Annotated in this window: 53 protein-coding genes (1 of these 53 running past the window's edge); 18 read left to right on the plus strand and 35 right to left on the minus strand. The window is 64.4% G+C overall.

What is annotated here, in order from left to right; all coding sequences use genetic code 11:
- Positions 1-1,077: alpha/beta hydrolase (locus VGM61_RS15245; RefSeq protein WP_414694901.1), on the minus strand; the 1,077-nt coding region annotated here is incomplete at its 3' end.
- Between the two features lie 83 nt (positions 1,078-1,160).
- Entirely contained in the window at positions 1,161-1,721 is a 561-nt protein-coding gene (locus tag VGM61_RS15250) for a YaeQ family protein (RefSeq protein ID WP_331523707.1), read from the minus strand.
- A 107-nt stretch (positions 1,722-1,828) separates the two neighbouring features.
- On the opposite strand from VGM61_RS15250, the gene VGM61_RS15255 reads away from it, so the two are divergent.
- Positions 1,829-2,857, plus strand: coding sequence for an oxidoreductase (locus VGM61_RS15255; protein WP_331523709.1), 1,029 nt, complete (start codon positions 1,829-1,831; stop codon positions 2,855-2,857).
- Between the two features lie 18 nt (positions 2,858-2,875).
- Here the strand turns inward: VGM61_RS15255 and VGM61_RS15260 are convergent, their stop codons facing one another.
- Positions 2,876-4,126 carry a GGDEF domain-containing phosphodiesterase gene (locus VGM61_RS15260; RefSeq protein ID WP_331523710.1) on the minus strand — a complete coding sequence of 417 codons (1,251 nt, stop codon included), beginning with the start codon at positions 4,124-4,126 and terminating at the stop codon, positions 2,876-2,878.
- Positions 4,123-5,340: an HD-GYP domain-containing protein gene (locus VGM61_RS15265; RefSeq protein ID WP_331523711.1), complete on the minus strand. Its 1,218-nt coding sequence runs from the start codon at positions 5,338-5,340 to the stop codon at positions 4,123-4,125. Before VGM61_RS15265 ends, VGM61_RS15260 begins: the two co-directional genes overlap by 4 nt.
- Before the next feature lie 218 nt (positions 5,341-5,558).
- On the opposite strand from VGM61_RS15265, the gene msrA reads away from it, so the two are divergent.
- Complete coding sequence (msrA, locus tag VGM61_RS15270; protein ID WP_331523712.1) at positions 5,559-6,245, plus strand: peptide-methionine (S)-S-oxide reductase MsrA; 687 nt, start codon at positions 5,559-5,561, stop codon at positions 6,243-6,245.
- A gap of 12 nt (positions 6,246-6,257) precedes the next feature.
- Here msrA and hutU read toward each other — a convergent pair whose 3' ends face one another.
- Positions 6,258-7,928, minus strand: a complete 1,671-nt coding sequence (gene hutU, locus VGM61_RS15275; protein WP_331523713.1) for a urocanate hydratase — start codon at positions 7,926-7,928, stop codon at positions 6,258-6,260.
- A gap of 140 nt (positions 7,929-8,068) precedes the next feature.
- On the opposite strand from hutU, the gene VGM61_RS15280 reads away from it, so the two are divergent.
- Complete coding sequence (locus tag VGM61_RS15280; RefSeq protein ID WP_331523715.1) at positions 8,069-9,325, plus strand: ectonucleotide pyrophosphatase/phosphodiesterase; 1,257 nt, start codon at positions 8,069-8,071, stop codon at positions 9,323-9,325.
- A 16-nt stretch (positions 9,326-9,341) separates the two neighbouring features.
- Here VGM61_RS15280 and VGM61_RS15285 read toward each other — a convergent pair whose 3' ends face one another.
- The 3 genes from VGM61_RS15285 to VGM61_RS15295 all read right to left on the minus strand — a co-directional run bounded on the left by VGM61_RS15285 (position 9,342) and on the right by VGM61_RS15295 (position 12,492).
- Positions 9,342-10,043, minus strand: a complete 702-nt coding sequence (locus tag VGM61_RS15285) for a response regulator transcription factor (protein WP_331523717.1) — start codon at positions 10,041-10,043, stop codon at positions 9,342-9,344.
- A 125-nt stretch (positions 10,044-10,168) separates the two neighbouring features.
- Positions 10,169-11,134 (minus strand): multidrug resistance efflux transporter family protein, encoded by a 966-nt coding sequence (locus VGM61_RS15290; RefSeq protein WP_331523718.1) that lies wholly within the window; start codon positions 11,132-11,134, stop codon positions 10,169-10,171.
- On the minus strand, positions 11,131-12,492 hold the full coding sequence (locus VGM61_RS15295) for a formimidoylglutamate deiminase (protein ID WP_331523719.1): 1,362 nt from the start codon (positions 12,490-12,492) through the stop codon (positions 11,131-11,133). The genes VGM61_RS15290 and VGM61_RS15295 overlap by 4 nt, the downstream gene beginning before the upstream one ends.
- 185 nt (positions 12,493-12,677) lie before the next feature.
- Here VGM61_RS15295 and VGM61_RS15300 point away from each other — a divergent pair, with 185 nt between their 5' ends.
- The 3 genes from VGM61_RS15300 (at position 12,678) to VGM61_RS15310 (ending at position 16,185) form a co-directional block, all read left to right on the plus strand.
- Positions 12,678-14,264: a bifunctional GNAT family N-acetyltransferase/carbon-nitrogen hydrolase family protein gene (locus VGM61_RS15300; RefSeq protein WP_331523720.1), complete on the plus strand. Its 1,587-nt coding sequence runs from the start codon at positions 12,678-12,680 to the stop codon at positions 14,262-14,264.
- 78 nt (positions 14,265-14,342) lie between these two features.
- Positions 14,343-15,566, plus strand: coding sequence for an imidazolonepropionase (gene hutI / locus VGM61_RS15305; RefSeq protein WP_331523721.1), 1,224 nt, complete (start codon positions 14,343-14,345; stop codon positions 15,564-15,566).
- Between the two features lie 106 nt (positions 15,567-15,672).
- Entirely contained in the window at positions 15,673-16,185 is a 513-nt protein-coding gene (locus tag VGM61_RS15310) for a hypothetical protein (protein ID WP_331523722.1), read from the plus strand.
- A 20-nt stretch (positions 16,186-16,205) separates the two neighbouring features.
- On the opposite strand, the gene VGM61_RS15315 is transcribed toward VGM61_RS15310, so the two are convergent.
- Positions 16,206-16,727 (minus strand): DUF1697 domain-containing protein, encoded by a 522-nt coding sequence (locus tag VGM61_RS15315; RefSeq protein WP_331523723.1) that lies wholly within the window; start codon positions 16,725-16,727, stop codon positions 16,206-16,208.
- A gap of 72 nt (positions 16,728-16,799) precedes the next feature.
- On the opposite strand from VGM61_RS15315, the gene VGM61_RS15320 reads away from it, so the two are divergent.
- On the plus strand, positions 16,800-17,219 hold the full coding sequence (locus tag VGM61_RS15320; RefSeq protein ID WP_331523724.1) for a GFA family protein: 420 nt from the start codon (positions 16,800-16,802) through the stop codon (positions 17,217-17,219).
- 36 nt (positions 17,220-17,255) lie between these two features.
- Positions 17,256-17,621: a VOC family protein gene (locus VGM61_RS15325; protein WP_331523725.1), complete on the plus strand. Its 366-nt coding sequence runs from the start codon at positions 17,256-17,258 to the stop codon at positions 17,619-17,621.
- Positions 17,622-17,695: 74 nt separating this feature from the next.
- Here the strand turns inward: VGM61_RS15325 and VGM61_RS15330 are convergent, their stop codons facing one another.
- The 3 genes from VGM61_RS15330 to VGM61_RS15340 form a co-directional block, all read right to left on the minus strand.
- Positions 17,696-17,863: a 30S ribosomal protein THX gene (locus tag VGM61_RS15330; RefSeq protein ID WP_331523726.1), complete on the minus strand. Its 168-nt coding sequence runs from the start codon at positions 17,861-17,863 to the stop codon at positions 17,696-17,698.
- A 91-nt stretch (positions 17,864-17,954) separates the two neighbouring features.
- The gene (locus VGM61_RS15335; RefSeq protein ID WP_414694895.1) at positions 17,955-18,896 is read right to left on the minus strand and encodes a cation diffusion facilitator family transporter; all 942 of its coding nucleotides are present in this window, start codon (positions 18,894-18,896) and stop codon (positions 17,955-17,957) included.
- A 56-nt stretch (positions 18,897-18,952) separates the two neighbouring features.
- Positions 18,953-19,393 carry a MerC domain-containing protein gene (locus VGM61_RS15340; RefSeq protein ID WP_331523727.1) on the minus strand — a complete coding sequence of 147 codons (441 nt, stop codon included), beginning with the start codon at positions 19,391-19,393 and terminating at the stop codon, positions 18,953-18,955.
- 481 nt (positions 19,394-19,874) lie between these two features.
- Between VGM61_RS15340 and VGM61_RS15345 the strand changes: the two genes are divergently transcribed.
- Complete coding sequence (locus tag VGM61_RS15345; protein ID WP_331523728.1) at positions 19,875-20,801, plus strand: DMT family transporter; 927 nt, start codon at positions 19,875-19,877, stop codon at positions 20,799-20,801.
- A 41-nt stretch (positions 20,802-20,842) separates the two neighbouring features.
- Here VGM61_RS15345 and VGM61_RS15350 read toward each other — a convergent pair whose 3' ends face one another.
- The 4 genes from VGM61_RS15350 to gltX all read right to left on the minus strand — a co-directional run bounded on the left by VGM61_RS15350 (position 20,843) and on the right by gltX (position 23,691).
- Positions 20,843-21,337: a hypothetical protein gene (locus tag VGM61_RS15350; RefSeq protein WP_331523730.1), complete on the minus strand. Its 495-nt coding sequence runs from the start codon at positions 21,335-21,337 to the stop codon at positions 20,843-20,845.
- 153 nt (positions 21,338-21,490) lie between these two features.
- Positions 21,491-21,958 (minus strand): transcriptional repressor, encoded by a 468-nt coding sequence (locus tag VGM61_RS15355; protein ID WP_331523731.1) that lies wholly within the window; start codon positions 21,956-21,958, stop codon positions 21,491-21,493.
- A 3-nt stretch (positions 21,959-21,961) separates the two neighbouring features.
- The gene (locus VGM61_RS15360; RefSeq protein WP_331523732.1) at positions 21,962-22,249 is read right to left on the minus strand and encodes a hypothetical protein; all 288 of its coding nucleotides are present in this window, start codon (positions 22,247-22,249) and stop codon (positions 21,962-21,964) included.
- Between the two features lie 38 nt (positions 22,250-22,287).
- The gene (gene gltX / locus VGM61_RS15365) at positions 22,288-23,691 is read right to left on the minus strand and encodes a glutamate--tRNA ligase (protein WP_331523733.1); all 1,404 of its coding nucleotides are present in this window, start codon (positions 23,689-23,691) and stop codon (positions 22,288-22,290) included.
- Positions 23,692-23,820: 129 nt separating this feature from the next.
- Between gltX and VGM61_RS15370 the strand changes: the two genes are divergently transcribed.
- Together VGM61_RS15370 and VGM61_RS15375 are read left to right on the plus strand one after the other, a co-directional pair.
- Positions 23,821-24,987, plus strand: a complete 1,167-nt coding sequence (locus VGM61_RS15370; RefSeq protein ID WP_331523734.1) for a glycosyltransferase family 1 protein — start codon at positions 23,821-23,823, stop codon at positions 24,985-24,987.
- The gene (locus tag VGM61_RS15375) at positions 24,956-25,480 is read left to right on the plus strand and encodes a phosphatase PAP2 family protein (RefSeq protein WP_331523735.1); all 525 of its coding nucleotides are present in this window, start codon (positions 24,956-24,958) and stop codon (positions 25,478-25,480) included. Before VGM61_RS15370 ends, VGM61_RS15375 begins: the two co-directional genes overlap by 32 nt.
- A gap of 88 nt (positions 25,481-25,568) precedes the next feature.
- Here VGM61_RS15375 and VGM61_RS15380 read toward each other — a convergent pair whose 3' ends face one another.
- The 15 genes from VGM61_RS15380 to VGM61_RS15450 form a co-directional block, all read right to left on the minus strand.
- Positions 25,569-27,266, minus strand: coding sequence for a hypothetical protein (locus VGM61_RS15380; RefSeq protein ID WP_331523736.1), 1,698 nt, complete (start codon positions 27,264-27,266; stop codon positions 25,569-25,571).
- 22 nt (positions 27,267-27,288) lie between these two features.
- Positions 27,289-27,435, minus strand: coding sequence for a hypothetical protein (locus VGM61_RS15385; protein WP_331523737.1), 147 nt, complete (start codon positions 27,433-27,435; stop codon positions 27,289-27,291).
- A 30-nt stretch (positions 27,436-27,465) separates the two neighbouring features.
- Positions 27,466-29,697 (minus strand): TIR domain-containing protein, encoded by a 2,232-nt coding sequence (locus VGM61_RS15390; protein WP_331523739.1) that lies wholly within the window; start codon positions 29,695-29,697, stop codon positions 27,466-27,468.
- A gap of 404 nt (positions 29,698-30,101) precedes the next feature.
- A complete protein-coding gene (gene accD / locus VGM61_RS15395) occupies positions 30,102-30,971 on the minus strand; it encodes an acetyl-CoA carboxylase, carboxyltransferase subunit beta (RefSeq protein ID WP_331523740.1) in 870 nt (289 codons plus the stop codon).
- A 15-nt stretch (positions 30,972-30,986) separates the two neighbouring features.
- Positions 30,987-31,796: a tryptophan synthase subunit alpha gene (gene trpA, locus VGM61_RS15400; protein ID WP_331523741.1), complete on the minus strand. Its 810-nt coding sequence runs from the start codon at positions 31,794-31,796 to the stop codon at positions 30,987-30,989.
- Positions 31,793-33,004 (minus strand): tryptophan synthase subunit beta, encoded by a 1,212-nt coding sequence (trpB, locus tag VGM61_RS15405; RefSeq protein WP_331523742.1) that lies wholly within the window; start codon positions 33,002-33,004, stop codon positions 31,793-31,795. Before trpB ends, trpA begins: the two co-directional genes overlap by 4 nt.
- 29 nt (positions 33,005-33,033) lie before the next feature.
- Positions 33,034-33,657: a phosphoribosylanthranilate isomerase gene (locus VGM61_RS15410; protein WP_331523743.1), complete on the minus strand. Its 624-nt coding sequence runs from the start codon at positions 33,655-33,657 to the stop codon at positions 33,034-33,036.
- Positions 33,657-34,424 (minus strand): tRNA pseudouridine(38-40) synthase TruA, encoded by a 768-nt coding sequence (gene truA, locus VGM61_RS15415; RefSeq protein ID WP_331523744.1) that lies wholly within the window; start codon positions 34,422-34,424, stop codon positions 33,657-33,659. Before truA ends, VGM61_RS15410 begins: the two co-directional genes overlap by 1 nt.
- A gap of 91 nt (positions 34,425-34,515) precedes the next feature.
- Positions 34,516-36,894, minus strand: coding sequence for a FimV/HubP family polar landmark protein (locus VGM61_RS15420; protein ID WP_331523745.1), 2,379 nt, complete (start codon positions 36,892-36,894; stop codon positions 34,516-34,518).
- Positions 36,895-37,048: 154 nt separating this feature from the next.
- Positions 37,049-37,360, minus strand: coding sequence for a hypothetical protein (locus tag VGM61_RS15425; RefSeq protein WP_331523747.1), 312 nt, complete (start codon positions 37,358-37,360; stop codon positions 37,049-37,051).
- Between the two features lie 2 nt (positions 37,361-37,362).
- Positions 37,363-38,391 (minus strand): aspartate-semialdehyde dehydrogenase, encoded by a 1,029-nt coding sequence (locus VGM61_RS15430; RefSeq protein WP_331523748.1) that lies wholly within the window; start codon positions 38,389-38,391, stop codon positions 37,363-37,365.
- A 39-nt stretch (positions 38,392-38,430) separates the two neighbouring features.
- Complete coding sequence (locus tag VGM61_RS15435) at positions 38,431-39,408, minus strand: D-glycerate dehydrogenase (RefSeq protein ID WP_331523749.1); 978 nt, start codon at positions 39,406-39,408, stop codon at positions 38,431-38,433.
- Between the two features lie 31 nt (positions 39,409-39,439).
- Complete coding sequence (aroC, locus tag VGM61_RS15440) at positions 39,440-40,528, minus strand: chorismate synthase (RefSeq protein ID WP_331523750.1); 1,089 nt, start codon at positions 40,526-40,528, stop codon at positions 39,440-39,442.
- Positions 40,529-40,540: 12 nt separating this feature from the next.
- Positions 40,541-41,461 carry a 50S ribosomal protein L3 N(5)-glutamine methyltransferase gene (prmB, locus tag VGM61_RS15445; RefSeq protein WP_331523751.1) on the minus strand — a complete coding sequence of 307 codons (921 nt, stop codon included), beginning with the start codon at positions 41,459-41,461 and terminating at the stop codon, positions 40,541-40,543.
- An 82-nt stretch (positions 41,462-41,543) separates the two neighbouring features.
- Positions 41,544-47,774, minus strand: coding sequence for an autotransporter outer membrane beta-barrel domain-containing protein (locus VGM61_RS15450; RefSeq protein WP_331523752.1), 6,231 nt, complete (start codon positions 47,772-47,774; stop codon positions 41,544-41,546).
- 189 nt (positions 47,775-47,963) lie between these two features.
- Here VGM61_RS15450 and asd point away from each other — a divergent pair, with 189 nt between their 5' ends.
- The gene (gene asd, locus VGM61_RS15455; RefSeq protein WP_331523753.1) at positions 47,964-48,800 is read left to right on the plus strand and encodes an archaetidylserine decarboxylase; all 837 of its coding nucleotides are present in this window, start codon (positions 47,964-47,966) and stop codon (positions 48,798-48,800) included.
- Positions 48,801-48,939: 139 nt separating this feature from the next.
- Positions 48,940-49,386: a hypothetical protein gene (locus VGM61_RS15460; protein WP_331523754.1), complete on the plus strand. Its 447-nt coding sequence runs from the start codon at positions 48,940-48,942 to the stop codon at positions 49,384-49,386.
- A 7-nt stretch (positions 49,387-49,393) separates the two neighbouring features.
- Here VGM61_RS15460 and VGM61_RS15465 read toward each other — a convergent pair whose 3' ends face one another.
- On the minus strand, positions 49,394-50,890 hold the full coding sequence (locus tag VGM61_RS15465) for a transglycosylase SLT domain-containing protein (RefSeq protein ID WP_331523755.1): 1,497 nt from the start codon (positions 50,888-50,890) through the stop codon (positions 49,394-49,396).
- A gap of 80 nt (positions 50,891-50,970) precedes the next feature.
- On the opposite strand from VGM61_RS15465, the gene VGM61_RS15470 reads away from it, so the two are divergent.
- The 3 genes from VGM61_RS15470 to greB are packed head-to-tail and all read left to right on the plus strand — an operon-like array spanning position 50,971 to position 54,247.
- Positions 50,971-52,479, plus strand: coding sequence for a helicase HerA-like domain-containing protein (locus tag VGM61_RS15470; protein ID WP_331523756.1), 1,509 nt, complete (start codon positions 50,971-50,973; stop codon positions 52,477-52,479).
- Positions 52,479-53,750: a hypothetical protein gene (locus VGM61_RS15475; RefSeq protein WP_331523757.1), complete on the plus strand. Its 1,272-nt coding sequence runs from the start codon at positions 52,479-52,481 to the stop codon at positions 53,748-53,750. Before VGM61_RS15470 ends, VGM61_RS15475 begins: the two co-directional genes overlap by 1 nt.
- Positions 53,747-54,247 (plus strand): transcription elongation factor GreB, encoded by a 501-nt coding sequence (greB, locus tag VGM61_RS15480; RefSeq protein ID WP_331523758.1) that lies wholly within the window; start codon positions 53,747-53,749, stop codon positions 54,245-54,247. The genes VGM61_RS15475 and greB overlap by 4 nt, the downstream gene beginning before the upstream one ends.
- On the opposite strand, the gene VGM61_RS15485 is transcribed toward greB, so the two are convergent.
- Both VGM61_RS15485 and rimO read right to left on the minus strand, forming a co-directional pair.
- Positions 54,244-55,044, minus strand: coding sequence for a DUF3025 domain-containing protein (locus VGM61_RS15485; RefSeq protein ID WP_331523759.1), 801 nt, complete (start codon positions 55,042-55,044; stop codon positions 54,244-54,246). The two genes, greB and VGM61_RS15485, sit on opposite strands and share 4 nt — an antisense overlap.
- Before the next feature lie 5 nt (positions 55,045-55,049).
- A complete protein-coding gene (gene rimO, locus VGM61_RS15490) occupies positions 55,050-56,366 on the minus strand; it encodes a 30S ribosomal protein S12 methylthiotransferase RimO (RefSeq protein ID WP_331523760.1) in 1,317 nt (438 codons plus the stop codon).
- Positions 56,367-56,472: 106 nt separating this feature from the next.
- Between rimO and VGM61_RS15495 the strand changes: the two genes are divergently transcribed.
- A complete protein-coding gene (locus VGM61_RS15495; protein WP_331523761.1) occupies positions 56,473-57,135 on the plus strand; it encodes a dienelactone hydrolase family protein in 663 nt (220 codons plus the stop codon).
- Positions 57,132-57,548 (plus strand): HIT family protein, encoded by a 417-nt coding sequence (locus VGM61_RS15500; RefSeq protein ID WP_331523763.1) that lies wholly within the window; start codon positions 57,132-57,134, stop codon positions 57,546-57,548. Before VGM61_RS15495 ends, VGM61_RS15500 begins: the two co-directional genes overlap by 4 nt.
- Before the next feature lie 102 nt (positions 57,549-57,650).
- On the opposite strand, the gene VGM61_RS15505 is transcribed toward VGM61_RS15500, so the two are convergent.
- A protein-coding gene (locus tag VGM61_RS15505; RefSeq protein ID WP_331523764.1) for a hypothetical protein crosses the window boundary here: on the minus strand, positions 57,651-57,671 show its 3' portion. The gene runs 486 nt beyond the window's last position; the window shows 21 of its 507 coding nt (coding positions 487-507); its start codon lies beyond the right edge, outside the window; its stop codon occupies positions 57,651-57,653.

Genomic DNA, 57,671 nt, shown 5'->3' on the forward strand with positions numbered 1-57,671 from the left:
GGCCTTGCGATACATGTTGGCGTTGGGCGCATAAAGATCGACGCCGGTGAAATCGTGGAAATCCGAAGGATCCGGCGAGGTCGACCAGGTACCGCCGAAAATTTTCGGGTAGCGCACCTGCAGCCACAACGTGGCCCAGCCGCCGGACGAATGGCCATTGAGGAAACGCCCGTCCACCCGCGCATCCATGCGGTAATTTTTTTCGAGGTACGGAATGAGTTCGGCGGTGAGGGCCTGGCCCCACGGGCCGTTATTCACCGAGTCGGCGAATTCATGCGTGCCGGTGGGACTGGATTCATCCAGGAAGACCCAGATCATCGGTGGCATCTGGCCCTTCTGCATGGCCTGCCACACGTTGGCCAGCTGCGTGGTGAGCGTCGCCGCCGTGGCGCCGAAACCATGTGTGTAGTACACCACCGGCCAGGTCCCTGGCGACTTCGCATCGTAATCGGGCGGTGTGAGCACCCAGCCCTTCATCGGGATCGGACGGCCCCAGAACGCCATGAGCGCCGGGCTCTGGAAATCGATCGCGGTGGTGTGCGGGCGCGCGGCGGTGAGCATGTCCTGCATGCCCGGCGCTGCTTTGGGCGAAGCCGTCCATGGGTCGCGTCCGGCCTGCACCGTGTCCAGCACCAGGGCCGGAGCTGCGGCATTGCCCAGGGTTACCGGCACCACTTTGCTGACCAGGTCGCCTGCCCCGCGGCCGTTGTAATCGTAGCTGTGGTCAGTATCGAGTACGGCCTGGGCCAGGTAGTCGCCCGCTGGCAACTGCGAGAGCCCCTGCGGGAAGGATTCGGTGTCACCGTCCACGACGACGGCCTGACCCGGTTCCAGATGCCCGACCTCGCGCGCGATGACGGTCGCGGCCTTGGGCGAAAATGGGTTGGTGTCCACGCTCACCACCTTGCCGTCTTTGGCGGCGGCGCGCGCGGCTTTGGCGTCGGTAACGAACACAAGCAGCCGACCGGACACCGGCGCGCTGGCGCTGGCGGGTAAGGTCACGGTGAAGCTGCGGTGGGCCGCGGTGGGCGCCAGCGCATAGGCACCGGCGGCGGCACCCAGGCCAAGGGCAAGCACGATCAGGACAAGGCGGAGCCGGGATGTCACCAGGAATTCCTTCGCACAAGAAGTCAGGGCGCCCATCCTAGCCGGACTGATCTTTAAGCGCGCGCCTCTTCCAGGGACCCTGCCAGCACGGTCAGTTCCACCGGGACGATGGCTTCTTCGCCCATCAGCTGGACGTGGCCATCCTGCACGAACAACTGCAGTTGCATGGTGCGCCGGGTAAGCGCGGCGAGCGCAGCGGTGGTGGCGGGTGCGATGTCGATCACAGTGACGTTCTTCGCCCGGCCAATGCCTGCTGCCGTCTTCTTCCACCAGACCTCGGCACCACGGCCGCCATAGGCGTACACCACCACGCGTTTAGCTCGCCCGCAGGCACGGCGGATGCGCTGTTCGTCGGGCTGGCCCACCTCGATCCACAGGTCGATCTCGCCGGTAAGCTCCTTGCGCCAGAGGTCCGGCTCGTCATCCGAACTCAGGCCCTTGCCGAAGGCCAGGGCGTCGTCGGCATGCAGGGCAAACGCCAGCAGCCGAACCATCATCCGCTCGTCGGTCTCCGACGGATGCTGGGCGATCGTCAGCGCATGAGGCTGGTAATAGTTGCGGTCCATGTCGCTGACCTGGAGGTCGGCCTTGAACACGATGGATTTAAGGGCCACGGGTTTTCGTTATGACGGGGCAATCACCCAGAATAGCACTGGCTCGCCGACAGCCGGTTCTGCCGCTGGCACTACACTCGGGAGCTTGCCCTCCAAGGAGAATCCCCATGGCCAGGATCGGCACCGGCCTCATCGGCTACGGCACGGCCGGCGCGTTCTTCCATGCGCCATTGATCGCGGCCGAAGCCGGCCTCGCCCTGCGTCGGGTGGCAAGCAGCCGCAGGCAGGCGATTGAAGCTGACCACCCCGGCGTGAATGTCGATGCCGACCCGGCGGCGCTGATCGCGGCGACAGATATCGAGCTGGTGGTCATCGCCACCCCCAACCAGACCCATCATCCCCTGGCCATGCAGGCACTCGCTGCCGGCAAGCACGTGGTGATCGATAAACCCATGGCGCTGGATCCTGGGCAGGCGCGCGAACTGATCGATGCCGCCGCCGATGCCAAGCGGATGCTAAGCGTGTTCCACAACCGCCGATGGGACGACGATTTCCTTACCGTGCAGGATCTCCTGGCTCGCGATGTTCTGGGCCAGGTCAATTACCTGGAATCGCACTTCGACCGTTACCGCCCGGCGATCAAGCCGGGATGGCGCGAAGGCACCGGGGAAGGCACGGGCGTCCTCTTCGACCTGGGCTCGCACCTGGCCGACCAGGCGCTGCATTTGTTCGGCATGCCTGAAGCCGTGACGGCCGATGTGCTGGTGCAGCGGCCCCAGGCGGCCGCCCCGGACTACTTCCACATTCAACTGCACTACGGCCGGCGCCGGGTGGTGCTGCATGGAACTTCGCTGGCCGCGGACCACGGTGCGCGTTTCATGGTGCACGGCGAACGTGGCAGCTTCACCACGCGTGGGCTCGATGGCCAGGAGGCACTATTGCGTGCCGGCCAGGGGCCTGGAAACGCCTCCTGGCCTCCCGCTGCCCGTCCGGGTGTGCTCACCTCGGGCGACGGAACGGAAACGGTCATGCCATTGCACACCGGTGCTTACACCCGTTACTACGCGGGTGTGGCGCGGGCGATCGTTGATGGTGTGCCACCGCCAGTGACCGGCGAGGAGGCCCTCGACGTGATGCGGGTAATCGTGGCGGCGCAGGCAAGTTCCATGGCGGGAAGGACGATGGCCCTGGATTGAAACCGTGAACGGGACGGGTCAGGCCGTGGCAGCAGCTTCGCGCGAACGCTCTTGCACATAGTGCAACGCAGGCGCCGGACGCCCGAGGTGATAGCCCTGCAGGTAGTCACAACCCATGCCGATCAGCTGGTCCATGGTGGCTGCGTCTTCAACGCCCTCGGCCACCGATTCCAGTTTCATGCGGCGGGCTACGTCGATCATCGCGCCGACCAGCTGGCCGGTATGGGAATCATCGGCCATGGTGCCCACGAACGACTTGTCGATCTTCAGTTCCGTTGCCGGAAAGTGCCGAAGGTACGAGAACGATGCATAACCGGTACCGAAGTCATCGATGGCCACCCGCACGCCCCGGTCGCGAAGCCGACGCAATACGCGCACGCTCATCTCAAGATCGGTAAGGATCGCCGTTTCGGTCACTTCCACGATCACGTTTTCAGCCGGCACGTTCCATATCTCCAGCGCGCCCAGGAACTGTTCCGTAAAGCCTCTTTCGACGAAAACGCGCGGTGACAGGTTCACCGAGACATCAAGCATGACATGCGCGTCGCGCATGGCCGCGGCGTGGCGGAGGCTGGCGTTGAGGTTCCAGCGCGTGAGCGGGACGATAAGGTCGCTACGCTCGGCAAACGGGATGAAATCCGAGGGCATCACCATGCCGCGCGTGGCCGATGTCCACCGGCTGAGCGATTCGACGCGGGCAACCTTTCCACTTTCGCAATGTACCTGGGGCTGGAAGTAGACCTCCAGGCGATTGGCTTCGATGTCGTCGCGAAGTTCACCGTAGAGGATCTCGATCCGGGTGCCTTCGGTCTCGTACATGGCGAACGGTTCGCCGGTGCGTATGGCTTCGTCATGGGCCATCTCGGCCCGGCGGCACAGCAGCTCGGCATCCACACCGTGTTCAGCGTAAAGGGCAGCACCCACCACCGCTCGACCGATCCACGGGCGGCCTGGGCAGGCGAGGGGTTCTTCGAAGGCACTCATAAGCCGCGTGGCCGCAAGCAAGGCATGCGTAGGGTTACGCAACGCCGGGAGTACCGCGATGAAGGTATCCTCGCCTGCTTCGAACACCCTGTCCACGTGGCGCAACAGCCGCTCGATGCGCGCGTACGCCGCGCGCATGATCTGATTGCCGAAGTCGTAGCCGTGGCGCAGCTGCGCCTCGCGCATGCCGCGCAGCCGCAGCACCAGTACGCCGCAGATCGCGTCCTCGGCCTGCCTGTCCAGCATCACCTGGATCGCACTGAACAGGTTGGCCCGCGGTGTCATGACAGGAAATAGTCCGCAGGATCAATGCCGTAAGCACCCACCGGCAGCGTTCGGATGACTTCGCGACGATCCTCACCCGTCTCTGCGATAAGGTCGACCACGATGAAGTCCGCGGTGGGCGACTTGGTACGGTCGGTAAGGATCACCACCTTCGGCTGCAGGCGACGGGACTGGTTCTGCACCATCACGATGGCCACTTCGCCACTGTTGAGTTCCACCAGGGACCCCGTGGGATACACGCCCAGGCAGGCCTGGAACTGCTCCACCAGTTCGCCCTGGAACTCTGTCTCTCGCGCACTGTAGATGCGACGCAGGGCCTGGTGGCGTGAGAGCGCCGCGGCGTGTGGCCGCGAGGAGCACATCGCGTGGTAAGTGTCGATGATCGCGCCCATGCGACCGGCCAGCGGAATGGCCGTGCCGGCCAGGCCATCGGGATAACCGCTGCCGTCAACGCGCTCATGGTGCGTGCGGACCATGTCGCGCACTTCACTGTCGAGCATGGCTGACCGGTCGAGGATATCCATCCCTTCGGCCACGTGGGTGCGCACCAGCATCATTTCGTCGTATTCGAGCGGTCCTTGCCTTGCGAACAATTCCTCCGGCAGCTGCGACTTGCCAACGTCCAGCAACAGGCCGCCTGCAGCCATGCTGACGATGGTCTCCTCGGCGAAGCCCATGTGACGGCCGAAAGATGCAGCCAGGGCACTGCAGCCGATCGCATGGTTATAGATGTAGCTATCGCGCCGGCGCAGGGCGTCGATCCAGAAGAAGGCATCGCTGGAGCGCAATATGCTTTCCACCAGGGGGCGGACCGCGCGGTCGACGTCCTCCGGCGAGATCACGCCGGTATCGGCAATGTCCTGCATGATCTTGCCGATCGACTGCGTGGCATTGTCGAAGGCTTCCCGGGCGCGTGGCGCCTCTTCGTCGAATGTTGCCGTGTCGGCGTATACCACCGCGCGCTGGAAGCGGTTGCCGCTCTGGATCCGCTTGCGCAACGACTGCAGGCGGGTATCGGCCGCCACCCGACGCTGTGCATCGACGTAGACGAACTCGCACCATGTCGCGAGGCTCTCGATATCGTCAGGCGATCCGATCTCGATGCCCTGCAGGGGAAAGGGGGTGCCGTCCCATGGCCGGTCAAGCCGGCACACGAACATGCCGATCTCCAGGTTCCCCACGTCCACCCTGCGTTCGACCAGTTCGTAGGCCACGTCTCACCCCAATGCCAGCCATTGCCATAATCGCCGCGCCATCAACAGGTTAGCGAATGACCCCGATGTATCTGGCGCCGCGAAGGCTTCTCGTCGACAGCAGGCTACAGATCATTATCGACATGGCCCCCGCTAACTTGATAGGGCTGTATGGAATCGGGCCATTCACCGGTCTTCTTGGCAGGGCCCTTCCGGCCCATGCAGCGAGGTTGTCTCCCATGATCCGTCGTCTTCCCCTGGTCGCCGCCCTGGCCATTGCCGCCACCTGTGCTGGCTTCGCCTACGCACACACCGAAGGTCTCGCCCTGCCCGATCCCGTCGCTTCATCTACGACCGCCGCCGGCGGCGATGAGGTGGCCGTGTTCGCAGGCGGCTGCTTCTGGGGTATCGAGGCCGTCTTCGAACACACCAAGGGAGTGAAATCGGCGACCACCGGCTATTCCGGTGGCGAGGCTAAAACCGCTCACTACGACGAAGTCAGCGACGGTGACACCGGCCACGCGGAGTCCGTCCGCGTGGTGTACGACCCAAAACAGGTGAGCTACGGCACCCTGTTGAAGGTGTTCTTCTCCGTGGGGCTCGACCCCACCGAGAAAGATCGCCAGGGCCCTGATTCCGGCACGCAGTACCGCTCGGTCGTATTCACCACGTCAGCCGGCCAGCAGCGCGAGGCATCCGCGTACATCGCGCAGCTGGACAAGGCCAAGGTGTTCGACGCGCCGATCGTGACCCAGGTGCAGCCACTGAAGGCCTTCTACCCGGCCGAGAGCTACCACCAGGACTACGCACGGCTTCACCCCGACAGCATGTACATCGTGATCAACGATGCGCCGAAGGTGGCCAACCTGAAGAAACTGTATCCGGCGCTATACCGTGACTGGACGCAGGCGACCGCGTCACGGTGACAGCCACGAATCTCAGGTCATCGGCAGGTTAAGCCCCTGCTCCCTCGCGCAGGCAATGGCATCGGGATATCCCGCATCGGCGTGGCGCATCACGCCAGTGCCGGGATCGTTCCACAGCACGCGCGCGATGCGGCGGTCGGCATCGGCGGTACCGTCGCAGACAATCACCACGCCTGAGTGCTGGCTGTAACCCATGCCCACGCCACCGCCGTGATGCAGGCTTACCCAGGTTGCGCCACCGGCCACGTTAAGCATGGCGTTCAGCAGCGGCCAGTCGCTTACCGCGTCGCTGCCATCGCGCATGGCTTCGGTCTCGCGGTTGGGGCTGGCAACGGAACCTGAATCAAGGTGGTCACGACCAATCACCACGGGCGCTTTCAGTTCACCGTTGCGAACCATCTCGTTGAAGGCAAGGCCAAGCTTGTGGCGGACACCCAGGCCCACCCAGCAGATGCGCGCGGGCAGGCCCTGGAAGCTGATGCGTTCGCGGGCCATGTCCAGCCAGCGATGCAGGTTGGTGTCGTCGGGGATCAGTTCCTTGACCTTGGCGTCGGTCTTGTAGATGTCTTCCGGATCGCCTGAGAGCGCCACCCAGCGGAATGGTCCGATGCCGCGGCAGAACAGCGGCCGCACGAATGCCGGAACGAAGCCGGGGAAGTCGAATGCGTTGGAAAGCCCCTCGTTCTTGGCCATCTGGCGGATGTTGTTGCCATAGTCGAAGGTGGGTACGCCCTGGGCATGAAAGGCCAGCATGGCTTCCACGTGGGTGCGCATGGAACGCATCGCCGCGTCACGGGTGGCCTCGGGCTCGGACTTCCTCCGCTCGAACCATTCCTCCACCGTCCAGCCAGTGGGCAGGTAACCATTCACCGGGTCATGCGCGCTGGTCTGGTCGGTGACGGCATCCGGCCGCACGCCGCGGCGCACCAGCTCGGGCAACACGTCGGCGGCGTTGCCAAGCAGCGCCACGGATTTTGCCTCACCTGCCGCGGTGTACTTCGCGATCCGCGCCAGCGCGTCGTCGAGATCGGTGGCCTGCTCGTCGACATAACGGGTTTTCAGGCGGAAATCGATGCGGCTCTGCTGGCATTCAATGGTGAGCGACGATGCACCGGCAAGGCTTGCCGCAAGTGGCTGTGCGCCACCCATGCCGCCCAGGCCCGCGGTGAGGACCCACTTGCCCGCAAGACTTCCGCCGTAGTGCTGGCGGCCCATTTCGACGAAGGTCTCGTAGGTACCCTGCACGATGCCCTGCGAGCCGATGTAGATCCAGGAACCTGCGGTCATCTGGCCATACATCATCAAGCCCTTGCGATCGAGCTCGTTGAAGTGTTCCCAATTGGCCCAGGCCGGCACCAGGTTGGAATTGGCGATCAGCACGCGAGGGGCGTCGCCGTGGGTGGGAAACACGCCCACGGGCTTGCCCGATTGCACCAGCAGGGTTTCGTCGTCCCGCAGCTCGCGCAGGGCACGCAGGATGGCGTCGAAGCATTCCCAGTTACGCGCTGCCCGGCCAATGCCGCCATAAACCACCAGTTCCGCAGGGTTCTCCGCCACGTCCGGATCGAGGTTGTTCTGCAGCATGCGGAACGGCGCCTCGGTAAGCCAGCTGCGACAGCTTAAGTGTGTGCCGCGCGGGGCACGGACGATGCGGGTGGTGTCGATGCGGGTGGGTGCGGTCATGATGCCCTCGGCGCGATGCGTAAGCTTCCGATTATGCGGGGGGCGCTCTGCCCAGGGAAAGGCATGGCGCAGCATGCCGTGAAGCCGTCATGGGAATTTGCCATGATGGGAGGTCTTCCGCCGTTCCCGCCCTGCCCCGTATGAAAAATATTCCCTGCCTGCTCCTTGCCGTGGCCCTGCTTTCCGGCTGTGCCACAACGCCGCCGACCCCAGCGCCTGCCCCGGCGAAGGAGCGCATCGTGCTGCTGGTGTCCATCGATGGCTATCGCGCCGACTACCTCGACCGGCACTTGAGCCCCACCTTGGAAAAGCTCGCTGCCACCGGCGTCCATGCCACCGCCATGCAGCCGTCGTTCCCGTCGCTGACCTTCCCCAACCACTACGCCATCGTCACCGGCAAAGTTCCAGACCATTCCGGTATCGTCAACAACACGATGGTCGATCCCGCCCTGGGCCGCTTTTCCATGGCCAAACGCGCGGCTGTCGCCGATGGACGCTGGTGGGAAGATGCCGAACCTGTATGGGTCACCGCGGAGCGTCATGGCATCCGCGCGGCAACGATGTTCTGGCCAGGCTCGGAAGCGGCGATCGAAGGCATCAGGCCCACCCACTACCTGCCGTGGGACGGCAAACTGAAGCCCGACGCGCGTGTCGACCAGCTGTTGGCATGGCTCGACGTCCCGCCTGCTCAACGCCCGCGCCTTGCAACGCTCTACTTCGATGCGGTGGACCACCAGGGCCACAAGTTCGGACCTGATTCCAAAGAAGTGGACCAGGCCATCGCCGAGACCGACCATGTTATGGCGCACCTCATCGCCGGCCTTGGGCAACGGAACCTGCTGGGGAGCGTCGACCTGATTGTGGTGTCCGACCACGGCATGGCCGCCACCCCTGCCAACCAGGTGATCCTGGTCGACGACATCGTGGATCCTTCCACCGTCGACGTGGTCGCCACCGGAACCTTGCCAAGCTTCAACCCGCTGGCCGGGCATGACTTCACCAGGGCACAAGCTGCGTTGCTTGCCCCGCACGAGCACATGGCCTGCTGGCGAAAGGCGGATATTCCCGCACGCTTTGACTATGGCCACCACGAGCGTGTGCCGGCGATTGTCTGCCTGCCCGACGTGGGCTGGCAGGTCACCACCAAGGCCGCGCTGGCCAAGCGGAAGGACCCGATGTCACTGGGCCAGCACGGATACGACAATGCCGATCCATCGATGCGGGCGTTGTTCATCGCCAACGGGCCGTCCTTCGGCCGCGGCGTGACCATCGGTGAATTCCCCAACGTGGATGTCTACGACCTGGTCATGCACCTGCTCGGCCTGCAGCCGCTGCCCAACGATGGCAGCCTGGCACCGTTGCAGCCGGCATTGGCGGCACCCGCACAATCGCCGTGATCGGCCCGGCCGGAATTTAAGCCGGGGCGCCGCCCACGAACCGATATCCCACGCCTGGTTCAGTCTTCAGCCAGCGCGGCGCGGCGGCATCGTCGTTGAGCTTGTGCCGCAGGCGACCCATGACGATACGCAGGTAATGGGTATCCTGCGCATGCGTCGCGCCCCATATCTCCCGCAACAACTGTTGCTGGGTGACCACCCGTCCGGCATGGCGCAAAAGGTGCGCCAGCACCGCATACTCCTTGCGCGTAAGCGCCAGCGAATTGCCATCGAGGAACACTTCGCGACGAGCCAGGTCCACCACGAGGTGGCCGTCATCGTAGCGCGGGGGGGCGGCAGGTTCCGCTCCGCGGTTACGAAGGAGCACGCGCAGGCGTGCCATCAGCTCCTGGATACCGAACGGCTTGGTCATGTAATCGTTCGCACCGTGGTCCAGCGCATGCACCTTCTCGCGCTCACCATCGCGAACGCTCAGCATCAGTACCGGTACCTGGGTCCACTGGCGCAACTCCGCCAATACCTCGTGGCCGTCACGATCTGGCAGGCCGATGTCCAGGATTACCAGGTCCGGCTGCTGGGTGGCCGCCTGGGCCAATCCTTCTTCAGCGGTAGCGGCGGTGATCACGGTGTAGCCCTCCGCGCGCAAGCCGATGTCGAGGAACCGCCGGATCTGCGGTTCATCGTCGATTACCAGGATTCTTGGCGCAGAATCGCTCATGTCGTGAATTGCGGGGGCTCGCCCAGGGAAAGCATGATGCGCATGGTGGTCTCCCCGCCGGTTCCCGGCAAGGCCTCCACGCTACCGCCGTGCGCGCCGACCATGCCCTGGCGAAAAGTCGCAGGTCAGGCTCCGCGATCGCCCTCGACCAGGGGAACTTCTTCGCGGGCGGTGATCCAGCTGAAGGCGGCGATGCCTAGCACGATCGCTACCGCGCCCCACGCGGCGATGCCATGGGGGAACGATTCACCAAGGAAGCAAACGCCCAGCACCGTGGCAAACAACAATTCCGCCGCCTGCATGGCCTCCACTGCCGCCAGCGCCACCGGCCGCCGGCCCACCATGTGCGTTGCCTTGAAGAACAGCGCGGTGGCGACCACTCCTGACGACAAGGCCACGCCGGCGGCCAACAGCGCCACGCGTAGGGTCGGAGGTCCGATCGTCCACCATGTCACCACGGTCACCACCAGCCATGCCGGCCAACTGGATAACGTCATGCCGAAGGCGCGCTGCAAGGCACCCATCGATGTGCCTGTACGCTCCAGGTGCAACAGCACCATGCGGTTACCCAATGGATAAGCAAATGCCGAGAACACCACCGCCGCCACCGCCCACCAGGCGCGGGCATCAAGATGGCCGCCTGCATGCCCCCACTGCAGGGCAAGTATCCCGGCAAGGATCACCACGCCCACGGCCAGTGCGTGCCACGCCACGCGGCGACGCTCATCGTGATAAATGAAAGGCGCAAGCAAAGGCCCTGCCAGCACCGTGGCACCAAAACTGCCGGCAATGAGCCACGAAGGGCCGCTGCTTGCAGCCCACGTCAACGGCATGCCGAACAGCACAAAACCTACCGTGCTCCACATCAGCCACGCCCGCGGGTGCTGCCGAAGTTCGCTGGGCAAGCCACCCAGGCCACCGGCAAAAGGCAATGCCAGGCCGAGGAACGGCAAGGTAAACACGTAGCGCAGGATCACCGTCCACTGCCACGCCCCGCCGTTTCCAACCGAGGCGCGATTGAGCACGTAGGTCATGGTGAAGAAAAGAGCCGAGACCAGGGCCAGGACAATCGCGCGCCCCGAGCGGCTCATGCCTTGAGTCTTTCCACGGTGCGGCGGTAGCGGTCGGTGATACGCGACTGCTCGATGTGCTGGCCGTCGCGGACCACCCAACGCCCCGCCACCATCACATCGCGCACGAGAGGCACGTTGCCTGAGAAGATGAAACTGTCCATGGCATGGCCAGGGTCGCGCGCCATCAGTAACGGCGAGGTATCGTCCAGGACGATCAGGTCGGCCCGCGCTTTATGGGCAATCGTGCCGATGGTCGTTCCCGAGGCGGCGGCCCCACCGGCCAGGGACCGCTCGAACAACGATTCGCCCACGCTCTGGCCCGCCTGGCGGGCGGCCACGTTGCGCTGCCGCGCCACCAGGCGTTGGCCGTACTCCAGCCAGCGCAGTTCCTCTACCGGCGAAACGGAGATATGGGAATCCGAACCGATACCCAGCACGCCGCCCTGGTCGATGAAGGGCGCCAGGGGAAAAAGTCCATCGCCGAGGTTGGCCTCGGTGGTGGGGCAAAGGCCCGCCACCGCGCCCGATTGCGCCAGGGCGCGTGTTTCGCCGGAATCAAGGTGCGTGGCATGCACCAGGCACCACCGCGCATCCACTGCAACGCTATCGAGCAGCCATTGCACGGGACGGCAGCCTCGCAATGCCAGGCATTCGTCCACTTCCGGCACCTGCTCGGCGATGTGGATGTGCACGGGCATCTCCCGCGCAATAGCACCCAGCACGGCCTGGATGGCGTCGGGCTGCACGGCGCGAAGCGAGTGCAGGGCTACACCGGTAGTCTTGCGCGTGCCATCGCCGGCGCGCAGCGAATCGACAAGACGCAGGTAAGCGTCCACCGTGTGGCCGAAACGCCGCTGGCGTTCACCCAGCGGCCGGCCATCGAAACCCCCGGTCATGTACAGCACGGGCAGCAAGGTCAAGCCGATGCCGGCCTCTTCCGCCGCCTCCACAATCGCCTGCGACATCGCCGCTGGATCGGACCATGGCGAACCGTCGGGTTGATGATGCAGGTAGTGGAACTCGCATACGTGGGTATAGCCGGCCTGGAGCATTTCCACGTAAAGCTGCGCGGCGATGGCCTTGAGGTCGTCCGGGCCGATACGCTGGGCGAATCCGTACATGGCCTCACGCCAGGTCCAGAAACTGTCGTCACCGGGCCCGCGACGCTCGGCCATGCCGGCCATGGCGCGCTGGAAAGCGTGCGAATGCAGGTTGGGCATGCCGGGCAGCACATACTTGCCCAGCCGGGTCGATGACCCGTTTGCCACTGCCTGGTCATCGATCACGAAGTGCCCATCGCGCACGTCAAGCACGGTGTCCTGGCACCAGCGATGGCCTTGCCAGGCGTAGTCGGCACGATAGGTTGACAACGACATGGCGCTCCATGATGGACTGCGCGGCCCGCGCCACGCCCAGGCGGCCATGGTACGCAATGCACCGCCCGTTGGCTTCCCGGCAAGCGAAGCTTGTCGCTTCAAACGCAGCGTGACAGGATTTCTTCACGGCCGGATCGGCAGCATGGGCCGTGTGCCGCCCTCTCCCCCACGCAGGCAGCTCTCCCATGACCGATCACGCCGCCACCGGCACGCGTCCGACCGACGGACCGCAACTGCAGCTTCGCGAGGCCCGCCCTGCCGACGTACCCCAGTTGGTGGCGCTCACCGCGCGGGTCTACACCGCCGAGTGGGGCCATTCCGCCGCCATGCTCCAGGCCCAGCAGTCGCACTTCCCCGAAGGCCAGTTCGTCGTGGAATACGAGGGCACCATCGTCGGCTACTGCGCTACCTTCCGGATCGCCGAAGCGGTAGCCCTGGCGCCCCACACCTGGATGCAGGTCACCGGCGGCGGGTTCGCCTCGCGCCACGATCCGAAGGGCAACTGGCTCTACGGCATGGAAGTGGTCGTACACCCGGACTTCCGCGGCATGCGCATCGGCCAGCGCCTCTACCAGGCCCGCAAACGCCTGTGCATGGACCTCAAGCTTCGCGGCATCGTCTTCGGCGGCCGCATCCCCGGCCTTGCACGCAACCTGCAGCGTTACGGAACGGCCGAGAAATACGTCCAGGCCGTGGTGGATGGCGCACGCCGCGACCTTACCCTGAGCTTCCAGCTTCGCAACGGCTTCGAGATGGTTGGCCTGCTGCGCGAATATGTACCGTCCGACCATGAATCGCTTGGCTATGCCGCGCACCTGGTCTGGCGCAACCCGCGCCTGCATGACCATCCGGATATCCCCACCGTATCTCAACCCCGGGCGCTCCCGGACACGGTGCGCGTGGCATCGGTGCAATACATGCAGCGACGTATTTCCTCGTTTGAAGAATTTGCCATGCAAGTGGAATATTTCGTCGACATCGCCGCCGACTACGACGCCGACTTCGTCACCTTCCCCGAGCTCATCACGCTGCAGCTTCTTTCCATCGAGAACGCGGAGCTTTCCCCGGTGGATTCGATCCGCAGGCTTTCCGAATACACCCCGCAGGTGCGTGAACTCTTCCAGCGACTGGCGGTGAACTTCAACATCAACATCATCGGCGGCTCGCATCCCACGCGGATGCCCAACGGCGACATCCACAACGTCTGCTATGTGTGCCTGCGTGACGGCTCCATCCACGAGCGGGAAAAACTCCATCCCACGCCGAGCGAACGCAACGTGTGGAATGTCACCGGCGGGGAGTCGGCGGCGATGATCAACACCGACTGCGGCCCGATCGGGGTGATGATCTGCTACGACTCCGAGTTCCCGGAAGTAGCAAGGCACCTGACCGACCAGGGCGCGTTGATCCTGTTCGTGCCCTTCTGCACGGACGTTCGCGAAGGCTACCTGCGCGTGCGCTACTGTTCGCAGGCCCGCGCCATCGAGAACCAGTGCTACGTGGTGCTATCGGGCAACGTCGGCAACCTTCCCGGCGTGAACAACTTCGACATCCAGTATGGACAAAGCTGCATCCTTACTCCCAGCGACCTGCCCTTCGCCCGCGATGGCATCGCCGCGGACTCCACGCCCAATACCGAGACGGTACTCTTCGCCGACCTTCGCCTTGAGAACCTGGCGCGCGCGCGCAACTCCGGCGCCGTGACCAACCTGAAGGACCGTCGATTCGACCTTTATGAAGTGCGCTGGACGCGCAATACTGAGGCTACTTGAACCCTCAATGACGTATTTTGGCGGGGCGCTCGACCGGCAGGGCGAGCGCACGGTGGAAAGCGCCTGGACGAACACGCCATGACACAACGCTGGGACACATTGCTGGTAAACGCCCGCCTGGCAACCTTTGCCGGAAACGAGCCGTATGGCCTGGTCGAGCGCGGCGCGCTGGCGTGGGCGGATGGGCGCATCGCCTTTTGTGGGCCATCGGGCGACCTGCCCGGCCGGCCGATGGAACTGGCTGAGCATGTGCTCGACCTCGATGGCGGGCTGGTAACACCCGGGCTGATCGATTGCCACACCCACCTGGTGTTCAGTGGCAACCGCGCCCAGGAATTCGACATGCGGCTGAAGGGCGAAAGCTACGAAGCAATCGCTCGTGCCGGGGGCGGCATCGCGTCTACCGTGCGGGCCGTTCGGGAGTCAACCGAGGCGAAACTGTTTGCCCAAAGCGCCCCGCGTGCGCGCGCCCTGATCGCCGATGGCGTGACCACGGTGGAGATCAAGTCCGGCTATGGCCTGGACTTGCCGGCCGAGCGGCGCATGCTGCGCGTGGCGCGCGAACTGGGCGTGCAACTGGGCGTTTGCGTGCGTACTACTTTCCTCGGCCTGCACGCCCTGCCCGCCGAGCACAAGGACGACCGCGCAGGTTATGTCGACAAGGTCTGCGACGAAATGCTGCCTCTGCTGGCTGCCGAGGGCCTGGTGGATGCGGTGGATGCCTTCTGCGAGGGGATCGGTTTCGATCGCGAGGAAACGCGCCGGGTATTCGAACGCGCCCAAGCGCTTGGCTTACCGGTGAAGCTACACGCCGAGCAGCTTTCCGACATGGACGGCGCGGCACTGGTGGCCGAGTTCGGCGGGCTGTCGGCCGATCACCTGGAGCACTTGTCTGAATCGGGCGTGCGCGCCATGGCCGATGCCGGGACGGTCGCCGTGTTGTTGCCTGGTGCCTTCTACGCGCTGCGCGAGACGAAACTGCCCCCACTGGACACCCTGCGGGAACATCGCGTGCCGATGGCCGTAGCGACCGACTGCAATCCCGGCACGTCGCCATTGCTGTCGCTTCGGATGGCGGCGGGGATGGCCTGCACGCTGTTCCGCATGACACCCGAAGAAGCCCTCGCCGGCGTCACCGTGCATGCCGCCCGCGCCCTGGGCTTAAGTGACCGAGGTACGCTTGAGCCGGGCAAGCGCGCGGACATCGCGGTGTGGAACGTGCGTGATCCGGCCGAGCTGTGCTATTGGATCGGCGGCCCGCTTTTGCGGCAAAGCCATGTGGCTGGGCGCCGCCTGGCCTGACCAGCCCGGCACGGTGTCCCTGACTTCCAGCACTGCGTGCGACCTGCGCCCCGCATTAATTTGGAGTACCAGGCCACGCGCGGTGTTATCGATGATCAGACTATCAATGAGTCGCTACCCGGTGGCCGTCGGCCTCGCTGTCCTGGCTGCGGCCGGCGTCGGCCATGCAGCAACGGATTCGCCTGGGGATGCCGCCCTCTTCGCCCCGTACATCGGCCACTGGGCCTGCGAGGGCCATTTCGCTTCGAGCAACAAGCCCATCGCCTCCACGGTGTCGTTTACACGCGCATTGGCCGGCAAGGGCATCATCAAAACACAGGACGACGTTCCAACCCTGGGGAATTATCATTCGGTTGAAACATGGGCCTTCGACGCGAAGGCGGGCCAGTGGGTCGCCGGCATCGTCGACTCATCCGGTGGCATGCGAACCTTCCACTCACCCGGACAGGTTGGCGGCAAACTTGCCTGGACGCTAGTCGATGGCCAGCCTGCCCAGCAGTTCGTCTACTCACCGGTGTCGTCGGGCGAATTCCAGCTGGACTGGCTGATCGAGCGTCCCGGCAAGGGCCTGGTGGTGGGTGACACGCTGACCTGCACGCACCTCGCCGGCGTGTCTTAAGGTAGTCATCAACCAGTGAATCAACCGGCGTCGAGGGCGCTGGCCATCTCCGCGAGTTTGGCCACTGTATTCATGTTGCGCGCCGTGCCGTTCTTCGCGGCGGGAATCTTCAGCTTCGAATGGGCCATGCCTTCGCCGTAGTGAACATAGATTTCCCGCACACCCGCCGCAAGCTTTTCGTCCGTCGCGCCTGTTGCGGCGCTGACCGCGTCCGCGGGTGGCTTGCCATCAAGGAAGATCGCGACCACGCGGTTGCCTGCTTCTTGGCTGAAAGGATTGGCCTTTGCCACGGCCGCCATCTCCGCCGCGGTACGCACCATCACCCCGACATGCTTGCCGGCGTAGGCGGTGAGTGCTTCCTCGAGTTTTGCCTTGACCGATCTTTCCGCCGCACGCGAGGTAAAAACCACGTTGCCGCTCGCGATGTAGGTGGTCACGTTTGCGAACCCGGCTTCCTCACACATGGCTTTCAATTCGACCATGGGCAACTTGCCGGTACCACCGACGTTTACGGCTCTCAGCAAGGCTATATAGGCGGTCATGACCTAAGCCTAACACTGCGGTGGAACGTCGGCTAAGCTTTCCCGTAGACCATCCACGACGTGAACCACACCATGGCAACGAACAATCATGCCACGAAAAAAAGGCTCACCGGGTCGTGCTACTGCGGCGCGGCAACCTATGCTGTCGCCGACGAATTCCTCTATGCAGCCTATTGCCACTGCTCCAACTGCAGGCGCACCACGGGATCGGCATTCAAACCCTTCGCTGGCATCGAGCGCGCGAAACTGACGCCCACCAGCGGTAACGAGCAGCTAAAGATTGTCGGTGACGTCGACTGCAACGACACGCATTGCGCGACCTGCGGTTCATTGCTTTATTCCGTAGTGCGGGAAGGCGCATACGTGCACGTGGCGATGGGCACGCTTATCGACGCCCCCGCGATCCGTCCCGCCCACCATATCTTCGTGGGTTCGAAAGCGCCCTGGCATGAGATCACCGACAACCTGCCGCAATATGACGAACACGCCTGATCCGGCTCAATCGTCGCCATCAACAAGGAACCACCTATGCTTGTCGGTCTACGCACCGTTATCTATCCGACGCGGGATATTGCCGCTGCCAAGGCCTGGTACGCGAAGCTGCTCGATGCCGAACCTTACTTCGACCAGCCGTTCTATGTCGGTTTCTCGGTGGGCGGGTTCGAATTGGGCCTGGTGCCCGACGGTGAGCCTTCCACCGCCGGCGTGCAGGCCTATTGGGCCGTCGCCGATATCGATGTAGCGTTCAGGCGCACGCTCGACCTCGGCGCGAAGGAGATTGAGCCGGTCACCGAGGTAGGCGGCGATATCCGCGTGGCGTCACTGGCCGACCCCTTCGGCAATCGCCTTGGCCTGATCCAGAATCCCCATTTCGATCCCACCGCGGTCCGTTAACGGCGCTTTTGCCGACATCCAAACAAAAACCCCGCCGACGGCGGGGTTTTCTCGTCCAGCAGTGCACCGATGGGTCAGGCGGACTTCTTGCGCGCCGGGGCGGCCTTCTTCACGGCGGCGGGCTTGGTCACCACGGCCGGCTTGCCGGCAACGGCGGGGGCCACGACGGTATGCGAACGGTTATTGCCGTAGCTGCCGCGGTAGGTCTTGCCGCGACGGGTCTTGCGATCGCCCTTACCCATGGGAAACTCCTTAGAATTTAATGTGTTGATGGTCGACCAGCTTATCAGCCGGCCGCCAAAGCGCAAGGGCGGGGAAATTTCGCCAATCCGGTCAAGGCTGTGCGCGGCCCCCGCAGGGCTCATCCATGTCCGGACAGGGGCCCGGATCGATCTGAACCGTGGCATGGCCAATGCCGTAGCGGTCCAGCAGAGTGCGCTTGATGGCATCGAGCACCGCCGCCGCACTGGCCCCTTCATGGACTTCGGCGTGGAGCGTTGCCATGCGTGAGCCGCTGGCTACCTGCCAGACATGCACATGATGGATATCGGCAATACCCGGATCGGCGGCCTTCAGCACCACCTCGACATCCTCAGGTTTTACGCCCTCAGGCGTTCCTTCGAGCAGGATATGCGAGGAACGACGCAGCAGCATCCAGGCACTGCGCAGGATAAGCAGGCATACCAGCACCGAAAGCACGGGATCGGCCCATAACCAACCCAGCCAGCGCACGGCCAGCGCTGCGACGATGGCGGCCACGGAACCCAGGAGGTCGCCGAGCACGTGCAGGCTGGCACCGGCGACATTGACGTCGTCCTTGTCGTGGCCGTGCAGGGTACTTAGCACCAGTACGTTAACGGCAAGACCGATCACCGCCACGATCAACATCACACCGGAAAGAATGGGGGTCGGTGAAAACAGTCGCTGCACCGCCTCGTAGGCGATGAACACGATCAGCACGAACTGGGTAAGCGCATTGACGAACCCGGCAAGTACCTCCATGCGCCCATAGCCGAAGGTCCGCTTCTTATCGGCCGGGCGTGTGGCAAACCATGCGCCACAGAAGGCCAGCAACATGGCCAGCGCATCCACCAGCATGTGGCCCGCGTCGGCGAGCAGGGCCAGCGAACCGGACCACAGGCCACCAAAGGCCTCCACCACCATCATCACGGTGGTCAGCACGAAGGCGATCAGGAGCTTCCGCTGGGTGGACATGCCGCCCGCCGCGGAACCGTGGCCGTGTCGGTGATGATCGTGGGCGTGGGAATGTGCCATGGGGCAATGCTAGGAACCGCGGTGCGCGTTACACAATCGCAGGCGCGGCGAACGGTTCAGTGTGCGCACGTGGGACCGTGCACATGGACACGGTCGAATCGCAGGTTCACGAAGTGCGCTGAGGCCACCAGCAGTCCGCCGCAGGTTACCAGCACGCTATGCAGCAACAACGACCCGGTATCGTGAAGCACGGTGATGCCGGCAATCAGTAGCAACAGGCCCGGAAGAACCAATCCGAGCGCCAGGCGCCGGCGGTGTCGACGGTAGCCGCCCAGAAGCGTGATCGTGGCCAGCAGGCAGGCAAACAGCACGAAACCCTTCTCGAAGGTATGGCTGGCCAGGAACTGGAGTCCCAGCAAGGGCAGGAAGACCAGTACGAAGGGCAACGCGGCGCAGTGGACGGCACACAGGAAAGATGCCGTTGCCCCAAGGCGATCGGCCAGGTGCCACCAACGCTTGCGGACTTCCGGCTCGGGCAGCTCGGGCGACTGATTCATGGAGACAATGGCATAGGTAGGCCGCATGGGAGACATATTGTTACTTTATAACGTCCGCAATGCAAGCCCTGTTTGACCCGGGTGCAAATCCATGGGTTCTTGCGCCATCGAAAGTTCATTCGGACGTCTATACGTCTGTCAACCGATCCCACCCTGCCCCGTTCCCATGCATGGCCCGCAAGCGGCCACCGTTCGCCGACGGCGTCATCCCCTCCCGACGCACCCTCCACGGCGGCGAACCCCACAGGGCGCGGCGTGACGCCGCGCCCTGTTTCTTTTCGCTGATCACCTTAAGCGCCTGATCGTCCAGCGGGCGGACTTTCAGGTGGGAAATTGTTCAAACCGTACCTTTCGTCTTAAGCGTGATCGATTCCAGTAAGCGAATTCGAATTGATCGACCTACCCTGCGCGGCAGCGCGTGAATCGGCTCAGGCGTGGCGCCAACTGGCACAGGGCTTTCATCCAGAGACGAAGGACGATCATGGAGAAGACGCGCCGACACTTGTCAGGCCTGGGATTTGCACTCCTTGCCGCCGTCATCAATGGGTCCGTGGGCGTTTTCATCACGCTGTCAGCAAGGATGGCCCTTGAAAGCTCAGCCATTGCCTTTTACAAATGTTTCCTGGCAGTCGTCATCCTGGCGATATTCCTGTGGGCAAACGCTACGCTGCGTCAGAGCATACGGAACGTGTTCCGTTCCCCCATTCTGGCCGCTGCCGGTTTCTTCGGCGTATTCGTCATGAATTCCTTCGAGGTTCGTGCGTACAGGCTTGAGTCGGTAGCGACGGTGGTCCTCATGTTCTTGGCCGGTGCCACAGTGGCCACGCAGGGACTGACCATATTCATGCTAAGCCAGCGAATGACCGTGGGAAGGGCCATCGCCATCGGACTTTGCTCGGCGGGAGTATTTCTGCTGATGCCAAAATACCTGTCCTTCAGTGCCGCAGCGGGATGTCTGCTCGGAGCCATCGCGGGAGTTGGCTACGGCACATACATGGTGATCGCGCAGCGATTCGCCCTGAAAGCACGACTGGAAGATATCTTCGGCATGATGGTATGGGGCACGATTTTCCTGCTTCCGGAGTACATCGTTGGCGGAGCTAGAATCCCGAGCTTTGACGCGTGGGGCATGTTGATTTGGCTTGCCATGTTCCCAACGATCCTTGGATATTTCCTCACCACCGCCGCCGTCACGCGAATCGGGGCGAGCAAGGTCCAGCTGCTGGAGCTTTCCGAGCCCCTGTTCGCTGCGCTCATGGCCTGGTACTTCCTAAACGAGCTTCTCAGCTCAGGGCAGATCATGGGTGGGCTGGCAATCGTCCTGGCCAGCTATGCCGGCGATGTCATCGACAAACTCGTACCTGGAACACATCGGCAAAGGAGGCCGTCTTGGCGAGGCTCAAGGTAGCGAGTTTGCCGCCCTCCGGACGTAGAAAGATCGACAGTGCCTCAGAACCAGCCGAATCCCTTGGCCATCATTCCCGCAAGGCCAAGCACCGAGGCGATCAGGCTTCCGAAGAGTAAGTGGAAGTCTGAGCGTGCGTGGACGCGAAATTGTTCGAACCTCCCGTTGACACGTTCGAACTTTGCATCGAACTTCCCGAATCGATCCTCGAACTTTGCATCGAGCTTCTCGAAGCGATCCTCAAACTTTGCGTCGAGCTTCTCGAAGCGATCTTCGAACTTTGCGTCGAGCTTCTCGAATCGATCCTCAAACTTTGCATCGAGTTTCTCGAATCGATCGTCGATCTTGTCAAACCGGGCATACACTTCAGTCCGGAAATCCCGGAACTCGATCTTGTGCTCGTCAAATCGTGAAGAGATGCCCTCGGTTATCACTTCAAGCCTGGTCACCCGCGTATCAAGCTGCGCTATCTCGAGGGGTACATAGATCGATCGATGAGCCGATGAACCATCGCTGACGGGAATGAAATCATTTGGCACAAGAGTTCCGTGTTATCCATCATCGTTGCCGCCATGGCCTGCACGCCTTGGCACGATGTGATTATGCACGGACGACTTCGCACTGCACATTCAGAAAATGAGCCGAATCGATGCAGGAATTTCCCTACTCGCGGATTCTTTACAAAGAACGATCTACCGACAGTTCTTGCAAACCCCATGCACTTCCACCGTCTGCCCCTGCGGCGTGAAACCGAAGGTGCGTGCCTGGGCTTCGATGAGTTCAGCCACGCGCGGATCGCACACTTCCTGGGCACCGTCACAAACGTCACAGATCAGGAAGGGCACCTGGTGCTGTTCGGCCGGATGGTGGCAGGCAACGTAGGCGTTGATCGACTCGAGCTTGTGGATGAAGCCGTTCTCGAGCAGGAAATCGAGCGCGCGATAGACGGTGGGCGGTGCTGCATTGCCGTGGGTGTCGCGCAGGCTGTCCAGGAGGTCATAGGCCTTCACCGGCTTGCCCGCGCGTGCCACCAGTTGCAGTACCTCGCGGCGTAGCGGCGTCAGGCGCAGCCCACGCTCGTTGCTGGCGGTTTCCACCGCACGCACGAAGCCGATGGGGTCGTCGTGGTGGTGCTGGTGTTCTGAAGGCTTGCTGTTCAAGGTTCACTCCTTGCGCCGATCATACGCCGGACGCGGCAACGGCGGCGGCAGCGGCTTCATCCGCCAGGCAAACCACCATCCAATGGGGCCCAAGGTAGCGCCCCAGGCGGCGCCCAGCCACACCTGGCCGCGACGATGGCCAATCCAGGCGCCTACGGCCACGCAGACCACGGAAGACACCGTAAGCCAGAACCAGGGCACCATCGCCATCAGGTTGGCGAAGATATGCAGGAACGCGCCCGGATCGTCCGGGTCTACGCCATGCATCATCCGCGCGAGAAGCTCGTCCAAATGCTCGCCTGGTCAGTCGCTGTGGGCTGAATATGGGGTCAGGCGCCGCTACGGGCAATGGCGTCGTCGATGCGTGCCAGCGCCCCTTCCCTGCCGGCCAGGTACACCGTGTGTTCGATCGACGGCGATACCTGGGTGCCCGTCATGGCCACCCGAAGCGGGGCCGCCACCTTGCCCATGCCCAGTTCAAGCTTCGCCGCCACCGCCTCGACCACGCCGTGGATCGCTTCAGGCGTCCACTCAGGCAGCGACGCCAGGGCGTCGCGGGAAGCGTTCAACACCGGCACCGCGGTGTCGTTGCGCAGGTGTTTGTCCACGGCTTTCTGATCCCACTCGGTAATCGGTGCGTACCATGTGCGTGCGCGCTCGGCCATTTCCTTCAATGTCTGTACGCGATCGCGCAGGGCCACGATCACGTCCGCGGGTGCCGGACCCGCGGATGGATCAATGCCCGCCTGCTGCAGATGCCAGGTGAACTCCGCGGCGATATCGGCCGGGTTGTCGTGCTTGAGGTACTGCTGGTTCAGCCACGACAGCTTGGTGACGTCGAAACGCGAGGCCGCCTTGTTCACATCGCTGATGTCGAAGAGGCCCGTCATTTCCTCGACTGAGAAAATCTCCTGATCGCCGTGGGACCAGCCCAGGCGTACCAGATAGTTGAGCAACGCATGCGGCAGGAAGCCGTCGTCCCGGTATTGCATCACACCCACAGCGCCGTGGCGCTTGGAGAGCTTCTGGCCATCGGGGCCAAGGATCATCGGCAGGTGCGCGAATTCCGGCACCGGCGCGCCCAGTGCGTGGTACACGTTGATCTGGCGCGGCGTGTTGTTGACGTGATCGTCGCCACGGATCACCTCGGTGATACCCATGTCGATGTCGTCCACCACCACGGCGAAGTTATAGGTGGGAAAGCCATCGGAGCGGACGATCACGAAATCGTCGAGCTCCGTGTTGCTCCATTCGATGCGGCCCTTGACCTTGTCGTCGAACACCACCGAGCCTTCCGACGGGTTGCGGAAGCGGATCACCCGGTTCGGGTCGTCGCGGAGGGGCTCGGCGCGGTCGCGGTAATAGCCGTTGTAACGGGGCTTCAGGCCGGCCGCCATGGCCGCCTCGCGCATGGCCTCGATTTCTTCCTTGGTCTCGTAGGCGTAATACGCCTTGCCCTCGGCCAGTAATTTTTCCGCCACCTCGCGGTAACGGTCCATGCGATGGGTCTGGTAGATCGGGCCTTCGTCGTGAACGAGGCCCAGCCAGGTCATGCCGTCGATGATGGCCTGGACCGCTTCATCGGTGGAACGCTCGCGGTCGGTGTCCTCGACGCGCAGGATGAAATCGCCACCACGGCGGCGGGCCTCCAGCCAGCAGTACAGGGCCGTGCGGGCACCGCCGATGTGCAGGAATCCGGTGGGGCTGGGGGCAAAACGGGTACGGACGGTCATCACGAAGGTCACGATCGAGGGCGACCGTCGATTTTAGCCGGTTCCGCGGTGTCTTGCGGCCGTCATCGACCCATCATCCCACTGCCATGCGGGCGGCGAAGAATGCTGCAAGCCCGCAGGGAGTGCGCCATGCGCATCGGCATCGTTACCGAAACCTACCCGCCGGAAGTCAACGGCGTCGCCTTGACCGTCCATAGCCTGGCGGCAGGCATGGCCGCCCGTGGCCATGCGGTGGACCTGGTCCGCCCCCGCCAGCCGGGCCATGCGCCCTTCGCCGACGAACCCGGGATCGAATCGTTGGAAACCCCGGGCCTGGGCTTGCCGCGCTATCCAGGCCTGCGTTTTGGCCTGCCGGTCACCAGCCGCCTGGTGGCGCGCTGGAAGCGCGACCGTCCGGATGCGGTGTACGTGGCCACCGAAGGCCCGCTGGGCTGGGCTGCAATGCGCGCCGCCACCCGCCTGGGCATCCCGGTGGCGACCGGCTTTCACACCCGCTTCGACGCCTACGCCGGCCACTATGGCGTGAAATGGCTCACCCCGCTGGTACGCAAGCACCTGCGCCGTTTCCACAACCGCGCAGACGCTACCCTGGTACCTACCCGTGGACTGGCCGCGGAACTCCAGGCCATGGGCATCGTCAATTCGCGTTTGCTACGCCGGGCCGTCGACACCGAACTCTTCCACCCCTCGCGGCGCGACGACACGCTGCGCGCTTCGTGGGGTGCCGACGAGGACACCCTGGTGGTGCTGTACGTCGGCCGCATTGCCGCGGAGAAGAACCTCCCGCTCGCCCTGGCCTCCTTCGAAGCCGCCAGAAAACGCCACCCGAAGGCACTCTACGTGTGGGTGGGCGACGGTCCGGAGCGCACCGCGCTACAGGCAGCGCACCCGGATTTCGTCTTCGCCGGCATGCGCAGCGGCGAGGACCTTGCCGCGTACTTTGCCAGCGCCGATCTCTTCATCTTTCCCAGCCTGTCGGAAACCTTCGGCAACGTCGTACTGGAAGCCCTGGCCGCGGGCGTGCCCGTAGTGGCCTACGACGAGGGCGCCGCCCGCGAGCACGTGGTCGATGGCGTGAACGGCGTGCGCATCGAAAGCGGCAACGAGAAAAGCTTCATCAACTGCGCCGCGTGTGTCGCCAGTGACCTGCGCCAGTTGCATGCCATGGGTCGTGCAGCACGGCACGGGGTGTCGTCACTGGCGCCGGCCGCCGTGATCGCCGATTTCGAACGACTTCTGAAAGGTTTGGTCACGGAGCGCAGCCATGAGCACCATGCCACGTCCGCAACGGCTTGATCGCCGCGTCACCCTCGCTGCCAACCGCTGGGGCACACGCAGCACGGTGGGTGCCTTCTTCGGGGTGGTAAGCCGGCTTGGCGATGGCATCTTCTGGTATTCCCTGATCGCCATCCTGGCCGTTGCCGGCGGTTGGCGCGGCATGCAGGCGGCAGGCCAGATGCTGATTACCGGCCTGATCGCCCTGCAGCTCTACCGCGTGCTCAAGCGCTGGACGCGCCGCCCCCGCCCCTTTCGCAACTGTCCGGGTGTGATCGCGCATATCCCGCCGCTGGATGAGTTCAGCTTTCCCTCCGGCCATACGCTGCAGGCGGTGAGCTTTACCGTGGTAGCGGTGCATTACTTCCCCGTGCTGGCGCCGTTGCTGATTGGGTTCACTGCGCTGGTGGGTGCATCGCGGGTGATCCTGGGGTTGCACTATCCGTCGGACGTCATTGCCGCCACGGCGATCGGGCTGGCGTTGGGGAATGCTTCGCTGCTCGCGATGAGCTGATCTACATCCCGACCGTCTGCCGCGTGCGCGCCCACGGCATCGGTCGCGGCGGGAGTGGAAAGCCGCCTCGTTCATCCGCCCTGATTCGTCAAAGCTTGCTGTGCTCCACCTGCCTTTCGCGCTGCATCAGCGTCCATTCGGCGTGTTCGGTCAGCGCTGCATCGCCCAGCGACAACAAAATGGCGCGCTGTGTACCTGGATCCTTCGCGCGATCGAGCGCTACGCGCGCACTGGCGAAGATCCGCTGCATGAACCGGTACTGGCGAATCAGTTCGCGGTCGGCCTTGCGGTAGGCGTAGGCTTCGCGCACGGCGGCGGCGATGGATAGCACGGCCATGGCCGTGACCAGGCTTACCTTGGCGTGTTCGGACAGCTTCAGCGCGAAGACCGCCAGGAACACGCTGATGGCGATGCCTCCCCACAAGCTGGTGGAACCGATCATCTCGGTGATGTGGTGCAGCCCCGTGCGCTCGGCGGTCTTGACCTCGTAGTAGTGCAACTGGCCGGACTTACCCGATTCCCCCACCCACTCGGCGATCACGGCAGCCAGCGCCGCATCGGTGGGTTGTTCCGGATGGATCGACGCATCCAGGCTTGCCGCGCGCATCACGTTGCGGATCCAGCCCAGTTCGATGTTCTGTTTCTGAAGGAAATTGTCGTGCGCAAACTCATGATCCGCGCTGGCCGAGATGCCGGCCCGCCGCCAGCACGACTGCACGCGCAGGCCCTCGGCGAGCGCGCGGTAATCAAGGTATTTCCGATGCCAGCCGCGGCGGTGGGCCAGGATCGCCACCACGCCGCCGGTGGCGAACAACGCCAGGAACAGATAAATCAGCGAGTCGTTGCCAGGCATGTGGGCGTACAGTGTGAACGCGATGCCCATCAGCGCCGCCACGGTGTAGGTCAGGCGCAGGGCCATCACCACGCGGCGCCGGAAATGCACTGCAAGCCAATCGGCGGCGTGGAATACGCGATCGATCGTTTCGGTGGCACTTCCAGGCGTGCCGGGCATCGAGCGCGGCGCTGCCTCGATGACGGCGGCATGCCGGGCGCACTCGTCGTTGAACTCGGCCATGCGCGAAAACATCAGGCGGAACTCCGCGGGCATATCCGGCTGGAATGCCGGCTCGTCGGTCGTACGCCAGCCTTCCTGCAAGGGCGTGAGTCCGTGTGCAGGATCGTCTCCGTCCCCGTCGCCATCGCGCGAACACACAATGTGGTAAAGCAGGCTCTCATCACCGCCACCAAGTACGTGGCGCGCGTGCACATGGCGTTCCACCAGGCCCGGCGGCGTGCCGGTAAGATGGTAGTGCACGATCTGGGCGGTACCGCCCAGTCCCCCGGCCTCATTGCCATCCCAGATGGCTAGCAGGATGTGGCAATGGCTGGCGATATACACGCCGGTGGTGGCGTATTGGCGGTCGCGCGCCTGCCCGGGCAGGCCGATCACGTGGCGTGGCTTTTCCATCAGCCGCGGCAGCAGCACCACCTCGGCGTGGCTGCAAAGGCGTTCGAAGTTGGCGCGCACCTGCGGGTCGTTGAAGTCGTCGGTGTACAGATCCCGCGGCAACGGCAACGGCGCTACCAGACGGGCACCCGCCGCCAGGGCTTCTTCGGCGACCAGCTGGTCGCCTCCCTCGGCCAGCGCGGAAAGCACCACAAGCGGCAAGCCCGGAAAATCGTTCTTCAGCCGCTCGAAGAACGCATGCACGCGAAGACGGATCGGCTCGACCTCGCCGGCGGGAATATCGCGGTGGCTGGTGACGCCGACGACCAAAGGGGTCATGGGTGCTTTCCGCGCCGAAACCTCAAGTGCTCTTTATCCTCGGGTTGGTGGTGGTGGCAGGTTTGGGCGCTGTGTTGCGCTCGAATTCCTGTTCGCGATCGTCGGAACGCTCTTCCCGTTCATCGGCGGGTGCCTGTTCCTGCTCGTCGTCGTTGCGATTGCCACTCATGAGATGTCTCCGTCCTAGTGACTGCCAGTGCTATTCATCGTTTGCCGATCGCGCTATCTCGCGACCGGCCAGTTCCGCATGACCACCGGTAGCCGCCAGCAGTTCGCGCTGGAAGGTAACGTTCTGCGGATAGTCGATCTGTTCACGGCGCAATGCCTGCAGTAAGGCCGGGTCGCGGTAGCCGCTCGTCCAAAGCCTCTTGATCACCGGCACTGCCTCGTCCTTGCGCTGGAGCGAAAGCAGCGCCATGACCTGTAGTGCCAACAGCCTTGGATCGCCCTGACCGCTGTGGGCCGACTGCAACGACGCCAATGCGTCGTCGCGCAGCGTGCCCGCAGCGTTCGTATCAGCGCTGACCGCGGCCAGGGAGAGCCGTGCCGTGGCGATAGCCAACAAAGTGGCGCGGTCATCGGGCTGCTGCTTGAAGAGGGGTGCGAGCAAATGCAACGCCGACGTGGCCTGTCGCCGGGCGGCGTCGTTGTCGCCCGAAGCGCACGATTGCGCGGACTGTTCCATCAGTGCCTCGGCATACTCGCGCTGCCAGACCGCGTTGTCGGCATCGTGCCGGGCAAGGCTTTCAAAGATCACCAGCGCATCGCGCGCGAGTTTCGCGGCGTTTACCATGTCGCCCGTGAGGCGATGCAAGCGCCCCAACTGGATCGCATAGAGCGCCTGGTGCTCCTGGTAGTCGGTATTGCCCGGATCCAGCGTCTTTAGCTGTACCGCCATGTCCACAGCGCGCTGCAGGCGATCCATGCCTGCCTGCACGTCTCCGGCCAGCGCCTGGGTGCGGCCGAGGATGCCGTGCACGATAAGCAGGTCATCGCGCCGGCTGGCATCTTTCGGATGGGACGCGGCGAGCCCCGCCTGGATCGTTTCGGCCGCCACGTATTGCGCCACGGCATTGGCAAGGTCGCCATGCAGCAATGCCAGCCTGCCCAGGTTGTTCGACGCTTCGCCGATTGCGGTCGGCCAGTCGACATTGCCCGGCTCCGCGGTGGCCATGCGCTGCGCCAGGGCAAGCATGTCCTGGTACTGCCGGGCGGCCTCTTCGAGATGGCCGCGCGCTTCCATCACGTGGCCTATGTTGTTGTTGAAGGTGATGCGCTGGAATGCGACGCGCGCGTCGCCGGGCGCGCGCGCGGCGGCACGCTGCAGGATCATCTGGCCCGAGGCAAAACTCCGCTCGGCATCGTCGAGCTTGCCCAGTCGCCAGCCGATCATGCCGATGTAAGACCAGGTATCGGCGTGGGCCAGTTGCCGGGCGATGTCGGTCGGGGCTTCCGCGGCAAGGCGCGAGGTGAGCGCCAGCGATGCCTGGAAGGCGTCCATCGCCAGGGCCAGCCGACCCTGGTCAAGCCGCACACTGCCGATTTTCGCCAGCGCCACGGCACGCTGTACAAGAGCCTGGTCGGTGACGTCACTGATGGGCTGCGACTGGAAGTACGCCATGGCCTGGTCGTCCACCGATTCCATGATGTCCAGGCGAGAGGCCTGTGCGAGCTTGTCGTTGAGATCGCCCAGCATGAAGCTGACGAGGTCCTCGGCCTGCTTCTGCCGTCGCTCGGCGGCGTGGCTGGCCACTACTGCCTCGTGCCGGGCGATGAAGGCGACGATGGCCAATACGGTGGTCACCGCCATCACGCACAGCGCCACCGCCGCCAGCATCGCCGCACGCCTCGTACGCCTCTGCAGCTCGCGGCGCTTCAAGGCATCGAAGCCGATGTCGAGCATGCCGGCGATGAGCTTGTACTTGGCGTTGGCGCGCGTGTCCCTGCCCGGTCGCACATCGGCGGCCATCGGTTCGACGGTGTCGGAGCTCAGGGCGCCGTCCGCGGCGAGTCGATGGCGCAGCGCCGACGCGAAACATTCCTCTGCTTCGCGACCGGGCAGCAGGCTGGCGTTGGGTTCACCCGCCACGATCAGGCAGAAGATGCGGTCGCTACGACCCAATCGTTTGAACGCCAGCACTTCCTCGTTCACCCACCGCGAACGCGCGGCCTCGGGTGAGCAGACCACGATCAGGCAATCCGATTGCGCCAGCGCCTCGTTCACCTGGCGGCCGAGATCGCCGGCGCTGGCCAGTTCGTCGCTGTCGCGAAAGATGGGAGCCCATCGACGGGGCACGATACCGGCCGGCGTCTGCATACCCACCAGACGTTTCGGGATTGCATAGGTTTCCAGCGCCCGGTGCAACCAGCCCGCCCAGGACTTATCCAGGTGGCTGTAGCTGATGAAGGCGCGATACCGGAAATCCGACATCACAAGGCCCCAACGACCGCGTGCAAACGATACCGTAGCACCAAAGTGTGATGCAGGTCACATTTTACCGGGATGGGTATCCCTTGAGCAGGTTAAGGCAAACCCCTGTCACGACAGGAGAAAAGTCGACTTATCCACAAGCTTTCCCAGCGGAAGCCCACAAACGGTGTGGATAAACGTGAAGGAAGCGTGGGCAGGACTTAAGCAAGCTGACGCAAGTGGTTGTTCGTGCACGCAGCAACAGCGTTTATCCACAAGCTTTCCCCTAGGCCCTCCACATGGGGTGTGGATAACGCCATTCCACTGACGGCATCAGTTCGAATCCACTGCCAGCTAATTTCCCTGAAATGCAAAAGGCCTCCCACTGATGGAGGCCTTTTGCATCAACCAAAGAGAGAAACGCGTTACGCAGCCCGCGGCTGCTTGCCCATGATGCCAAGTACCGCAGCGAGCTTATCGCGCATGTCGCGGCGGTCGACGATGAAATCCACCGCGCCGTGATCCACCAGGAACTCCGAGCGCTGGAAGCCTTCGGGCAAAGTCTCGCGAACCGTCTGCTCGATCACGCGGGGGCCGGCGAAGCCGATCAGGGCCTTGGGCTCGGCGACGTTGAGGTCGCCCAGCATGCCCAGGCTCGCCGACACACCACCGGTGGTGGGATGGGTGAGCACCGAGATGTAAGGCACGCCGGCGTCGTGCATGCGACGGATGGTGGCGGACGTCTTGGCCATCTGCATCAGCGAGAACAGGCCTTCCTGCATGCGCGCGCCGCCAGTGGCGGAGAAACACACAAGACCGGTGCGTTCGGCGAGCGCCAGTTCCGCGGCGCGGGCGAATTTCTCACCCACCACCGAACCCATCGAGCCACCCATGAAGGAGAACTCAAACGCTACGCCAACCAGCGAGCGGCCCTTGAGCGCACCGCGCATGGCCACCAGGGCGTCTTTCTCGCCCGTGGCCTTTTGCGCGGCGATGATGCGGTCGCGGTATTTCTTCTGGTCGCGGAATTTCAGCGGATCGGTGGGGGCGAGGTCGGGCCAGAGTTCCTCGGTGATGCCTTCGTCGAAGAACGCATTCAGCCGCGTGCGCGCACCGATGGCGTGATGGTGGCCGCACTTGGGGCAGACCATCAGTGAACGCTCAAGCTCCGGGCGATACAGCACGGTGCCGCAGCCGGCACACTTCTCCCACACACCCTCAGGCACCTTGCCCTTGGCCGCGGCGGCGCCTTGCGGACGCGTCTTCGGCGTCATGATTTTCTGCAACCAGTTCATCGGTCGACCTCGTCGTTAATGCCTGGCATCGAGCGCCGCGCGAATGGGGGCAAGGAACTGCCCTGCCCGGCGGACCGCCTCATCCGCGTTCTCCGCGCCGGCCAGTGTGTCGACCAGCGCGCTACCGATCACCACTGCATCGGCAAACGCGGCGATGGCGACCGCGCTTTGCGCGTCGCGAATGCCGAAACCGACAGCCACGGGCGCCGCGGACCTGGCCCGGATATCGGCCACGCGGGCAGCGATATCCTGGGTGTTCAGGTGCGAAGCACCGGTGATGCCGGCAAACGACACATAATACAGGAAGCCCGCCGCCGCCTCGCAAAGCCGCGCCAGGCGGTCGTTTGCCGTGGTCGGGGCAGCGAGGAGGATCTGTTTCAGGCCGGCGTCACGCAGGGGGGCAAGCACTGCCGATTCCTCGATCGGGCAGTCCACCAGCAGGACGCCATCTACCCCGGCTGCCACCGCACGGCTGGCGAACGCCGTGTAGCCCACGCGCTCGACGGGGTTCAGGTAGCCCATCAGCACGATCGGGGTGTCGTTGTCCCGGGTGCGGAACTGCGCCACCCACGCAAGGATTTGCACCAGTCCCACCCCACGCGCAAGTGCGCGTTCACTGGCGTGCTGGATCACGGGGCCATCGGCCATCGGGTCGGAGAACGGCACGCCCAGTTCGATGACGTCAGCGCCGTTGTCCACCAGCGCGTGCATCATGGCGACCACGCCATCGGGCGAGGGATCGCCAGCGGTGATGAAGGGAATGAGGCCTGTGCGGCTCTTCGATTTCAGTTCAGCGAACCGGCGGTCCAGTCGGTTGTCACTCACAGTTCGATCCCCTCGCGTGCCGCGATGGTGTGCACATCCTTGTCGCCGCGGCCGGAGAGGTTGGCCAGCACCAGGGCGTCCTTGGGCAGCTCACGTGCCAGCTTCATCGCCTGGGCAATGGCGTGGCTGGATTCAAGTGCCGCCAGGATGCCTTCGGTGCGCGCGAGCAGATGGAAGGCTTCCAGCGCCTCATCGTCGGTGATGCCCACGTATTCGGCGCGGCCGGCATCCTTCAGGAAGGCGTGCTCGGGCCCGACACCCGGGTAGTCCAGGCCCGCGGATACCGAATGGGTTTCGGTGATCTGGCCATTTTCGTCCGCCAGCACATAGGTGCGATTGCCGTGCAACACGCCGGGACGGCCTGCAGCCAGCGACGCTGCATGCTGGCCGGTCTCGATGCCGTGGCCCGCGGCCTCGGCGCCGACGATGCGTACGCCCGAATCGTTGAGGAAGGCGTGGAACAGGCCAATGGCGTTGGAACCGCCACCCACGCAGGCAGTGATGGCATCGGGCAGTCGGCCGTAGTCTTCGAACATCTGCGCTCGCGCTTCGCGGCCGACGATGGCGTTGAAGTCGCGCACCATCTGCGGATACGGATGGGGACCTGCCACCGTACCGATGATGTAGAACGTGTCGTTGACGTTGGTAACCCAGTCGCGCATTGCCTCGTTCAGGGCATCCTTGAGTGTTTTCGAGCCGGACGTCACAGGCACCACGTCGGCGCCGAGCAGACGCATGCGGTAGACGTTGATCTTCTGGCGCTCGATATCCACCGCGCCCATGTACACCACGCACTTAAGACCCAGGCGCGCCGCTACCGTGGCGCTGGCCACGCCATGCTGGCCGGCGCCGGTTTCAGCAATGATGCGTGTCTTGCCCATATGACGGGCCACCAGCGCCTGACCCACGGTGTTGTTTATCTTGTGCGCGCCGGTGTGGTTCAGGTCTTCGCGCTTGAGCAGGATGCGAGCGCCGCCGACATGGCGGGTCAGGCGTTCGGCTTCGTAGATGGGGCTTGGGCGACCCACATAGTATTTCAGGTCGCGGTCGAGCTCGGCGATGAAGGCCGGATCCTTGCGCAGCCGTTCGTAGGCTGCCGTTAGCTCCGCCAGCGGTGCCATCAATGTTTCGGCCACGTAGATACCGCCGTAGTCGCCGAAGCGACCGTGCGCGTCGGGATAAGCGTGGAAATCGATCTGGGAATTCATGCGATACCTGTGCTGGAGCACCCGGGGGTTCAGGTGCCTTGACCTCGCCGGACGGCGGCGATGAAGTGTTCCATCTTAGCGGCATCCTTCACCCCCGGGGATGACTCGATGCCGCTGGCCACGTCCACCGCCCAGGGCTGGGCCAAGGCGATGGCGCGGGCCACGTTGGTGCTGTCGAGACCGCCAGCGAGAATGAGCGGCTGGGGAAAATCCTTCGGCATCAACGACCAGTCGAAGACGCGGCCGGTACCCCCCGACTCGCCCAGGCCGTGACCGTCGAGCAGCAGGCCGGCGGCACCGGGATAGGTGTGAAGCTTGTGCAAGGCGGCCTCGCCGTCGCCCATGGCGATGGCCTTGAGGTAACGCCTGCCGAAACCCTTGCAGAAATCATCGGTTTCCTCGCCGTGGAATTGCACCAGGTCGGGCTGGACCACGTCGATCACATGCGCCACCCACGCTGGTTCGTCGTCCATCAACAAGGCCACGGCATCAACGAAGGGCGGCAAGGCTGCGCGCAGGACAGCGGCCGCTTCAGGTTCAATGAAACGCTTGCTGCGCCGGGTGAAAACGAAGCCGACAGCGTCCGCGCCCAGTCGGGCGGCCAGTTGGACGTCGTCGTGGCGGGTCATGCCGCAGCATTTGATGCGGGTCATCAGAGCGTTACCTGTTCGGGGAGGCCCCAGTGGGCTTCGTATTTCGGGCCGAGGAAGGTGAGTCCGGTGGCCGGGGCCGTGGGCCCTGCCCGCTCGCGGTCGCGTCCGGCCAGGAGTTCGGCCATCCATTCCACCGGCTGCTCGCCACGTCCAATCAACAGCAACGAGCCGACGATGTTCCGTACCATATGGTGCAGGAACGCATTGGCTTCAATGTCGACGAACACTTCTTCACCTATCCGTGTGACGCTGATTTTCTTCATGAACCGGCGTGCGTGCGCCGCCTGGCACGACACCGCGCGGAAGGCAGAGAAATCGTTCTCGCCCAGCAGCGCCTGGGCCGCGGCGTGCATGCGCCCGGCGTCCACCGGATGGCGCTCCCAGGTGACGTAGCGCGCATCCAGTGCCGCGCGTACCAGACGATTGACGATCCGGTAACGGTAGCCGCGCAGGCGCGCGGAAAAGCGCGCATGGAATTCGTCGGCCACCGGCTGCGCCCAGGTCACGGCCATCGAGCGCGGCAGGTTCGAGCATGTGCCCAGCAGCCAGCCACGCATGTCGCGCCTGACCTCGGTGTCGAAGTGGACCACCTGGCAGCGCGCATGCACGCCGGCGTCGGTGCGGCCGGCGGCCGTGGTTTCGATGGGTTCGTCCGCCACGCGGCGGAGCGCAGTTTCAAGCGCGCCCTGCACCGTCCGGCCATGGCTCAGGCGCTGCCAGCCGAGGAAGTCGGTACCGTCGTATTCGATGCCGAAGGCAATGCGCATGGACTGGGGGCAGCTTCAAAACGCCCATGATACAGCGCGGCCCGGAGCGGTGTTCATAGGAAAAACCCCGCCGGAGCGGGGTTTCCTTCGATCAGTGGAGGTCGGCGAGCATTTTCCTGGCGACGTCCTGTTGCATCTGGGTGCCTTCGGCCACGACCTCATCGAGCATGGCGCGGGCACCATCGGCATCGCCCATGTCCAGGTAGGCACGGGCCAGGTCAAGCTTGGTATCCACCGGATCGTCGCTGAAATTTTCAGCGCCCACGTCGTAGACGTCGACGGGGGCGACGGACGCCTCGTCAAACTTCCACGTACTGTTGGCGGCCTCTTCCTCGGCATCGGCGACATGCAGGTCGGTCGGTTCGCTGTGCGCGGGATGGACATCCTCGTGCGCGGGCAGCGGTTCATCTACATGCGGCCCGAGGTCGACGTCGTCATGGAAGCTCGTCGGCGCCGGCGACTGCCCGGCAACGCGTGGTGGCGAAAGGTCGAAATTGAAGTGATATTCGCTGACTTTCTGCGGTGCATGCGGTACCGGCGGGATGTCGCCGGGCGGCGTCTCGTGATTCGCGTAGCGGCTGATGTCGAAGGCTTCCAATGCCGCGTCGTCTCCAGCCGCGTGGCTGGGTTGCACCTCGGGCGAAGCACCATGCGAGAACAGCGGGTGCTGCGGGGCGAGGTCTTCACCCATGCGCACCGCTTCTTGCCATTCTTCCTGCTCCACGTCCACCACATGGGCGTACATGGCCTCGGCGGCGGCCTCGAAGTGCTCGACGTCGCGGCGTTCGTAATACAGCGTGACCAGCTCCAGATGGAGGGCGACATCGTCTGGGTGCTCGGAAAGTTCGTCGAGCAGTTCGCGCTGGTCGATATCTTCCTCGTCGATGCCCGATTCATCGAACAACGGGGCATCGCCGAAGCGATCGGCCAGCGACGGGGCGGTAGCCACGGCAACGGCGGTCTTGCGACGACGGCCCAGCATGGCCAGCAACAGCAGAACGATCACCGCGCCGCCAGCCACGGCCCAGACCCATGGCTGCATGAACCAGGGCTCTTCTTCGGACACCGGTACCGGCCTTGCGGCGGCCGGCGTGGGCTTCTTGGCCGTCGGCACGGTGGCCGGGGCGGGCGCAGCGTGCTCGACCAGCGGGGTGGTGGTCAGTACCTGGCCGGCCGTGCCTGCCTTGGCAACCGAGGCGGTGGACGCCGCTGCCGGCGCGGCAGGCCTGGGCGCCGAGGCCGCGGCTTCGGGCGTTGCCACGGCGGCCACCGGAGGCGGCGCGGAGGCGGCGGCCGGCGGCAGGTTGGCAGCCTTGCGGGCGTCGGCCAGCTTCTTCTGGAGATCGGCGATCTGCGCGTCTTTCAGGGTGAGCAGGCGCTGGTTCTTCTGGTTGATGTTTTCCAGGTCATCAACCCGGGATTTCAGTTCCTCGCCCTGCTGGCGCAGCGAGGTGAGCGTTTCCTGCGAGCGGGCCAGGTCCTGCTGCAGGCTGGTCATGGCGGCGGCAACCTTGCCGTTACCGGCCTGGTTGCCCTTGGCAGGCACCAGCGCCAGGCGATCTTCCGCGGAGGCAGGGGCGGCCTTTGACGGTGCGTTGCCGGACGCGGCATCGGCGACCGAGGTGGGCTTGCGTGCCGTCATGCCACGCCAGTCTTCGTTCTGGCGACGCACCTGGCTGGAAGCCTCGGCAGTGGCGGTGGCCGAGAGGTCCTGGCTCGATGGCGCGCGGAGCACCACGCCAGCCTTCAGGGCGTTGATATTGTCGCGATAGAAGGCATCGGGGTTGGCCTGCTTGAGCGCCATCAGTGCCTGGTTCATGTCCACGCCGTTGCCCGAAAGCTGCTTGGCATAGGTGGAAAGGGTTTGGCCCTTCTGCACCGTGCCCAGGCTGGAACCGCCCTCGGCAGTGGTACGGGGCGCACGCGGCGCCCTGGCCGGCGACGGCGCCGCCGGTGCACTGGCGGCATGTTCGGGTACCGGTGGACGGGCGGCAGGCGGGGTCGGTGCCTGTGTAGCGGCCGGAGCGGCTTGCTGGACGACCGCAGGAGCGGGCGCCGCGGCAGGGGCCGGTGCGCTGGCGGGGTCGAGCAACAGGGTGACTTCACGCACTACGGAGGTACCGCCACCGCCCTTCACGTCGAGCAGGAGGTCGATGTAGGGCTCGGAGATCGGCTGCACCGTGGTGACGCGGATCACCGACTGGCCCTTGGCGTTGGTGACCACGGCAAACTGCACGCCCTGGGGTATACCGCTGCGATCGATGCCGGCGCGGGCGTAGGCCTCGACCGAGGCCAGGCTTACCTGCACGTTCTTGATGTCGCCAGGAGCCTGGGAAACCAGCGGGATTTCAGCCACCAACGGCTGATCCAGGTTGGACTTGACCTGCACGGCGCCCAGACTCTGCGCGGCGGCGTACTGGGAGGCCAGCGCGAGCGCCAGTGCCACCGAAAGCTTCAACGGACGACTCATCTTAAGTATTCCCCCGGTTAACCAATGACAGGCCCGGCTCCCCTCGAGAAGGCTTGCCATCGCTAGGGCGCAAGAGTAATGCAGGCCCTTTACAAACAACAATAGGCGGCACAGGCAGTTACGCGACAACGTTAAGGCCGTCATAAAACTTCGGTCAGTGGCCCCCGCCCCCCGCCGAGGTCGCCTTGGCGGGATGGGCTGCAGCTGTGGCGGCACGGGCCTGGGCCAGTTGCCGCTCAAGGTCGGCAATGGTGTCGTCCTTCGCCTTGAGCTCGGCATCGGCCTTGGCACTGTTGGCCTCCAGCGTATCCACGCGCTGGTGCAGATCCTTCACCTGCGCCCCCTGGGTTGCCGTCTGAGCCTGTACCTGACGCACCTTCGATGTGTCGTCCTGGGCCCAGGTGGTGGCAACGATGGCCAGCAGCGCAAAGCCAAGGGTGAATTTCATCGACGGTGCGAAGGTCATGTCTAGAGGTAGTCCGTGATCAGGATTTCAGCAATCTGCACGGCGTTCAGTGCCGCGCCCTTGCGGATGTTGTCCGAGACGATCCAGAGGTTCAATCCGTTGTCGTGGGAAATATCCTGGCGGATGCGTCCGACGAAGACTTCGTCCTTTCCGGCCGCGTCGCTCACCGGCGTGGGATAGCCTCCCGCCTTGCGCTCGTCGATCACCACCACGCCCGGCGCCGATTCAAGCAGGCTACGCGCCGTGTCGGCGTCGATCGGATCGCGCGTTTCGATGTGAACAGCCTCGGCATGGCCATAGAACACCGGCACGCGCACCGCGGTGGGATTCACGCGGATGCTCTCGTCCTCGAGGATCTTGCGCGTCTCCCACACCATCTTCATTTCTTCCTTGGTGTAGCCGTTGGGCTGGAAGTCGTCGATGTGGGGGATCACGTTGAAGGCGATCTGCTTGCTGAACTTCGACGGTTCCGCTTCCTGGAAATTGAGTAGCGCCGCCGTCTGTTTGGCCAGTTCATCCATCCCTGAGCGCCCTGCCCCGGAAACCGACTGGTAGGTGGCCACGTTGATGCGCTCGATGCCCACGGCGCGGTGGATCGGCGCCAGCGCCACCAGCATCTGCATCGTGGAGCAATTGGGGTTGGCGATGATGCCGCGCGTCTCGTACTGGGCGATGGCATGCGGATTGACTTCGCTCACCACCAGCGGGATGTCGTCCTGGTAGCGAAACTCCGACGTGTTGTCGATCACCACGGCACCAGCGGCGGCGGCGCGCGGAGCATGCTCACGGCTCACCGAGCCACCGGCGGAGAAAAACGCAATATCCACGCCGGCGAAATCGAAGTCGGCGAGGTTTTTGACCACGACCTGTTTGCCCGCGAAGTCGACCTTGCCACCGGCAGTACGCTCGCTGGCAAGCGGGATCAGCTCGCCCACGGGGAAATCGCGCTCGGCCAGCACGGAGAGCAGTGTTTCGCCGACGGCTCCGGTGGCGCCGACGATGGCGACGTTGTACGAGGTCTTCTTGCTCATGGGTCCTTCAATGCGTTCGTAGGTCGGGGAAAGGAATAGTCAGACGACGCGGCTGGGCGGCTTGCCGGCATGGGGTCCATGGCCGAAGAAGGCCAGCACGTTGTCGACGGCAAGCGCGGCCATGGCGCGACGGGTGCGCCCGCTGGCGCTGGCGATATGCGGGGACAGTACCACGTTGTCCAGCGCCATCAGCGCCGGATGCACCGCGGGCTCGCCCTCGAATACATCCAGCCCCGCTGCCGCCAGCCGCCCATCGGCAAGCGCGGCGGCGAGGGCGGAGTCGTCGACGATGCCGCCGCGGGCGATATTCACCAGGGTGGCCGAGGGTTTCATCATGGCCAGTTCCGCGGCGCCGATGGCGTGGCGGCTTTCGGCGGTAAGCGGCAGTACCAGCATCAGGTGGTCGGCCTGACGCAGCAGCGTGGCTTTATCGACATAGTGTGCATTCACCGCGTGCTCGAGTCCTGCATCCAGGCGCGAACGGTTGTGGTAAATCACCTTCATGTCGAAGCCTGAGGCACGGCGGGCAATGGCCTGGCCGATGCGTCCCATGCCAAGGATGCCCAGGGTGCTGCCGTGCAGGTCCATGCCCATCCATTGGTCGAAGCGCGTGCCATGCCAGTACCCGGCTCGCAGCCAACGCTCGGCGGCACCGACACGGCGGGCAGCCGCCATCATCAGCGCCCAGGCGTAATCGGCGGTGGTATCGGTCAGGACATCGGGCGTATTGGAGGCTGCCACGCCATGGGCGCGCATGGCATCGAGGTCGAAGTTGTTGTACCCCACGCTCACGTTGGCGACGAATTTCAGGTGCGGCGCCCGGGAGAGCACACGATCATCGATACGGTCGGCCAGGCCCGTGACGGCGGCCGACATGCCATGCAGCCGGCCGACCAGGTCGTCGATCGAGAATGCGCGGGTTTCAGGCTCCGCATGCACGTCGAACACGGGCTCCAGGCGGGCGATGATGTCCGGGAACAGCGGGCGCGAGACCCACACTTTCGGTTTGTCGCCCATCGTTGTGATGTTATTCCCGTTGGTTGGATTTTCAGGCGATACGGGGCGTGACCGGCCCCACATCACCGCACTGGGCGCGGTGCCGGAGAGCCTGGTCCATCAGCACCAGGGCCACCATGGCCTCGGCGATCGGTACTGCACGTATGCCCACGCAGGGGTCGTGACGGCCCTTGGTGACCACGTCCACGGCGTTGCCGTGCTTGTCGACGCTCTTGCCCGGGACCAGCACGCTGGAGGTCGGCTTGAGCACGATGGAAGCCACCACGGGTTGCCCGCTACTGATACCGCCAAGGATGCCCCCGGCGTGGTTGGACGTAAAGCCGTCCATGGTCATCTCGTCGCGGTGTTCGGTGCCGCGCTGGGAAACAGCGGCAAAGCCGTCGCCGATCTCCACGCCCTTGACGGCATTGATGGACATCAGCGCCGATGCCAGCTCGCCATCGAGCTTGCCGTAGATCGGCTCGCCCCAGCCCGGGGGTACGCCATCGGCCAGCACGGTAACCCGGGCGCCTACTGAATCGCCCGACTTGCGCAGGGCGTCCATATAGGCCTCAAGTTCAGGCAATTGCGCTTCATGCGGCCAGAAGAATGGATTGCCTTCCACCACGGAAGGATCGAAGCCCAGGGGGACGATCTCGCCCAGCTGGGCAAGGTATCCGGCCACGCGCACCTTGTGTTTTTCGGCCAGCCATTTCTTGGCCACCACGCCCGCCGCCACGCGCATGGTGGTTTCCCGCGCCGAGGAACGGCCGCCGCCGCGGGGATCGCGGATACCGTATTTGTGCCAATAGGTGTAGTCCGCGTGCGCGGGCCGGAAGGTGTCGAGGATGTTGCCGTAATCCTTGCTGCGCGCATCGACGTTGCGGATCAGCAGCGCGATCGGCGTGCCGGTGGTCTTGCCTTCGTACACGCCGGAGAGGATTTCCACCTCGTCGGCCTCGCGGCGCTGCGAGGTATGGCGGGACTTTCCGGTGGCGCGTCGGTCCAGGTCGTGCCGGAACTCCGAAGGCTCAAGCTCAAGGCCGGGCGGGCAACCATCGATCACGCAGCCGATGGCCGGACCATGGCTTTCGCCGAAGGTGGTGACGGAGAAGATCTTGCCGAAGGTGTTGGATGACACGGCGCGCGTTTCCTACAGGTGTCGTGACTGGCGCAGTTCGCGGATGCCAGCGGCGTGGTCAATGAGGTCCCGCCGCTCAAGCGCAAAGATGCCCATCTGGCCTACCTTGAACTCCAGCCAGACGAACGGCAGGTTCGGCAGCAGTTCCACCAGCGTCCGTTCGCTGTCACCCACTTCCACGATGATCAGCCCGTCGTCGGTGAGATGATCGGCCGCTTCGTCGAGCATGCGCACGGTGAGGTCGAGTCCATCATCACCGGACGTTAGACCAAGGGCGGGTTCGTGGCTGTATTCAGGCGGAAGCGCTGCGTATTCGTCGTGGGTAACATAAGGCGGATTGGATACGATCAGATCGTATTTTTCACCGGCGAGGCCGGCGAACAGGTCGCTCTGTACCGCGCGCACGCGATCGGCCTGCTGGAAAGTGATGTTCTCGCGCGCCAGCGACAGCGCCTCGGGACTGATGTCGGCGATGTCCACCTGCCATTCCGGGTTGTACTCGGCCATGGCGATGCCGATGCAGCCGGAGCCCGTGCACATGTCCAACGCACGCTCCACCGACCGGCCGTCCAGCCATGGCGAGAATCCGCCTTCGATCAGTTCGGCAATGGGGGAGCGCGGCACCAGCGCACGGTGATCGCTTTTGAACTTCATGCCGGCGAACCAGGTTTCACCCACCAGATAGGCCACGGGCAGGCGCTCGGTGACGCGGCGCTCGATCAATGCCAGCAGTTTGCTGCGCTCATCACGGGTAAGCCGGCCCGCGCCATAAGCCGGGGGGATGTCCGGCGGCAAGTGCACCGCGGCCAGCACCAGGTGGGTGGCCTCGTCGATCGGGTTGTCGTGGCTGTGGCCGAAAGTGAGGCCGGCCGCCGAGAACCGGCTGGCCGCGTAGCGGATGAAATCGATGATGGTGGCAAGTTCGTCGGTCACGGGAGCGCTTTGCAGCCAGGGGCAAGGCGGCAAGTATAGGGGACGCCGCCGGACGAAGCCTTGCCGACAGCGCCCCTCGCCCTCAAAACTCCATGCGCACGCCCAGGTTCAGGCCCCAGCCGCGCAGGCCCGTATCGTTCAACTCCTTCTGGTAGTCACCCTCGCCATAGATGGAGAACATACGGTTGAACGACCAGGTGCCGCCGACGCCAAGTTCCAGCGCTCGGCCGTAGCGGCCACCGTCGAAAGCCTGGGAGATATCCGTGCCCGCTGCGCCCACGGTGACCTGGGCGCGGTCGCCCCAGCCCTGAAGGTAGTTCAGCCGGACATAGGGCGTGCGCTGCCGTCCATCACCACTGTCCCAGGTGCGATACGCACGCACACCTGCCCTGCCGATCACCTGGTCGATGTCACGCCAGGCGACGGTGCTGTTATCCACATCCACCAGGCTGTCGGTCTGCAGGTGCTGCCGGGTCAACTGCAGCTGCGGCTCGATCACGTAGCCGCTGTCCAGGTGCCACGGATAGCCGGTCTCCACCGACCCATTCCAGCCGTTGGCGCGTACATGGGCCATGTCCACGCCACGCATGGGCGTGCTTATGTCCCCGCTGTGGCGATCGCCTGACGCCATGGCGTCGACGTAGAAGCCATTGGCATGCTCCCACGTAACAAACATGGCGAAACTGTTGGTGGTGAACTTACCGTGGCTGTCACCATCCAGGGCGTGTGGGTCAAGGCGCGTAGTGCCATGGGTGAAAGCCACTCCACCTCGCAAGGTGCCGCTGTCGCCATCAAGGTCCAGGATGTTCGTGCCCACCTGGAACGCATGCGTGTCCAGGTCGAAGTCGTAGCCGTACTGCTGGAACGAGCGGTCACTGTTGTAGCGGTAGTTGCCGCCGATATACCGCGCGAACACTTCACCGCCGGTGCTTTCCGGCCCCTGCGCGGCCTGCCGGATCTCGCCCAGGCGCTTATGCAGGTTGTCCATCGTCTCGTATGAGAACTCCAAGAGAGCCGTGGGCGTGGAGATATAGGCCGGCACCTGGGGTGTCACGGCACGTCGCCCAGGTGCGCAACTGTCGATGCCGTCGCTGACACACCCATCGGCCAGTGCCACCGATGGCGGGCTAGCCGCAGTCGTTCCGATCGGTACTTCCGGCAGCACGGGGTTTGCCGGTGCGCCCGGCGGCGGCGTGGCTGCCGGATTGCGTGGTGTCACCGCCGTACAGTTGTCCTGGCAAATATAAAGATTGGCCAGTCGGTAGTCCCAGAACCGGTTGCCTGCCGTGGCGCCCCTTACCACGCGCTGGCTGGCATCGGCGGCGCCCGGCTCGAACGCATACAACACGTACTGCCAGGGTCCCGCTGCAACGTAACCACCCTTCAGCCGGAAGGCATCCGCCGTGGACGTGCCGCCTACCTGCACCAGTGATATGCCTTCGGTGGCATCCGGGGCACTGTTGTGATTGAAATCGGTCAGGGCGCCGGTACTGGCACTAGCCGGCGCTACCGAAATCAACGTCGGGCCACCCGGTGTGGTGGCATTTCCGTTCACCAGCATCCGATCGGTCTCCTGCACGCCCAGCAGGCCGCCCTCGTTGAGCGTACTGCCCAGCAGCAGGCTGCCACCGCCGGAGATGTACTGGCCGTCGACGGTAAGGGTGTTTCCCGGCGAACCGGCACCGTTGGTGAGATCGATGGTGCCCGCGTTTGTCAGGTTCGCCGACAGTGGCGTGGGCGAGGACACCACAGGATGGACGTTGTCGCCGGCAAACAGCGTCGAGGAGCCGTCGATGTCGACGTCACTGCCGGCGAGCTTGAGGCCGGCGGTGAGCGTGAAGGCCGTGCCGTCGTGGAAGTCGATCGTGTTCCAACCACCGCCGAAGTTCACGCCTTGCGCAAGGTTGTCACTGGCGAACGAGCCGCCACGCGACTGGATATTGGAAAGCGTCAACGCATTGCCGCTGCCCGAACCGGACAGCAGGTGATAGGTATCGGCCAGGTCCACGCCCTGCACCAGCGCGGTATTGCCTGGCCCGGCGCCCATGGTCAGGCCTCCCTCCAGGCTGCCACCAGTCCAGGTGAAACTGTCCGCTCCTGGACCTGTGGCAACTTCGCCACGAAGCGCGCCACCGCCAAGCGTGACGCTGTCGTTGCCCGCGCTACCGGCGACGGCGATGCCTGTGTGGTCACGCGCAGTGATGGTGCCGGTGTTGGTGAACGAGGTGCCCGTACCGTTGGAAAGGTCGACCACGGGGGCAACGGTGCTCAACGAGGTGAGCGTTCCGGTGTTCTTGGTGGTCTTGGCCGTTCCCGCTACCAGTGCCGCACCGCCTGCCGCATGGGTCACATTGGCAGTGGCAGCCGTAGTGACATTGCCCGTGGTCAGTGCCTGCAGGCCGATACCACCTGCCCCGGTCACCTGGGCAAGATATCCCGGGCCGAACGCCAGGTCCTCGCTGCCTGGTGAGCCGTCGGCGCGGCGATAGGCATAACCGACACCGCTTCCGGTGACATTGAAGGTCACCGTGGATGCCGGATCGATAGCGGTGGCCGTACGCAGGCCCGCACCGTTGGCAACGTTGAATGTTACGTCGTCGAGCCGGATGCCACCGATCTCGGCGGCGTTCTCGATGCCGTTTCCGGTACCCAGCGTGGTGATGGTGGAGCCCGACGCCATCAACGAGGCAGCCCCGGTATCCACCAGAATGCCGTGCGCTGCACCGCCGGCGGTAATCGTGGTGTCGCCAGTGCCGATGGTGAGTTCGGCGCCGCCGAGCACACGCACCGCGGCAAGGCCAGTATCGGCCGTGATGCGGCCTCCCGGTGCCAGGTTCTGCGCACCAGCGCCTTCGACGCGGACACCCGTGCCGTTGCTGACATGCACGAGTCCCGAATTGGCAAGCGTACCTCCCGCCTGCACCACCACGCCCGTGGCGCCGACGCCAGTAAGGTCGATCGAGCCGCTATTGATGAGGCTGCCGAGATTGCGCGCGATGAACCCGGTGGTGCCGGCACCTGCGCCCGTCACCGACGATTGATTGGTCAGCGTGGTCGCCACGGGCGCTCGGGCAGGTGCACCGGTCAGGTCAAGCGCCTGGCCGTCCACGATACCGCCCAGTGATGCCGGTCCCGACAGCACGACGGACGACCCGGCACCCAATGTCGACGCAGCACCACCCCGCGACTCCACTGCCGCTGCGCCATTGCCGGTGACCGTGATTGATGTATTGGAAAGGATGGCGTTGGTCCCCGTACCCGATGCGACCAGTGCGCGTGATCCAGCGCCGGACGCTGTAAGTGTAGAGGGCGATGATTGGGTGAGCGCGGCGCCGTCGTCGAGCCTGTAGATGGTGCTACGCGCGGTGTTGGCATTGAGCGTCGACAGCGCGCTGTTGATCTTCGAACCGGCGCCTGAGCCATGGAAGGCGATCTGGTCGGTGTTGCCAAAAGTCGGCACCACACCGGAAGCCACATTCAGCGTGCCTCCTGCCGCTTCCGCGCCGATCGCGCCCACACCCGTCATCTGCAGGGTTGAGCCGGCATTGAGGTTGACCACGGCACGCGTACCCTGCGCCACGGCCCCGCGCGTGCGGGCTGCGATGCTGCCAGCGGCGATGGTGAGTTGGCCGGTGTTGTTCGCGGTGGTCGCCGCCGTCGCACCCGTGGCATCGGCACGGATGCCGGTGCCGCCGCCGGTCACGGAGATATTCCCGCTATTGGTGGCCGTGGCACCGGTCTGCACCAGGATGCCCGTGCTTCCTGCCCCGCCGAAGGCGATGTTGCCGCTGTTGGTGAGCTTGCCGTTGTTGCGAGCGATGTACCCGGTGAGGCTGGGTGCCGTGGAGTTGAGCGCCGCCAGTGTCGTCAGGGTCGTGCTTGCCACTGGCGTACCCGTGCCCTTGGCGAACAGATCGTGTTTCTGGCCGTCGACGATCGCGGCCACCGCCCCGGTGCCGGTGAGGTTCATGGTGGTAGCGGCATCAATCGTGCCGATGGCACCGCCTTCGACCAGGACACCCGTCGCTCCGGCGCCGTCGACGTTGAAGGTGGCATTACGCGTATTGACCGCTGTGCCCGATGCGCCGGTGCCCAGCACCGCGATGCTGTTGGCGCCCGAGGCGCGAACCGTCAGCCCGGTGCCGTCGAACGTGGCCCCATTCTCCAGCCGGAACAGGTTGGACCGCGGCGTGGTGACATCAAGCAGGGCGCCGGGGGCCACGTTGATGTGCGCATTGGGGCCGTAGGCAAAGAAACCGATTTCGTCGGTGCCGGCGAAGGTCGGCACCGACGTGGCGGCCACGTTGACCGTGGCACGCCCACGCGCATGGATACCGATGGCACCCGTGCCCAGCAGGTTGACCGCACCTGCGAGGTTGGCGGTGGAGGTTCCCGTGCCCTGGCCCTCGGCCCAGACGCCGTAGTTCCGCGTGCCGCTGCCGGGGTCCGCGCCGCCGGCTACATTGATCGTGCCTGCCGACGACGCAGCCGACGATGCCGCTCCGGTACTTGTCAGCTGGATGCCGATGCCATTAACGCCGTTGAGGTTGATCGTCCCGCCATTGGCGATGTCGCCACCGCTGCCGGCGCCGGCGTTGGTCACCTGCATGCCCACGTTGAGCCTGGGGACGGTGGTTGCATTGCCGTTGACATCGATCACGCCGTCGTTGTGGACCACCGCGGTCGGCGCGCCGTTTACATTCATCGCGGCGGCATTCTGCGTGAGCGCCCCGATGACGATGTGCCCGGCATTGGTGACATGTGCGTTGGCGTTGACGGTAATCCCGGTGGAAAGCGACTGCTGGTTCAGGGCGACGTCCGCGGCAGCGGCGCCTGTGGTGAATTGCGGGGCGCGGCCCAGGTAGATGAGCCCGTTGGCCTGGTTGGTGAAGGTGCTCGTGTCGTCATCGACGCGCACTCCCGTCAACGAGCCGTTGGAGCGGGACCCTGTGACACCGAGGTTCATCGTTCCGCTGTTGATGGCGCTCGATCCACCGGACACGCGCACGCCCACCGCCGCGCCAGCCCCGTTGGTCGTACCCAGTGCCAGGTTGAGCACACCGGTATTGGAAAAATCGCTCGCGCCGCTCAGATCGACGCCAAACCCACTATATGAGCTGCCAGTCGGGGCTGCCGTTCCGTTGCGGAACAGACCGTTGTTAAGCACGCCATTGTTTGCCGCATGGCTGGCCGACGTCACCAGCATCGTGGTGCCGTCACCAGTGGTGTGCGTCGTCGACAACATGCCGTTGTTGGTGATGGTGGCGCCCTGCTCGGCGCGCATCGCACCCCCATTGGAATTGACCACTTCCAGCTGTCCCGGCGCTGCCACCGTACCTGTGGCCTGTGCGCCAACGGCATGCACGACCACACGCAGCCCGATCGGCTGGAACACTTCATCGGTGCTGCCAGTGGCAGTGATTCCGTAATCGATGTTTTGCGTGGCGGTGGTAACCGCCTTGCTGAATTCGGTGTTGTAGTTGGCCGGATCCAGGTTGCCCGCTTGCAACTGGGTGATCAGGAAATTGTTGTAGGCCTGCAATTGCGCAGCGTTGGTCACCGTGTGCGAGGTGGTCATCCCATCGACTGTGGTGACGTTGAAGGTGCCGCCGTAGGTCACCACGTTGGTCACCGCGAACAGCCGGTCGGCGTCGTTGGGCGTGGCCGCGGTGCCACTGAACGTGATGCGGTTGACCGAGTTCCAGTTGATCGCACTGGCATTGCCCGCTGTTCCGTCGGCGTAGAACATCGACGTCTGCTTGGCATTGATGGTCCAGCCATTGGTAGCGGCCGTCGGCCCGCTCGCTGGCGTGCCGATGCCCACGTTCATCGTGCCCCCGGCGGAGGTGATGGTGCCTACGCGCATGTTGATGTACTGGCCGCCATTGACCAGCACGACGTCCGGCACGGTGCTGGTGTAAGCCACCGGGGCGATGTTCACCAGGTTGGCGGTGGAATACGTCGACACTACGCGATTGCCGCCGGTGATCGTGTCGGGAACCGTCACCCCGAACGATTGCGGCCCGGGTGACAATCGCTCGGCACCAATCCACTGCGAACCGGAAAGGATGCGGCCGGCGTCGCGCAACGATGCCAGCGTGGTCGACACGCTACCGTCAGTCCCGGCGGCGAAGAGCTGGGGTCCGGACAGGTTTACCGTGCTCCCCGCGGAAATGATGGTCGCACCCGCGAGGCCGTCGTTGACCTGTGGATCGTAAGCAGCAAGAGTGACGTTCTGCGCCTGCACGGCGCCCACGAAACAAAGTGCCACGGCGCAGGCCAGGGCACGACGAGACAGGGTTTGTTCGTTCACGATGGAAACTCCCCACAAGGCATCCTCGGCCGCCATGGGCCAGCGAGCTGGCTCCCCGTAAGCGGATGTCCCCTGTGGTGACGGCGGTGAGCGGTCGCCGTGAAGCGAGCTTGGCCCTTTTCCAGTGAAATGAATGTCTTCGCAGGTTCATGCGGGGGAAATGGCGACGCTGACGATATACTTGCGCCGATGAAGCCCAAGGTCCTGCTGCAATACATCCTTCCCCACCGCGCCCTGTCCCGGGTCGTGTACTGGGCGACCCGCTGGACTTGGCGTCCGTGGAAGGATTTCCTCATCAGCCGTATCGTCAAAACCTACCAGGTGGACATGCACGAGGCGGCCCAGCCCGACCCTGGCGCCTACCAGCACTTCAACGCCTTCTTTACCCGAAAGCTGCGCGCCGATGCTCGTTCAGCCGATCCGGATCCCCTGGCCATCCTGAGCCCAGCCGACGGCAGGATCAGCCAGGCCGGACGCATCGAGGAAGGTCGGATCTTCCAGGCCAAGGGCCAGTGGTATACCGCCGCCGAGCTATTGGGCGACGAGGCAGCCGCCGCTCCGTACCGGAACGGCAGCTTCGTTACGGTGTACCTGTCGCCGCGCGACTATCACCGCGTGCACATGCCCTACGGCGGCGAGCTCGAAAGAACGGTGCATGTGCCCGGCCGCATCTTCAGCGTGGCGCCATTCGCTGTGCAGGCCATCCCTCGCCTGTTCGCGCGCAACGAACGGCTGGTCTGCCAGTTCCAGGGGGACCGCGGCCCGTTCGCCTCGGTCATGGTGGGCGCCATCCTGGTCTCCAGCGTGGCCACTGTCTGGGACGGCCTGACCATCCCTCCCTACGCCCAATCCGTCCAGGTACGTGACTGCCGCGGCCGTGGCGTGCGGCTGGAGCGATTCGCTGAGATGGCCCGATTCAACATGGGCTCCACGGTGATCCTGCTGTTCCCCGAAGGAGTGCAACTGGACAGCCTCAGCCCAGACCAGGTGGTTAGGGTCGGACAGCGGATCGGTAGCTACAGCTGAAACGTTTTCCCCAAAATGGGGAAGCTGTGGGAAATAAGTGACCCGGCTGGTCATCTTGTGACCAAATAGGCGTGCAATTGCCCACCATGATTGTTATTCTCCGGTTCAGTTAAGTCTCACGTGTACTCGGGGAGCCAAGATGCGACTGATGAACCGGTTGGTGGCCTTCAACCGCGCCTTGCGCTTGCGCCGGCAGTTGACGGAAATCCAGAAGCTGATCGACGGCCTGCCACCACGCATGCAGCCGCAGCTGGCCATCTTGGTTCGCCGCGAACTCGACCTTGCCGGAAAGTGCGCATCCCCAGCCTTTTACGGCACGCCGGAAGACCACCCGCCGGGCGATGTCGGTACCGGTGCGGATGTCGGCCTGGTACGTGCACGGTCGGAGAGCATGCAGGCGCGGATGCGCGGCATCGCCCTGTGGATCGCCGTGGTGTTCCATGAAAGCCGTGGCTCGAAGGATCCACAGATGCTTACCCTGCATCGCGGCATCATCACGGTGCTGCGCCAGTTTCGTGAAGTGGAGCAGCCCACCGACGCCACTGTTGCCTGGATGGGCAACAGCAACAATCTGTCGGTGAACTAGAAGCCGCCTAGCGGCAGGTCGGCACCTTCAAGGTCTGGCCGGGGCTGAGGTGATGGCCCGAAATCCCGTTCATTTTTGCCACTTCTTCCACGTTGGTGCAGTCGAGCTTGCGCACGATACCCACCAGCGTGTCGCCACGCCGAACCTTGTAGCGTCGCGTCCCGTGCGGACGCGACGCCGCCACGGCCGGTGCAGGCGGCGGTTCGACCACGACCGGCTTGACCGCCGTGTGCAGGTCATTGGCAAGGATCGGCCACGGGCCTGTCGTACAGCTGGCCGCATAGGCCTTCTCCAGCACCACTGGAACCACCATGCGTGAACCGGTGGGTTGCGGCACCTGGGGATCCAGTCGCGGATTGAGGTTGCGCAGGGTGCGGAACCAACCCTCGTTCATGCCTCCGGCGCCACCCAGGCACACCGTCAGTTCGCTGATCGAAGCGGGCCGCTGCAGGGTGATGGAGCCTGGCACGCCGTCGACCTTGGGGAATTTCAGGTGGTAGCTCTCTGGATGCAGGAACAACCATGCCGCGGCCAGCACCATGGGCACGTATTCGCGTGTTTCGGGCGAAAGCTGGTTATAGATTTCCGGGTCGTAGAAGCCTGCACCAGGGTATTGCTGGGCCAACCGGCGCATGCGCCCCTCGCCTGCGTTATAAGCGCCAAGCGTTAGCTCGAGGTTGTTGTTGAATTGCGCCAGCTGCTCGTCGAGGTAGGCTGCGTTGGCGCGCGCGGCCAGCTGCGGATCGAATCGCTGGTCGAAGCCGTCGGCGCTCGATAGCCCGAAGCGGATGCCGGTGGCATACATGAACTGCAGCGGGCCGGACGCTCCCGAGCGCGACACCGCGTGCACCTTGCCGCCGGATTCCTTGGCGAGGATGCCGAAGAGAACGGCCTCGGGAAGATCGTCCTTCTGGTATTCCGGCCACATCTGGGCACGCAGGTACTGGTAGTTGACGTAGGCGTCCATCAATTGCGGGCGCCATTGGGTGAGCCACATTTCCAGCGCCGCCTTCACCGGACCGTTCATGGCCACGAGGTCTGACAGCTTCTGCCCGTGCAGCATGGTGACGCTACGCTGCACCTGCGGAACGGCCGTACTGATTGGCGAAGCCCCGGAGGTGGTTTGCGTGTCTGGGGTCTGGGCGATGGTGTCGTCTTCCTCGCCGGCGATGAAGTTGGCGTCCTTCAGGCGCAGCAGGCGGTCGTACACGCTCAGGACCCGCTCCGGATCGCAGCCGGATGCCGGCGTGCAACGCGCGGCAATGTCCTTGAGCGCATTCATCGAGGCGTCCAGGGTATGCGCGGAGCCTGCGGTGTCGCCCTGGCGGGATTGCTCAATGGCCGTCTCATACCCCTTGCTGGCCTGGTCCAGCTGGGCATAGAGCGAGTCGACGGCGGCTGGCGCGCCAGCCTTGGGCGCCGCGCTGCCCGCGCACCCGGCCAGGACAGCGATGGCCGCGGCGAGCGGCAACAGGGAAAGCGAACGCAACGACTTCGACGACACAAGCACAGCCCACGGCTTTTGATCCGGGCACCTTACGCGCCTGCACCGCTAGAATCCACCGCAGCCACGGGAGAAACGTCATGTCGGGAATATTCATCGGCCGCAATGCGACGGCCAGCATCGAACTGGACCCCCGCTATGGCAATCGCCACGGCATGATCGCCGGGGCTACCGGAACCGGCAAATCGGTCAGCCTGATGCTGATGGCGGAGGGTTTCTCGAAACTGGGCGTGCCCTGCTTCCTGGCCGACGCCAAGGGCGACCTTGCCGGGCTTTCCCAGGCGGCAGCGCCCGCGGGCGACAAGCTCAAGGCGCGCCTGGACAAGCTCGAACTGGCTGGCTGGCAGCCGGGGGCGAACCCGGTAGTGTTCTGGGACCTCTTCGGCAAGCTCGGCCATCCGGTCCGCGCCACTGTATCGGAGATGGGCCCTACCCTGCTCGGCCGCATCCTGGAACTGAACGACACCCAGCAAGGCGTGCTGGAGATCGTCTTCCGCCTGGCCGATGAACAGGGCCTGTTGCTGTTGGACATGGACGACCTGCGCGCCCTGCTCAACTTCACCGCCGAACATGCAGCGGAAATCTCCACCAAATACGGATTGGTGAGCAAGCAGAGCGTGGGGGCCATCACGCGCTCACTGCTGAAGCTCGAGCAAGCCGGCGCCAATCATTTCTTCGGCGAACCGGCACTGGAGCTGGCCGACCTGATGCGCCAGGACATGAGCGGCCGCGGCGTAATCAACGTGCTGGCCGCCCAGGACCTGATCCTAAACCCCAGGCTCTATTCCACCTTCCTGCTGTGGCTTCTGTCCGAACTCTTCGAAGCGCTGCCCGAGGCCGGCGACCTGGACAAGCCCAAGCTGGTGTTCTTCTTCGACGAAGCGCATCTGCTGTTCGACGACGCACCGCCGGCGTTGCGCCAGCGGGTCGAGCAAGTGGTGCGCCTGATTCGCTCGAAGGGCGTGGGTGTGTATTTCTGCTCGCAGAACCCCGATGACGTGCCAGGCGATATCCTCGGTCAGCTGGGCAATCGCGTGCAGCATGCGTTGCGCGCCTTTACCCCCCGCGACCAGAAAGCGGTGAAGGCCGCGGCGGAAACCTTCGTCGCCAACCCGAAGCTCGACGTCGTTGCCGCCATCGGAGGGTTAGGCGTGGGCGAAGCGCTGGCCTCGACGCTTGGTGAAGGCGGCGTGCCCTGCCCGGTGCAGCAGATCCTGGTGAGCACGCCCACCTGCCGCATCGGCGCGATCTCCGACGACGAACGCGCCCAGGTGAGATCGCGCTCGCCGGTGAGCGGCAAGTACGACACCACGGTGAACCGCGATTCGGCGGCCGAAATGCTTGCCCGCCGGGCGAGTGAAAAGGCAGCCGAGGCGCCGCCGGTAACGGCACCTTCGGGCAAGGCCGGCACACCGGCACAGGCGGGAAGCGACTGGGGCGGCATGATCCGCGATGCCATGCTCGGTACCGGCCGCCGCCAGGGCATGATCGAAACCATGGCCAAATCGGTGGTGCGCACGGCCGGCTCGAAGGTGGGCCAGCAGATCGTTCGTGGCATCCTGGGCGGCATCTTCGGCGGCAAGCGCTGATGCCGATCCAGCCGACGATCGATGCGGGCGCGCGGTTCTCCGAGCGCTTTCCCTCAGCCTTCGCCTATCCGCTGCAACCGGCAGCCCTCACCACCGTGGTGGCAGTGGCCTTCGCCCAGTACCTCACCTTGCTGCCGGTGTTCGGCCTGGTGTTCTCGCTGTTGTGCTGGGGTGCGCTTTACAAGTATGCCTTCGCCTGCCTGCGCCACACCGCCGATGGTTTTGCCCTGCCCCCGGAATTCGCAGGCGATGCCGGCGGTGGCGCGGCCGCGGTGCTGATCGCAGTGCAGGTGGTGGCCGTGCTTTACCTGCTGCTGATGCCGACCTTCCTGGGCCCCGCGGCACTCGTACTGGGCGCGGCACTGGTGTTCTTCCTGCCAGCGATCTCGATGTCGCTCGCTTTCGGTGATGGAGCTCTGTCAGCGCTGAACCCGCTGCAATGGCTGGCCACCGTGAGCCGTTTCGGCGCGCCTTATTTCCTGATGGCGGGGATCTACCTTGCCATTGCCGCGGTACAGGTGATGTTGCAGCTCACCGTGGTGGGCGTGTTACCGAGGATCGTTTCGATCCTGCCGTTTTACCTCGTGGCCAACTACGCCACGGTGCTCAACTTCCACCTGATGGGTGCCTTGATGTATGCGCACGCCGACCGCCTGGGGCATTCGCCGCAGGCCGACGTATTGAACCGGGCCATGGGCAAGGGTGTAGACGAGGAATTGCTCGATCGCGTCGACACGCAGGCTACGACGGACCTGGCCACGGCCACGGGCATGCTTACCGAACGCATCCAGGAAGGCGGCGCGCCTGCGTCTTTGCACACGCGCTACCGCGAATTGCTGGGCCGGGCAGGACGTCGCGAGGAACTGCTGGTGCACGGGCAGATATGGATTGCCCAGTTGATCGCCGCCGGCGACCTCACCAAGGCCCTGGGCGTCGTGCAGGATTGCCAGGCCGTGGATGCCGCCTTCATTCCTGACGACCCGCGCACCGCAGGGCCGCTGGCCGACAAGGCCAGTCAGCTGGGCATGCCCCGCCTCGCACGCCAGCTGGCCATGGGCTATGTGCGCCTGTGGCCGAAAGACTATGAAGCCCCGTGGTACGCCCTGCTGGCGGCCAGGATGATGTTGCGTCTTGAAGAAACTTCCACTGCGCGCGGATTGTTGCTGCGCACCCGTGCGGAATGGCCCGACCATCCCATGCTCCCGCAGGTGGATGAACTGCTTGCCGAGATCGACGGCTTGCCTGCGCTGCCCAGGGACCGCAACGCATGACGCGCTGGCGACCTCCTGCCCCGCGCTCGACCGCCATCATCACGCGCGAAGGCTTTGAACGACTCAAAAGCGAACTGGACCATCTTTGGCATACCGTGCGTCCCGAAGTGGTCAGGGCCCTGGCCGCCGCGGCGGCGGAGGGCGACCGCTCGGAGAACGCCGAATATATCTATCGGAAAAAGCAGCTCGGCGAGATCGACCGCCGGGCGCGATACCTGTCCAAGCGCATCCCCGTATTGCAAGTGGCCGAAAGCGGACCGACCGACCGCAACGCGGTGTTTTTCGGCGCAACGGTGGCATTGGAAAACGAAGCCACGGGCGAGATGCTCGTGTACCGCATCGTCGGCCCGGATGAAACCGACGCCAGGCGTGGCTGGATCAGCGTGGATTCGCCGATGGCCACGGCGCTTCTGAAAAAACGCGTCGACGACGATTTCGAGGCGCAACTGCCGGCAGGTCCCACGCGCTTTTGCGTGGTGTCCATCGATTACCCCTAGGCCGTGGCCAGGACGGGCGGGTATAGCCTGCCCTCGCGCACCGGCTGGAAGCAGGCCGTGGCGCGGTAGAAGTCGGCGGCATCGCCCTCTTCATGCCATCCTGGTAGACCGCTGAGCGGGAAAGGCCGCAGCTCCTGCGGATCGTTGAGCACTTCGCCACGGCCGATCGCAGCGGCACATGCATCGAGGGTGCCGCTCGAACCGCCGAGGAACACCATGGCCTTGCCAACCAGGAGTTTGGCCGGCGTGAGCGCGTGTTCGAGCAAGGCGTGACCGAACACATGTACTGTCGTATCGCCGTTGAGCCAAGCCTGGCGATAGCCACGGAACAGCGTTTCCCAATCGTGGGCGTTCCAGGCTTCGACCATCGCAGGATCACGCAAGGTGACCACGATGCCCGCTTCGTCGAAATGGGTAAGCGCGCACTGCGAACGCGAACGCTCGCGCCGTCCCATCACGGCGATCTCGCCGACCTGCCGCAGGTTCAACGCCTGCTTGATGGCCGGGTAGCGCATCCACACCAGGGCATTGAAGAGATCGTGCCAGTTGCACTGGCGCGTGGCGATGGCGCCGGTGACGGCAATGCGCTCTTCATAGTGCAGGCCATCGGCCAGCAGTTGGGGAGTCTGTGCCACGAAACATTGCACCATGGATGCCGGGCGGTGCGCGTTGAGCACCTCGATCGAGGGCCATAGGGCGCCACCGAGGAAACTGTAGGCTTCCGACCAGGTATCGAGCGGGTGACGCCCGAGCACGCGCGCATCGAGTGCTTCGCGTGTGGGCGCCACGTAACGCATGGGATTTAAGCGAGGTGGCCGAAGAGGTCGTGTTCGTCGGCGTCGTCGATCACCACATCGACAAACTGCCCGGCCTTCAGGCGGCTTCCGTCTTCGATGCGCACCGTGCCATCGATTTCCGGCGCATCGGCCGCCGAGCGCGCGATGGCGCCGTTGGCGTCGGCGCTGTCCACCAGCACCTTGAGCGTGCGACCGATCTTCCGCTGCAGCTTGGCGGCGGAGATTTCCGCCTGCACCGCCATGAACTGCTCCAGCCGGTCTTCCTTCAATTCCTCCGATACCGGATCGGGCAGTTCGTTGGCGCGCGCGCCGTCCACCGGGGAATAAGCAAAAGCGCCGACGCGGTCGAGTTCGGCCTCGCGCAGGAAATCCAGGAGCTCGTCGAACTCCGCATCCGTCTCGCCGGGGAAACCGACGATAAAGGTGCTGCGGATGGTGAGGTCGGGGCAAAGCTTGCGCCAGTTCTGGATGCGCTCGAGCGTGCGGTCGACGTTGCCCGGGCGCTTCATCAGTTTCAGGATGCGCGGGCTCGCATGCTGGAAGGGGATATCCAGGTACGGCAGCACCTTGCCTGCCGCCATCAGCGGCATCACTTCGTCCACATGCGGGTACGGGTACACATAGTGCAGCCGCGTCCACGCATCGAGTTCGGATAGCCCCTCGCACAGTTCCGTCATGCGAGTGCGGTACGACTTGCCGCGCCATTCGCGCTCGGCATAACGCACATCCACACCATAGGCACTGGTGTCCTGCGACACCACCAGCAATTCCTTTACCCCGCCGCGGACGAGTTTCTCCGCTTCCACCAGCACTTCATCCACCGGGCGGCTGACCAGGTCGCCGCGCATCGAGGGGATGATGCAGAAGCTGCAGCGATGGTTGCAGCCTTCGGAGATCTTCAGGTACGCGTAGTGCTTGGGCGTGAGCTTCACGCCGATGTCCGGCACCAGGTCGAAGAACTTGTTGCGGGCAGGCGGCAGGGCCTGGTGCACCGCGCCCATCACGGAGGCGTAATCCTGCGGGCCGCTGATGGCCAGCACCTCCGGATAGGCTTCGCGGATCAGTTCTGCGCGTTTACCCAGGCATCCGGTGACGATGACCTTGCCGTTCTCGTGCAATGCCTCGCCGATGGCGTCCAGCGATTCCTGCACGGCAGCGTCGATGAAGCCGCAGGTGTTGACCACCACGGCATCGGCCTCGCCGTAGCTGGGCACGATCTGGTAGCCCTCGACTTTGAGCTGGGTGAGGATACGTTCGGAGTCCACCAGCGCCTTGGGGCAGCCGAGGCTGACGAAACCGATTTTCTGGGTCGCCTGGGTCATGGCGCGGTACCTGCGGAGTGAGCGTAAACGGGTGATTATACGCTAGCTTTCCCGTCACTTCCGGAGGGTTAAGCTAGGGCAAGTCCCCCCCACTGGAATTCCCCTCATGGGCAAGCACGTCAAACTCGACACCTCTTCTTCCAAGGAAATCGGCGCCTACCTCGCCACGCCGAAGGGTAAGCCCAAGGGCGGCATCGTGGTGATCCAGGAGATTTTCGGCGTCAACGCGCACATCCGCAGCATCGCCGACCGATATGCCGAGGCCGGTTACACGGCCATCGCCCCGGCGGTTTTCGACCACCTGGAACGGGATGTTGAGCTCGGTTACGACCAGGCCGGTGTGGAAAAGGGCGTCAAGCTGATTGCCGAGCTGGGCCTGGTACGGGCGCTTTACGACGTGGAAGTGGCCGCAAGCGCCATTTCCGAAGCCGGCAAGATCGGCACCGTGGGTTACTGCTGGGGCGGCACCATCGCGCTGATGGCAGCATTGCGGCTGGGCCTGCCCTCGGCGAGCTACTACGGCTCACGCAACGTGCCCTTCCTGAGCGAAGAACCGCAGGCACCCGTGATCTTCCACTTCGGCGAAAAAGACCATTCCATTCCCCCGGAAATGGTGGCAAAGCATCGCGAAATGATGCCGCAGATGGAAACCTACGTGTACCCCGCCGACCACGGCTTCAATTGCGACGCGCGCGGCGCCTACGACCCTCCCAGCGCCAAGCTGGCGTGGGATCGCACTCTGGCGTTCTTCGAGAAGAACCTGGCGTGAGCTTTGCGCTCGACCCGCGGCTGGCGGCCGACACGGTGCCCGTGGCGGAACTGGCGCTATGCAGCGTGTGCCTGATGGACGACGCGCGCTTCGGCTGGCTGGTGCTGGTGCCACGCCAGCCGGGCCTTGCGGAAGTAACCGACCTGCCCGCCGAGGCACGCATCCAGATGTGGAAGGAAGTGGAGCAAGCCGCCGAGGCCCTGCGGGCAGTGTTTCCCTGCGACAAGCTCAACATCGGCGCGCTCGGTAACATCGTGCGGCAATTACATGTTCACGTGGTGGCGCGGCGCGAAGGCGATGCCGCGTGGCCCGGGCCGGTCTGGGGTTGTGGCCAGGCTGCGCCCTATGCTCCGGTCGAGCGCCAGGCCCGCGTGGCGGCGGTCGCCGCCGCGCTTTCCAGGCCACGGAGTTAGCAGGACCTACGCCACCCATCGCGTCGGCACGGAATTCGCGCCGGGCAATAAAAAGGGCGGCGGCCCTTCCGGACCGCCGCCCCATCATCCGTTCCGGCGCGATCAGTACCCGCGCTGCTGTCC

Source organism: Pinirhizobacter sp. (assembly GCF_036499745.1).
In the GTDB taxonomy this organism is placed as follows: domain Bacteria; phylum Pseudomonadota; class Gammaproteobacteria; order Xanthomonadales; family Rhodanobacteraceae; genus Pinirhizobacter.

Coding starts and splice junctions, on each gene's coding strand:
- VGM61_RS15255 (WP_331523709.1), top strand. CDS start 1,829: ATGGCCAGGATCGGCACCGGCCTCATCGGCTACGGCACGGCCGGCGCG.
- VGM61_RS15260 (WP_331523710.1), bottom strand. CDS start 4,126: ATGACACCGCGGGCCAACCTGTTCAGTGCGATCCAGGTGATGCTGGAC.
- msrA (WP_331523712.1), top strand. CDS start 5,559: ATGATCCGTCGTCTTCCCCTGGTCGCCGCCCTGGCCATTGCCGCCACC.
- hutU (WP_331523713.1), bottom strand. CDS start 7,928: ATGACCGCACCCACCCGCATCGACACCACCCGCATCGTCCGTGCCCCG.
- VGM61_RS15280 (WP_331523715.1), top strand. CDS start 8,069: ATGAAAAATATTCCCTGCCTGCTCCTTGCCGTGGCCCTGCTTTCCGGC.
- VGM61_RS15285 (WP_331523717.1), bottom strand. CDS start 10,043: ATGAGCGATTCTGCGCCAAGAATCCTGGTAATCGACGATGAACCGCAG.
- VGM61_RS15290 (WP_331523718.1), bottom strand. CDS start 11,134: ATGAGCCGCTCGGGGCGCGCGATTGTCCTGGCCCTGGTCTCGGCTCTT.
- VGM61_RS15295 (WP_331523719.1), bottom strand. CDS start 12,492: ATGTCGTTGTCAACCTATCGTGCCGACTACGCCTGGCAAGGCCATCGC.
- VGM61_RS15300 (WP_331523720.1), top strand. CDS start 12,678: ATGACCGATCACGCCGCCACCGGCACGCGTCCGACCGACGGACCGCAA.
- hutI (WP_331523721.1), top strand. CDS start 14,343: ATGACACAACGCTGGGACACATTGCTGGTAAACGCCCGCCTGGCAACC.
- VGM61_RS15310 (WP_331523722.1), top strand. CDS start 15,673: ATGAGTCGCTACCCGGTGGCCGTCGGCCTCGCTGTCCTGGCTGCGGCC.
- VGM61_RS15315 (WP_331523723.1), bottom strand. CDS start 16,727: ATGACCGCCTATATAGCCTTGCTGAGAGCCGTAAACGTCGGTGGTACC.
- VGM61_RS15320 (WP_331523724.1), top strand. CDS start 16,800: ATGGCAACGAACAATCATGCCACGAAAAAAAGGCTCACCGGGTCGTGC.
- VGM61_RS15325 (WP_331523725.1), top strand. CDS start 17,256: ATGCTTGTCGGTCTACGCACCGTTATCTATCCGACGCGGGATATTGCC.
- VGM61_RS15330 (WP_331523726.1), bottom strand. CDS start 17,863: ATGGGTAAGGGCGATCGCAAGACCCGTCGCGGCAAGACCTACCGCGGC.
- VGM61_RS15335 (WP_414694895.1), bottom strand. CDS start 18,896: ATGGCACATTCCCACGCCCACGATCATCACCGACACGGCCACGGTTCC.
- VGM61_RS15340 (WP_331523727.1), bottom strand. CDS start 19,393: ATGAATCAGTCGCCCGAGCTGCCCGAGCCGGAAGTCCGCAAGCGTTGG.
- VGM61_RS15345 (WP_331523728.1), top strand. CDS start 19,875: ATGGAGAAGACGCGCCGACACTTGTCAGGCCTGGGATTTGCACTCCTT.
- gltX (WP_331523733.1), bottom strand. CDS start 23,691: ATGACCGTCCGTACCCGTTTTGCCCCCAGCCCCACCGGATTCCTGCAC.
- VGM61_RS15370 (WP_331523734.1), top strand. CDS start 23,821: ATGCGCATCGGCATCGTTACCGAAACCTACCCGCCGGAAGTCAACGGC.
- VGM61_RS15375 (WP_331523735.1), top strand. CDS start 24,956: ATGAGCACCATGCCACGTCCGCAACGGCTTGATCGCCGCGTCACCCTC.
- VGM61_RS15380 (WP_331523736.1), bottom strand. CDS start 27,266: ATGACCCCTTTGGTCGTCGGCGTCACCAGCCACCGCGATATTCCCGCC.
- VGM61_RS15385 (WP_331523737.1), bottom strand. CDS start 27,435: ATGAGTGGCAATCGCAACGACGACGAGCAGGAACAGGCACCCGCCGAT.
- VGM61_RS15390 (WP_331523739.1), bottom strand. CDS start 29,697: ATGTCGGATTTCCGGTATCGCGCCTTCATCAGCTACAGCCACCTGGAT.
- accD (WP_331523740.1), bottom strand. CDS start 30,971: ATGAACTGGTTGCAGAAAATCATGACGCCGAAGACGCGTCCGCAAGGC.
- trpB (WP_331523742.1), bottom strand. CDS start 33,004: ATGAATTCCCAGATCGATTTCCACGCTTATCCCGACGCGCACGGTCGC.
- VGM61_RS15410 (WP_331523743.1), bottom strand. CDS start 33,657: ATGACCCGCATCAAATGCTGCGGCATGACCCGCCACGACGACGTCCAA.
- truA (WP_331523744.1), bottom strand. CDS start 34,424: ATGCGCATTGCCTTCGGCATCGAATACGACGGTACCGACTTCCTCGGC.
- VGM61_RS15420 (WP_331523745.1), bottom strand. CDS start 36,894: ATGAGTCGTCCGTTGAAGCTTTCGGTGGCACTGGCGCTCGCGCTGGCC.
- VGM61_RS15425 (WP_331523747.1), bottom strand. CDS start 37,360: ATGACCTTCGCACCGTCGATGAAATTCACCCTTGGCTTTGCGCTGCTG.
- VGM61_RS15430 (WP_331523748.1), bottom strand. CDS start 38,391: ATGAGCAAGAAGACCTCGTACAACGTCGCCATCGTCGGCGCCACCGGA.
- VGM61_RS15435 (WP_331523749.1), bottom strand. CDS start 39,408: ATGGGCGACAAACCGAAAGTGTGGGTCTCGCGCCCGCTGTTCCCGGAC.
- asd (WP_331523753.1), top strand. CDS start 47,964: ATGAAGCCCAAGGTCCTGCTGCAATACATCCTTCCCCACCGCGCCCTG.
- VGM61_RS15460 (WP_331523754.1), top strand. CDS start 48,940: ATGCGACTGATGAACCGGTTGGTGGCCTTCAACCGCGCCTTGCGCTTG.
- VGM61_RS15470 (WP_331523756.1), top strand. CDS start 50,971: ATGTCGGGAATATTCATCGGCCGCAATGCGACGGCCAGCATCGAACTG.
- VGM61_RS15475 (WP_331523757.1), top strand. CDS start 52,479: ATGCCGATCCAGCCGACGATCGATGCGGGCGCGCGGTTCTCCGAGCGC.
- greB (WP_331523758.1), top strand. CDS start 53,747: ATGACGCGCTGGCGACCTCCTGCCCCGCGCTCGACCGCCATCATCACG.
- VGM61_RS15485 (WP_331523759.1), bottom strand. CDS start 55,044: ATGCGTTACGTGGCGCCCACACGCGAAGCACTCGATGCGCGCGTGCTC.
- rimO (WP_331523760.1), bottom strand. CDS start 56,366: ATGACCCAGGCGACCCAGAAAATCGGTTTCGTCAGCCTCGGCTGCCCC.
- VGM61_RS15495 (WP_331523761.1), top strand. CDS start 56,473: ATGGGCAAGCACGTCAAACTCGACACCTCTTCTTCCAAGGAAATCGGC.